The sequence below is a fragment of the Streptomyces sp. NPDC047079 genome (assembly GCF_040643755.1).
Lineage (GTDB): Bacteria > Actinomycetota > Actinomycetes > Streptomycetales > Streptomycetaceae > Streptomyces.
Genome location: NZ_JBEYUZ010000009.1, coordinates 1 through 57,429, shown reverse-complemented (window position 1 = coordinate 57,429; position 57,429 = coordinate 1). Strand labels below are relative to the sequence as shown.

General features: G+C 70.7%; 50 protein-coding genes, 1 pseudogene and 1 riboswitch (1 of these 52 only partly in view). Of the genes and pseudogenes, 19 read left to right on the top strand and 32 right to left on the bottom strand.

The window, feature by feature from the left end:
- Window positions 1-708, top strand: partial view of an alpha/beta fold hydrolase gene (locus tag ABZ823_RS14695; protein ID WP_361658884.1) — the 3' portion only. It extends 72 nt beyond the left edge of the window; the window shows 708 of its 780 coding nt (coding positions 73-780); its start codon lies beyond the left edge, outside the window; it ends in the stop codon at window positions 706-708.
- Between the two features lie 165 nt (window positions 709-873).
- On the opposite strand, the gene mnmA is transcribed toward ABZ823_RS14695, so the two are convergent.
- The 4 genes from mnmA to ABZ823_RS14675 all read right to left on the bottom strand — a co-directional run bounded on the left by mnmA (window position 874) and on the right by ABZ823_RS14675 (window position 3,908).
- The gene (mnmA, locus tag ABZ823_RS14690) at window positions 874-1,998 is read right to left on the bottom strand and encodes a tRNA 2-thiouridine(34) synthase MnmA (RefSeq protein ID WP_361658881.1); all 1,125 of its coding nucleotides are present in this window, start codon (window positions 1,996-1,998) and stop codon (window positions 874-876) included.
- A 96-nt stretch (window positions 1,999-2,094) separates the two neighbouring features.
- Window positions 2,095-3,258, bottom strand: coding sequence for a cysteine desulfurase family protein (locus tag ABZ823_RS14685; protein WP_361658878.1), 1,164 nt, complete (start codon window positions 3,256-3,258; stop codon window positions 2,095-2,097).
- 83 nt (window positions 3,259-3,341) lie between these two features.
- Window positions 3,342-3,554: a DUF4190 domain-containing protein gene (locus tag ABZ823_RS14680; protein ID WP_361659327.1), complete on the bottom strand. Its 213-nt coding sequence runs from the start codon at window positions 3,552-3,554 to the stop codon at window positions 3,342-3,344.
- Window positions 3,555-3,740: 186 nt separating this feature from the next.
- Entirely contained in the window at window positions 3,741-3,908 is a 168-nt protein-coding gene (locus ABZ823_RS14675; RefSeq protein WP_234514878.1) for a hypothetical protein, read from the bottom strand.
- 134 nt (window positions 3,909-4,042) lie between these two features.
- Here ABZ823_RS14675 and ABZ823_RS14670 point away from each other — a divergent pair, with 134 nt between their 5' ends.
- Window positions 4,043-4,669, top strand: a complete 627-nt coding sequence (locus tag ABZ823_RS14670; protein ID WP_361658875.1) for a TetR family transcriptional regulator — start codon at window positions 4,043-4,045, stop codon at window positions 4,667-4,669.
- 186 nt (window positions 4,670-4,855) lie between these two features.
- Here the strand turns inward: ABZ823_RS14670 and ABZ823_RS14665 are convergent, their stop codons facing one another.
- The 6 genes from ABZ823_RS14665 to ABZ823_RS14640 form a co-directional block, all read right to left on the bottom strand.
- A complete protein-coding gene (locus ABZ823_RS14665; RefSeq protein ID WP_235458098.1) occupies window positions 4,856-5,470 on the bottom strand; it encodes a GAF domain-containing protein in 615 nt (204 codons plus the stop codon).
- Window positions 5,433-6,056, bottom strand: a complete 624-nt coding sequence (locus tag ABZ823_RS14660; protein WP_361658872.1) for an ATP/GTP-binding protein — start codon at window positions 6,054-6,056, stop codon at window positions 5,433-5,435. Before ABZ823_RS14660 ends, ABZ823_RS14665 begins: the two co-directional genes overlap by 38 nt.
- Window positions 6,034-6,420 (bottom strand): DUF742 domain-containing protein, encoded by a 387-nt coding sequence (locus ABZ823_RS14655; protein ID WP_350838696.1) that lies wholly within the window; start codon window positions 6,418-6,420, stop codon window positions 6,034-6,036. Before ABZ823_RS14655 ends, ABZ823_RS14660 begins: the two co-directional genes overlap by 23 nt.
- Before the next feature lie 3 nt (window positions 6,421-6,423).
- Entirely contained in the window at window positions 6,424-6,816 is a 393-nt protein-coding gene (locus ABZ823_RS14650; RefSeq protein ID WP_361658868.1) for a roadblock/LC7 domain-containing protein, read from the bottom strand.
- 73 nt (window positions 6,817-6,889) lie between these two features.
- Window positions 6,890-8,401: an ATP-binding protein gene (locus ABZ823_RS14645; protein ID WP_361658865.1), complete on the bottom strand. Its 1,512-nt coding sequence runs from the start codon at window positions 8,399-8,401 to the stop codon at window positions 6,890-6,892.
- Between the two features lie 481 nt (window positions 8,402-8,882).
- Window positions 8,883-9,743, bottom strand: coding sequence for a thioesterase family protein (locus ABZ823_RS14640; protein ID WP_361658863.1), 861 nt, complete (start codon window positions 9,741-9,743; stop codon window positions 8,883-8,885).
- Between the two features lie 218 nt (window positions 9,744-9,961).
- Here ABZ823_RS14640 and ABZ823_RS14635 point away from each other — a divergent pair, with 218 nt between their 5' ends.
- The gene (locus ABZ823_RS14635; RefSeq protein ID WP_361658860.1) at window positions 9,962-11,188 is read left to right on the top strand and encodes an alpha/beta hydrolase-fold protein; all 1,227 of its coding nucleotides are present in this window, start codon (window positions 9,962-9,964) and stop codon (window positions 11,186-11,188) included.
- On the opposite strand, the gene ABZ823_RS14630 is transcribed toward ABZ823_RS14635, so the two are convergent.
- From ABZ823_RS14630 to ABZ823_RS14585, 10 genes are all read right to left on the bottom strand, one after another.
- Complete coding sequence (locus ABZ823_RS14630) at window positions 11,097-11,753, bottom strand: trimeric intracellular cation channel family protein (RefSeq protein WP_361659325.1); 657 nt, start codon at window positions 11,751-11,753, stop codon at window positions 11,097-11,099. The genes ABZ823_RS14635 and ABZ823_RS14630 overlap by 92 nt on opposite strands.
- 68 nt (window positions 11,754-11,821) lie before the next feature.
- Entirely contained in the window at window positions 11,822-13,213 is a 1,392-nt protein-coding gene (locus tag ABZ823_RS14625) for a M1 family metallopeptidase (protein WP_361658857.1), read from the bottom strand.
- A 104-nt stretch (window positions 13,214-13,317) separates the two neighbouring features.
- Window positions 13,318-14,784, bottom strand: a complete 1,467-nt coding sequence (locus ABZ823_RS14620; protein ID WP_361658855.1) for a dipeptide ABC transporter ATP-binding protein — start codon at window positions 14,782-14,784, stop codon at window positions 13,318-13,320.
- A 23-nt stretch (window positions 14,785-14,807) separates the two neighbouring features.
- Window positions 14,808-15,905, bottom strand: coding sequence for an ABC transporter ATP-binding protein (locus ABZ823_RS14615; protein WP_361658851.1), 1,098 nt, complete (start codon window positions 15,903-15,905; stop codon window positions 14,808-14,810).
- Window positions 15,902-16,900: an ABC transporter permease gene (locus ABZ823_RS14610; RefSeq protein ID WP_361658849.1), complete on the bottom strand. Its 999-nt coding sequence runs from the start codon at window positions 16,898-16,900 to the stop codon at window positions 15,902-15,904. The genes ABZ823_RS14615 and ABZ823_RS14610 overlap by 4 nt, the downstream gene beginning before the upstream one ends.
- A gap of 141 nt (window positions 16,901-17,041) precedes the next feature.
- A complete protein-coding gene (locus tag ABZ823_RS14605) occupies window positions 17,042-18,832 on the bottom strand; it encodes an ABC transporter substrate-binding protein (RefSeq protein WP_361658847.1) in 1,791 nt (596 codons plus the stop codon).
- Between the two features lie 68 nt (window positions 18,833-18,900).
- Window positions 18,901-19,908: an ABC transporter permease gene (locus tag ABZ823_RS14600; protein WP_361658844.1), complete on the bottom strand. Its 1,008-nt coding sequence runs from the start codon at window positions 19,906-19,908 to the stop codon at window positions 18,901-18,903.
- Window positions 19,909-20,249: 341 nt separating this feature from the next.
- Entirely contained in the window at window positions 20,250-21,050 is an 801-nt protein-coding gene (locus ABZ823_RS14595) for an enhanced serine sensitivity protein SseB C-terminal domain-containing protein (RefSeq protein WP_361658841.1), read from the bottom strand.
- A 277-nt stretch (window positions 21,051-21,327) separates the two neighbouring features.
- On the bottom strand, window positions 21,328-22,119 hold the full coding sequence (locus tag ABZ823_RS14590) for an enhanced serine sensitivity protein SseB (RefSeq protein ID WP_361658839.1): 792 nt from the start codon (window positions 22,117-22,119) through the stop codon (window positions 21,328-21,330).
- 208 nt (window positions 22,120-22,327) lie between these two features.
- Complete coding sequence (locus tag ABZ823_RS14585) at window positions 22,328-23,002, bottom strand: AAA family ATPase (RefSeq protein WP_361659322.1); 675 nt, start codon at window positions 23,000-23,002, stop codon at window positions 22,328-22,330.
- Window positions 23,003-23,173: 171 nt separating this feature from the next.
- A riboswitch (glycine riboswitch) is annotated at window positions 23,174-23,285 on the top strand.
- Between the two features lie 183 nt (window positions 23,286-23,468).
- On the opposite strand from ABZ823_RS14585, the gene gcvT reads away from it, so the two are divergent.
- From gcvT to ABZ823_RS14565, 4 genes are all read left to right on the top strand, one after another.
- Window positions 23,469-24,587: a glycine cleavage system aminomethyltransferase GcvT gene (gcvT, locus tag ABZ823_RS14580; RefSeq protein WP_361658836.1), complete on the top strand. Its 1,119-nt coding sequence runs from the start codon at window positions 23,469-23,471 to the stop codon at window positions 24,585-24,587.
- A 109-nt stretch (window positions 24,588-24,696) separates the two neighbouring features.
- Window positions 24,697-25,074 (top strand): glycine cleavage system protein GcvH, encoded by a 378-nt coding sequence (gene gcvH / locus ABZ823_RS14575; RefSeq protein WP_361658833.1) that lies wholly within the window; start codon window positions 24,697-24,699, stop codon window positions 25,072-25,074.
- Window positions 25,075-25,086: 12 nt separating this feature from the next.
- Window positions 25,087-26,349, top strand: a complete 1,263-nt coding sequence (glyA, locus tag ABZ823_RS14570; protein ID WP_361658831.1) for a serine hydroxymethyltransferase — start codon at window positions 25,087-25,089, stop codon at window positions 26,347-26,349.
- A gap of 86 nt (window positions 26,350-26,435) precedes the next feature.
- Window positions 26,436-27,803: an L-serine ammonia-lyase gene (locus tag ABZ823_RS14565; protein WP_361658828.1), complete on the top strand. Its 1,368-nt coding sequence runs from the start codon at window positions 26,436-26,438 to the stop codon at window positions 27,801-27,803.
- Window positions 27,804-28,207: 404 nt separating this feature from the next.
- On the opposite strand, the gene ABZ823_RS14560 is transcribed toward ABZ823_RS14565, so the two are convergent.
- Entirely contained in the window at window positions 28,208-28,516 is a 309-nt protein-coding gene (locus ABZ823_RS14560) for a hypothetical protein (RefSeq protein WP_361658825.1), read from the bottom strand.
- A 232-nt stretch (window positions 28,517-28,748) separates the two neighbouring features.
- On the opposite strand from ABZ823_RS14560, the gene ABZ823_RS14555 reads away from it, so the two are divergent.
- Both ABZ823_RS14555 and ABZ823_RS14550 read left to right on the top strand, forming a co-directional pair.
- A complete protein-coding gene (locus ABZ823_RS14555; protein WP_361658823.1) occupies window positions 28,749-29,663 on the top strand; it encodes an XRE family transcriptional regulator in 915 nt (304 codons plus the stop codon).
- Window positions 29,664-29,805: 142 nt separating this feature from the next.
- Window positions 29,806-30,363 (top strand): glycoside hydrolase family 25 protein, encoded by a 558-nt coding sequence (locus tag ABZ823_RS14550; protein WP_361658820.1) that lies wholly within the window; start codon window positions 29,806-29,808, stop codon window positions 30,361-30,363.
- Between the two features lie 147 nt (window positions 30,364-30,510).
- On the opposite strand, the gene ABZ823_RS14545 is transcribed toward ABZ823_RS14550, so the two are convergent.
- Together ABZ823_RS14545 and ABZ823_RS14540 are read right to left on the bottom strand one after the other, a co-directional pair.
- Complete coding sequence (locus tag ABZ823_RS14545; protein ID WP_361658817.1) at window positions 30,511-31,320, bottom strand: NAD(P)-binding domain-containing protein; 810 nt, start codon at window positions 31,318-31,320, stop codon at window positions 30,511-30,513.
- Between the two features lie 4 nt (window positions 31,321-31,324).
- Window positions 31,325-31,537 carry an EF-hand domain-containing protein gene (locus ABZ823_RS14540; RefSeq protein WP_361658814.1) on the bottom strand — a complete coding sequence of 71 codons (213 nt, stop codon included), beginning with the start codon at window positions 31,535-31,537 and terminating at the stop codon, window positions 31,325-31,327.
- A gap of 150 nt (window positions 31,538-31,687) precedes the next feature.
- Here ABZ823_RS14540 and ABZ823_RS14535 point away from each other — a divergent pair.
- Window positions 31,688-31,816: pseudogene (locus ABZ823_RS14535) on the top strand (GNAT family N-acetyltransferase); the annotation flags it as partial.
- Window positions 31,817-31,837: 21 nt separating this feature from the next.
- On the opposite strand, the gene ABZ823_RS14530 reads toward ABZ823_RS14535, so the two are convergent.
- The 6 genes from ABZ823_RS14530 to ABZ823_RS14505 form a co-directional block, all read right to left on the bottom strand.
- Window positions 31,838-33,013: a hypothetical protein gene (locus ABZ823_RS14530; protein ID WP_361658811.1), complete on the bottom strand. Its 1,176-nt coding sequence runs from the start codon at window positions 33,011-33,013 to the stop codon at window positions 31,838-31,840.
- Window positions 33,013-33,867, bottom strand: coding sequence for a polysaccharide deacetylase family protein (locus ABZ823_RS14525; RefSeq protein WP_361658809.1), 855 nt, complete (start codon window positions 33,865-33,867; stop codon window positions 33,013-33,015). The genes ABZ823_RS14530 and ABZ823_RS14525 overlap by 1 nt, the downstream gene beginning before the upstream one ends.
- A gap of 321 nt (window positions 33,868-34,188) precedes the next feature.
- Window positions 34,189-34,692 (bottom strand): ATP-binding protein, encoded by a 504-nt coding sequence (locus ABZ823_RS14520; RefSeq protein ID WP_361658806.1) that lies wholly within the window; start codon window positions 34,690-34,692, stop codon window positions 34,189-34,191.
- 257 nt (window positions 34,693-34,949) lie between these two features.
- Complete coding sequence (locus ABZ823_RS14515; RefSeq protein ID WP_361658803.1) at window positions 34,950-35,717, bottom strand: enoyl-CoA hydratase-related protein; 768 nt, start codon at window positions 35,715-35,717, stop codon at window positions 34,950-34,952.
- A gap of 85 nt (window positions 35,718-35,802) precedes the next feature.
- Entirely contained in the window at window positions 35,803-37,002 is a 1,200-nt protein-coding gene (locus ABZ823_RS14510) for an Ig-like domain-containing protein (RefSeq protein ID WP_361658799.1), read from the bottom strand.
- A gap of 272 nt (window positions 37,003-37,274) precedes the next feature.
- Window positions 37,275-38,483, bottom strand: a complete 1,209-nt coding sequence (locus ABZ823_RS14505) for an Ig-like domain-containing protein (protein WP_361658796.1) — start codon at window positions 38,481-38,483, stop codon at window positions 37,275-37,277.
- Between the two features lie 275 nt (window positions 38,484-38,758).
- On the opposite strand from ABZ823_RS14505, the gene glgX reads away from it, so the two are divergent.
- The 4 genes from glgX to ABZ823_RS14485 all read left to right on the top strand — a co-directional run bounded on the left by glgX (window position 38,759) and on the right by ABZ823_RS14485 (window position 45,198).
- Window positions 38,759-41,035, top strand: a complete 2,277-nt coding sequence (gene glgX / locus ABZ823_RS14500) for a glycogen debranching protein GlgX (protein ID WP_361658793.1) — start codon at window positions 38,759-38,761, stop codon at window positions 41,033-41,035.
- 179 nt (window positions 41,036-41,214) lie between these two features.
- Window positions 41,215-42,999 carry an ABC transporter ATP-binding protein gene (locus ABZ823_RS14495; protein WP_361658790.1) on the top strand — a complete coding sequence of 595 codons (1,785 nt, stop codon included), beginning with the start codon at window positions 41,215-41,217 and terminating at the stop codon, window positions 42,997-42,999.
- The gene (locus ABZ823_RS14490) at window positions 42,996-44,900 is read left to right on the top strand and encodes an ABC transporter ATP-binding protein (RefSeq protein ID WP_361658787.1); all 1,905 of its coding nucleotides are present in this window, start codon (window positions 42,996-42,998) and stop codon (window positions 44,898-44,900) included. The genes ABZ823_RS14495 and ABZ823_RS14490 overlap by 4 nt, the downstream gene beginning before the upstream one ends.
- Window positions 44,901-44,979: 79 nt before the next feature.
- Window positions 44,980-45,198 (top strand): hypothetical protein, encoded by a 219-nt coding sequence (locus ABZ823_RS14485; RefSeq protein ID WP_361658784.1) that lies wholly within the window; start codon window positions 44,980-44,982, stop codon window positions 45,196-45,198.
- A 41-nt stretch (window positions 45,199-45,239) separates the two neighbouring features.
- Here ABZ823_RS14485 and ABZ823_RS14480 read toward each other — a convergent pair whose 3' ends face one another.
- Window positions 45,240-46,199 carry an RsmB/NOP family class I SAM-dependent RNA methyltransferase gene (locus ABZ823_RS14480; RefSeq protein ID WP_361658781.1) on the bottom strand — a complete coding sequence of 320 codons (960 nt, stop codon included), beginning with the start codon at window positions 46,197-46,199 and terminating at the stop codon, window positions 45,240-45,242.
- A gap of 120 nt (window positions 46,200-46,319) precedes the next feature.
- Here ABZ823_RS14480 and ABZ823_RS14475 point away from each other — a divergent pair, with 120 nt between their 5' ends.
- The 4 genes from ABZ823_RS14475 to ABZ823_RS14460 all read left to right on the top strand — a co-directional run bounded on the left by ABZ823_RS14475 (window position 46,320) and on the right by ABZ823_RS14460 (window position 51,681).
- Entirely contained in the window at window positions 46,320-46,928 is a 609-nt protein-coding gene (locus ABZ823_RS14475) for an acyl-CoA dehydrogenase (protein WP_361658778.1), read from the top strand.
- A 238-nt stretch (window positions 46,929-47,166) separates the two neighbouring features.
- Window positions 47,167-49,209: a M4 family metallopeptidase gene (locus ABZ823_RS14470; RefSeq protein ID WP_361658775.1), complete on the top strand. Its 2,043-nt coding sequence runs from the start codon at window positions 47,167-47,169 to the stop codon at window positions 49,207-49,209.
- Window positions 49,210-49,454: 245 nt separating this feature from the next.
- A complete protein-coding gene (locus tag ABZ823_RS14465) occupies window positions 49,455-51,107 on the top strand; it encodes a M4 family metallopeptidase (RefSeq protein WP_361658772.1) in 1,653 nt (550 codons plus the stop codon).
- Between the two features lie 67 nt (window positions 51,108-51,174).
- Window positions 51,175-51,681 (top strand): DUF1990 domain-containing protein, encoded by a 507-nt coding sequence (locus tag ABZ823_RS14460; protein ID WP_361658769.1) that lies wholly within the window; start codon window positions 51,175-51,177, stop codon window positions 51,679-51,681.
- 27 nt (window positions 51,682-51,708) lie between these two features.
- Here ABZ823_RS14460 and ABZ823_RS14455 read toward each other — a convergent pair whose 3' ends face one another.
- Window positions 51,709-52,695 carry a GNAT family N-acetyltransferase gene (locus ABZ823_RS14455; RefSeq protein ID WP_361658766.1) on the bottom strand — a complete coding sequence of 329 codons (987 nt, stop codon included), beginning with the start codon at window positions 52,693-52,695 and terminating at the stop codon, window positions 51,709-51,711.
- Between the two features lie 261 nt (window positions 52,696-52,956).
- On the bottom strand, window positions 52,957-55,581 hold the full coding sequence (gene glgP / locus ABZ823_RS14450) for an alpha-glucan family phosphorylase (RefSeq protein WP_361659318.1): 2,625 nt from the start codon (window positions 55,579-55,581) through the stop codon (window positions 52,957-52,959).
- Window positions 55,582-56,134: 553 nt separating this feature from the next.
- On the opposite strand from glgP, the gene ABZ823_RS14445 reads away from it, so the two are divergent.
- Window positions 56,135-57,429, top strand: a 1,295-nt coding sequence (locus tag ABZ823_RS14445; protein WP_361658763.1) for a maltotransferase domain-containing protein, incomplete at its 3' end; no start/stop codon positions are given.

The following is a 57,429-nucleotide window of genomic DNA, read 5'->3' as shown; positions in this document are numbered from 1 at the left end:
ATCCTGGTGAGCGGCGCGATGTCCACGGGCGCCACGGTGGCGCCCCTGGCCGCGCGCCTCTTGGACCGCTTCGGTGTCATCGTGTACGACCGCAGGGGCCGCGGCGAGAGCGGCGACACCGGCCCGTACGCGGTGGCCCGCGAGGTCGAGGACCTCGCGGCGCTCATCGACGCGGCGGGCGGCGAGGCCTCGCTCTACGGCGTCTCGTCCGGCGGCGCGCTGGCGCTCGAGGCGGCGGCGAGCGGGCTGCCGGTGCGCCGGGTGGCCGTCTACGAGACGCCGTACGCCGACTACGGGGGCGGTGAGCCGGAACGCGCGGAGTACACCGAGAATCTCACCGAGGCGCTCGAGCAGGGCCGGCGCGGGGACGCGGTGGAGCTGTTCCTGCGGCTCACCGGCCTGTCTCCCGAGGTGATCACGAGCGCCCGCCAGTCCCCCATGTGGGCGGACATGGAGGCGATCGCGCCGACCCTCGCCTACGACAACGCGGTGATGGGCGACGGACTCGTGCCCCGGGAGCGGCTGGCCTCGATCACCGTCCCCCTGCTGTCCGCCGCGGGCGGCGCGAGTCCCGAGTGGCTGCGCAGGGCGGCCGAGGCGGTCGCCCAGGCGGCACCCCGGGGCACGTACCGCACGCTGAAGGACCAGAACCACATGGTGGAGCCCCAGGTGCTCGCTCCGGTGCTGGCGGAGTTCTTCGGGAGTTAGTGCCCCGGCAGGCGACGTTTGCCCGTCAAGGAGCGGCGTCCGGTGCGTGCTCTGGTAGGTGCGCCGATGGGGGCACCGACCGCGCGAGAGAAGTCGAGCGTGGGGGAGCGTGCCGGGCGTCGCGACGGGGCGAACGGTGCCTTTTGGGGCACTGGTGCCCGGGGGTCATGCCACCGCGGTCGTCGCGCGCGTCGTCGACGCGATCGTCGCGGAACCCACCACGCGCGTGCCGTCGTACAGGACGATCGCCTGGCCGGGGGCGACGCCGCGGACGGGCTCGTCGAAGGTGACCCGCAGCTCGCCGCCGACGAGTTCCGCGGTGACCTCGCTCTCGCCGCCGTGGGCGCGCAGCTGGGCCGTGTAGGCGCCGGGGCCGGCCGGGGCGGTGCCGCACCAGCGGGGCTTGACGGCGGTCAGGGCACTGACGTCCAGGCCGGACGCCGGGCCCACCGTCACGGTGTTGGTGACCGGCGAGATGTCGAGGACGTAGCGCGGCTTACCGTCGGGCGCCGGGGTGCCGATCCTGAGGCCCTTGCGCTGGCCGATCGTGAAGCCGTAGGCGCCCTCGTGCGTGCCCACCTTGCTGCCGGACTCGTCGACGATGTCGCCCTCGGTCTTGCCGAGCCGCTTGGCCAGGAAGCCCTGGGTGTCGCCGTCCGCGATGAAGCAGATGTCGTGCGAGTCGGGCTTCTTGGCGACCGCGAGGCCCCGGCGCTCGGCCTCTGCGCGGATCTCCTCCTTGGTGGTGACCGTGTCGCCGAGCGGGAACATCGCGTGGGCCAGCTGCCTCTCGTCGAGCACACCGAGGACGTACGACTGGTCCTTGGCCATGTCGGAGGCGCGGTGCAGCTCGCGGGTGCCGTCGTCGAGGGTGACGACCTTCGCGTAGTGGCCCGTGCAGACGGCGTCGAAGCCGAGCGCGAGGGCCTTGTCGAGCAGCGCCGAGAACTTGATCTTCTCGTTGCAGCGCAGGCACGGGTTGGGGGTCCGTCCGGCCTCGTACTCGGCGACGAAGTCCTCGACCACGTCCTCGCGGAACCGCTCGGCGAGGTCCCAGACGTAGAACGGGATGCCGATGACGTCCGCGGCGCGGCGGGCGTCGCGCGAGTCCTCGATGGTGCAGCAGCCGCGCGCGCCCGTGCGGAACGACTGCGGGTTCGCGGACAGCGCGAGGTGGACGCCGGTCACGTCGTGACCCGCTTCGGCGGCGCGGGCGGCGGCGACGGCGGAGTCGACTCCGCCGGACATGGCGGCGAGGACGCGGAGGGGGCGCTGCGGGGTGTCAGTCATAGCCCTTCAAGAGTACGGGGCATCCGGCGCCGCGAGCTCGCGAGTATCCGTTGAGGCGGGACGAGGCCGCTATCCGTTGAGACGGGAAGAGGCCGCTCAGGTCAGCCCGGCGCTGCGCGCACGCTCCACCGCGGGGCCGATCGCCTTCGCGACGGCCTCCACGTCCGCCTCCGTGGAGGTGTGGCCGAGGGAGAAGCGGAGGGTGCCGCGGGCGAGGTCCGGGTCGGCGCCGGTGGCGAGCAGCACATGGCTCGGCTGGGCCACCCCGGCGGTGCAGGCGGAGCCCGTGGAGCACTCGATGCCCTGCGCGTCCAGCAGCAGGAGCAGGGAGTCGCCTTCACAGCCGGGGAAGGTGAAGTGGGCGTTGGCGGGGAGCCGGTCCACCGGGTCCCCGCCGAGGATGGCGTCCGGGACCGCCGTACGGACGGCGCCGACCAGGGCGTCGCGCAGGGCGCCGATCTCCCGGGCGAACCACTCGCGCTGCTCGGAGGCGAGCCGTCCGGCAACCGCGAAGGAGGCGATGGCCGGTACGTCGAGGGTGCCGGAGCGCACATGGCGCTCCTGACCGCCGCCGTGCAGCACGGGTACCGGGCTGTACTCGCGGCCGAGGACCAGCGCGCCGATGCCGTACGGGCCGCCGATCTTGTGGCCTGAGACCGTCATGGCGGCGAGGCCGGAGGCCTCGAAGTCGACCGGAACCTGGCCGAAGGCCTGGACCGCGTCCGCGTGCAGCGGGATGTCGAACTCGCCCGCCGCGTCGGCGAGTTCACGGACCGGCATGACCGTGCCGATCTCGTTGTTGGCCCACATGACCGTGGCCAGGGCGACATCGCCGGGGTTACGGGCGATGGCTTCGCGCAGGTCCTCCGGGCGGACGCGGCCGCTGGAGTCGACGGGCAGGTACTCGACCGTGGCGCCCTCGTGTTCGCCGAGCCAGTGCACCGCGTCGAGGACCGCGTGGTGTTCGACGGGGCTGGCCAGGACCCGGGTGCGGGCCGGGTCGGCGTTGCGGCGGGCCCAGTACAGACCCTTGACGGCGAGGTTGTCGGCCTCGGTGCCACCGGAGGTGAAGACGACCTCGCTGGGGCGGGCGCCGAGGGCTTCGGCGAGGGTCTCGCGGGCCTCTTCGACGGTACGCCTCGCGCGGCGGCCGGATGCGTGCAGCGAGGAGGCGTTGCCGGTGACTGCCAACTGGGCGGCCAGTGCCTCTGCCGCCTCGGGGAGCATCGGGGTGGTCGCGGCGTGGTCGAGGTATGCCATGGTGGGCCAATTCTATGGCCGACCGTTTTCCCTGCGGATCGCGGCCCGATCGAGGACCGCGGCACAGCCGAGCCGCGCCGCCCCTAGAAGCTCCAGGAGACCGTGTGGTCCATCTGCATCACGGTCACCAGGACCACCAGGTCCGCGATCCCGAGGCCGAGGCCGAGGTAGGCGCGGCCACGGCGCGTGGTGCCGCGCCACAGCGCCACGACGGCCAGGGCGATGGCGATGGGGCCCAGGAAGACATTGAGGACCAGCAGGCCGAGGAGGCCCAGGATGAAGGACGCCACGGCCATGCCCTCGGCATCGCGCGTGCCGGTGCGGCGGGCCGGGGCCGTGACGCTCTCCTCGGCCGGAGCCGCGGTGCGCTCGTCGACCGGGGCCGTGGCGCTCTCGTCGGCCGGGGCCGTGGTGCGCTCGTTGCGTGTCGCGATGAGGTTCATGATGCGGTCATCTCCCGACGGTCGGATGGCGTACGGAGATCAGTGGGCCGAGGTGTGCCGCCGTCGCCCGTGCCGCTCGCGGACAGCGAAGATCACGAGCCATACGGCGATGCCGGCCGCGGCCACGAGGGTGACGGGCAGCGGGGCGTGGGCCACGGTGCCGAGGACGGTCCCCAGCAGCAGTAGTGCGGCGACGAGGAACAGCATGGGATGAGATCCCCCTCCGAGATGTCTCTCGTGACGATTCGGCGAACGGTTGTGGTTACACTCGTTCACTGACTTCCCAGTCTAACGCGTTCCATGGCTTTTCAATTCCAGCGAACAGTTGTTAACTGCATGGCATGAGTCACACCCTCGGCATCCGGCAGGCCCAGAAGCAGAAGACCCGCCAGGCGCTCCTGGACGCGGCGCTCGGGCTGCTGGAGGAGCAGAGCCTGAGCAGCCTCGGTCTGCGCGAGGTCACCCGCGCGGTGGGCGTCGCCCCCACCGCCTTCTACCGGCACTTCCGGTCGACCGCGGACCTCGGCGTGGCGCTGGTCGAGGAGGCCCTCGGCAGCCTCCACCCGATGATCGCGTCCACGGTCACCGCGGACGGCGACAGCGACGAACGCATCGTGCGCGCCGTCGACCTGATCGCCCGTCACGTCGACGCGTACCCCGCGCACGTGCGGTTCATCGCGCGAGAGCGGCACGGCGGCGTCCAGCCGGTGCGCGCGGAGATCCGGCGTCAACTGGCGCGGTTCGCCGAGGAGGTGGCGGCCGCGCTGGCGGGGCACCCCGAGTCCGAGGGATGCAGCAAGGAGGAGCTCCTGATGCTCGCCGGGCTGTACGTCGACCAGATGCTGGCGACGGCCTGCCAGTTCCTCGAGGCGCAGGAGGGGCCCGCCGACGAGCGGGACCAGGTGGCCAGAATGGCGATCCAGCGGCTGCGTCTGATCAGCATCGGCCGCCATCACTGGAAGGCGTAGACCGCCCGCGGGGCACCGGAGAGCCGCCCCGGGGGGGCGCCGGAGGAGGACGGTCGGCAGGCCGGGCCGGCACTACTGGGAACTGGCCTTCGAAGGAAGCAGATGTCACTTTCTCCGCCGCAGTCTCACCCGTGTCAACTTCCAGGTCACCGGCTTCGGCGCCGCGTGCGCGTCCGGCAGTGCCGGTCAGCCGCGGTGGTTCGCCGACTCCTCCAGTCGCTCGACCAGTTCGGCAGCCATGGCCTTGATGGTTTCCAGCCCTTCGCGCCCCCACGGCTGTGGGTCCTGGTCGACCACGCAGATGGTGCCCAGCACCACGCCGGTGCTGTCTATCAGCGGTGCGCCCAGGTAGGAGTGGACGCCGATCGCGTCGACCACCGGGTTGCCGGCGAACCGGGGGAAGTCCCGGATGTCCTCCAGCACCAGCGCCCGGCGGCGCTTGACCACGTGCGGGCAGATGCCCATGTCGATGTCGCGGGGCATGACGCGGCCGGGCACCGGTTCCTCCAGCAACGGCGGCCCCACATGAGCCGTGGTGTCCTGCGCGGCGCTGTACAACCCCGCGAAGTACTGGCGGTCTGCGTCGAGGAAGAAGTTGACCCCGGCGTAGCAGCCGCCGGTGCGTTGTGCCAGCTCCCGTGCGAAGGCGTCGAGTTCGGCGTCCGGACGGGCATCGATGCCCAGCTCGCGCAGCCGCTCGGAACGGGCGCGCACCTGTGGGTCCTCCGGGGGGAGGAGCAGATGGCGCAGGGCGATCCCGGACTCAGGCCCGGACGGTGGGTTGGTCTGTGTCGCTGCCATGGGAACTCCTTGTCGTGATCAGATGCTGAACCAGATCGAGCAGCACGCCTATGCCCGACTTCTGGACGCGGGCGTCGCACAGCACCACCGGCACCTCCTGCCTGAGGTCGAGCGCGGTCCGCACCTCCTCCCCGCGGTAGCGGTGAGCCCCGTCGAACTCGTTCACGGCGACGACGAAGGGGATGCCGCGCCGCTCGAAGAAGTCCACCGCCGCGAAGGAGTGCTCCAGCCTGCGGGTGTCGGCGAGTACCACCGCCCCGAGCGCTCCCTCGGAGAGTTCGTCCCACATGAACCAGAAGCGCTCCTGCCCGGGCGTGCCGAACAGGTACAGGACGTGGGACGGACTGAGCGTGATCCGGCCGAAGTCCAAGGCCACCGTGGTGGTGGCCTTGTTCTCCACTCCGTCCAGTCGGTCCGTGGCCGCGCTGACGGCGGTCAGCATCTCCTCGGTGCTCAGCGGCTCGATCTCGCTGAGCGCGTTGACGAAGGTGGTCTTTCCCACGCCGAACCCGCCGGCGATCAGCACCTTGACGCCCACCGGCAGGACGTCGGCGGGCAGCGGGTCACAGTCGTTTGAGGAGGCCATCGCGTATCGCTTCCAGGAGGTCTCGATCAGGTCGTGCGGAGTGGCCCGTGGGCGCCGGGCGGGTATCACCAGCGACCACCGCTCCTCCCTCGGCCAGATCGGACAGCAGTACCTTGACCACGGCGGCGGGCACCTGCATCCGGGCCGCGACCTCGGCGACGCTCACGGGCTGTTCGCACAGCGCCAGCACCTGCGCGTGCTCCAGGCCGAAAACGCCCTGCGTCTGGGCGCCGGTGGCCCGCACCGTGGTCACCAGTGTGAAGTGGGACGTGGCCCGGGTCCGGCCGTCGCTCACCGTGTAGGGACGGACCAGCCGCCCGGCCGCTTCGTCGAGCTGCGGTCCGTCTGGGAGGACCGGCGTCATCGGTCACCCCACCGGGTGCCGGGGCGGTGTGGCCAGGTGCGGACGCACGCTCTTCACCATCATGCCCATCTCGTAGCCCAGTACCGCCGCGTCCGCATCGCGTCCGGCCAGCACCGCCAGCACCGCGCCCTGCCCGGCGGACGAGACGAACAGCAGCGAGGTGCTGAGCTCCGTCACGATCTGTCGCACGTCACCGCCGTCGTCGAAGTGCCGGCCCGCGCTGCGCGCCAACGAGTACAGCCCACTGGCGAGCGCGGCCAACTGGTCCGCGGCGTCCTTGTCGAGCCCTTCCGCTGCCTTCACCAGCCCGTCCGAGGACAGCAGCAACGCGCTTCGGGTGTGCGGCACCCGGTTCACCAGACCCGTCAACAGCCAGGAAAGGTCTTCGCTCGCCACGATGGTGTACTCCTATTCGGCAGAAGGAAACGTTCGCTGTACGGACCCTGGGCCTTCAGGGCGGCTGCGGCCATCAGCGCGTCTCCGCTTCCTCGGCCCTGCGTAGTCCGGTCTGGAATGCGGCCATGAGGCCGGGGTCGTGTTCGATGTCCTCGGCAGCACCGGCGCCGCCGACCGGTTGCGGCACTCCGGCGGCGTGGTCCTGACGGCGGCGCTGAGGCAGCCGCGGGCGGCCGTCCTCGCCGTCGGAGGGGGCCGGGGCGGGCCCGGGTGCGGAATCTGACACGCTCGGATCCGCGACGACGGTCGTCTCCCTCGCCGGGAGGTCCACCGCCTCGGTCTCCGTCCGGTCGTGCGGCTCCGCCTCGGGGGCCGGGACGGTGTGGGGCGCCGGCGCCGACGCTGCCGGCTGCGGACCGAGCAGTGCCTCGGGCAGCACCATGACGGCCTGTGTGCCGCCGTAGACGTTGCTCTGCAACTGCACGGCGATGTCGTGTCGCTGAGCCAGGACGGAGACCACGTACAGGCCGATCCGGCCGTCTTGCAGCAGTTCGCCCAGCGCAACCTTGTCGGGTGCGCTCAAGACGGTGTTCATCTGACCGCGCTCGGCCGGGGACATGCCCAGGCCCCGGTCCTCGACCTCGATCGCCACCCCGGCGGCGACGGGCTCCACCCGTACGTGCACGGTGGTCTGGGGCGCTGAGAAGACCGTCGCGTTCTCCAGCAGCTCGGCCAGCAGATGGACGACGTCGACCACGGCGTGGCCGCTGACCGATCCCTCGACGGGCGGGACCAGCTTGACCCGGGCGTACTGGTCGATCTCGGCGACGGCGGAACGCAGTACGTCGGTCAGGCTGACGGGGCGGGTCCACTGGCGGTGGGTGTTCGCGCCGCCGAGCACGGCCAGGTTCTCGGCGTAGCGGCGGATCCGGGTGGACAGGTGGTCCACCCGGAACAGCCCCTTGAGCAGGTCGGGGTCCTCGACCTCGTTCTCCAGGTCGTCCAGCAGGCCGATCTCGCGGTGCACCAGGGACTCCAGACGGCGCGCCAGGTTGGCGAACACCTCGAACTGCTCCAGCCGGGAGTGGTGTTCCGTGCCGATCGCGGAGGCGGCGGTCTCCAACAGGGCTGCCTCCGCCTCGTGCCGGGCCACGGCGATCTCGAATCCGAGGCGGGAGAGTTCGTCCGGGCCGGTCTGCGGCGGGAGTTCCGGCCGGCCCCGCACAGGGCGCTCCCCGGCCCGCAGCCGACGGCACAGCGACTCCAGTTCGGCTCTGCCCTCGGCTGTGGCACGGGTCAACTCGGTCAGCTCGGCACGGTTTCGGTCGGCTGCGCGGGACAGCTCCTCCCAGTGCTCGGTGACTGCTCGTGCTTCCGCCGAAGCCCGCATGCCCGCGATCGCGGCCGCCATGGTCCCGATGAGCGCAACGCCGCCGAACACAGCGCCCTGGTACGCCTGGTCCAGGTGGCCATCGCCGACCAGCGCGGTGGCCACCGCACCCGTCACGGCGACCACGCTCGGCGGCAGGACGGACGACAGCACCAGACGCCGTCTCAAGGACCCGGCCGGCGACTCGGCCGTCACACGGGGCCTCACGGGCGACGCCGGCCGGTCGTCCGGCGGCATGGAAGGATCAGGCATAGCAGTCCTCGGACAGTACGATGATCAGGCCGAGCGCGCACGTTATCGCGCACCAGGACCCCGGTGTCAGCCCCTGGCGCGTAGAGAAATCGAACCGTTGTACTTTGAACGTACACGAAGCGCCCGTCCCGGACTTGCGCCGGCCCCCGTTACGGGACGAGATCCTCCTCGGCTGTCCGCAGTGCGGCGACGGGGCTCGACGCGACGCCCGCCGGGGACGCCGCATCCCGTTCGCCCGGTCAGTCCGCGGTGGGTACCGGTGTCTCCTGCTCCGCCGCCGGCGACGCCTGCGTGATCACTTCGGAGCGCCGCCGATCGCACGTCGCCCCCTCCCGGCATCGGGCCGATCTCGTACTCGACGAACGATGCCGACAACCGACCTGCTGACTGCGGTCGGCCACCTGGTCGGCGCGCATCTGTCGGCTCAGCCCAGCCGGACCCGGGCCAGCTGACGGGACTGCGCGACCAGGCGGTCCCGGCTGTCCCAGACCTCGGCGTCCTCCTCCAGGAAGCCGCCGGCGAGATTGCGCGTGGTGATCGACACCCGCAGCGGCCCGGGCGCCGGACGGCACCGCACATGCACGGTCAGCTCGACGGTGGGCACCCAGCCGGAGATACCGAGCTCGAAGGCGGTGGGCGGCAGCGCGTCCACCGCGAGGAGCAGTGACAGCGGGTCGGCGTCGCGTCCGTCGGCGAGCCCGAACCAGGCCCGCATCTCGCCCTTGCCTGAGGGCGCTCCGAGGGCCCAGCCCAAAGTGGCCGGGTCCAGCTTGAGCATCAGCCGGTCGGTGATCGCCGAGCTGCCGGGCAGCGGCGCCGGGCCGTCCTCGGGGCCGAAGCACCGGTCCATGGGCGGGAGGGCGGGCGGCTGCGCCGTCGTGCGCACGTCGTCGGGCAGGGAGTCCAGGTCGCCGTACGAGGCGAGGACGCGGATGCGTTCGACCTCGCGGCCCTCGTCGTCGTACTGGAAGAGGGACGCCTGGCCGGTGGAGAGGGTTCGACCGGTGCGGACCACGTCCGTGCGGATCACCGCGGGTCCCGGCTGGGAGGCCGTGAGGTAGTGGGCGGAGATGCTGAACGGGTCCGGGTGCGGCAGGGCGTCCGCGAGGGCGCGGCCCAGGACGGCCAGCAGATAGCCGCCGTTGACGGCGGTGATGATCGTCCAGCCGGCGGAGAGATCGATGCCGTAGACGCCGGGCTCCCGGAGAGTGACCGCGGTGTCGCGGTCGAACTCGCTGTCGCCGATCGTGCCCGTCACGGCCTGTGCGGTAGCTGCTTCTGGCATGCGTGAACGGTACAACACGAAATTACTAAGCAGTAGCTTTATCCGTTTCGAATCTATGACATCGCGGGGAACACCCGTCCAGATCCAGTCATTCCAAGGTGAGGTTTTGGCAATTTCTCGGTAAGTATCCGCACTCGTCCGTGACCGACGGCCCCCGGTTTCCCTCTCAGAAGACGTACAGCTTGTTCCGCCCGTTCACAGGAAGAGCCGCCACACCGATGAGCCTGACCGGGACGCCGTTCCTCCTCACGTCGATCGTCCTCGCCGCGGTCGCCCTCATCCTGCCTCTGGTCCTGTGGTCCCGGCTCCGCGGCCCGGTGCTCCTGCGCCATGCAGCCCGGGTGATGATGCTGCTGTTCACGCAGGTCACCGCCGTGACCCTGGTCTTCGTCCTGGTGAACAACGCCAACAACCTGTACGACAACTGGTCCGATCTGCTCGGCACGGGCAACCATGTGCGCCAGGCCGCCGACCTCGGCCAGGACGGCACCGGCGGAATCGAGATAAAGACTCTGCCCAAGATCCGCCAGACGTTCACCCCGGCCGACGGGCCGGGCATGCACGCGGCCGGCGGCGTGCGCGTCACCCAGCTCAAGGGCGAGGTGTCGGGCATCGACGCCGAGGTCTACGTCTGGCTGCCTCCGCAGTACGACGACCCCGCCTACCGGAACAGGAAGTTCCCCGTCGTGGAGCTGCTCTCGGGCTATCCGGGCTCGGCGAAGGCGTGGTTCGGCTCGCTCAAGGCGCATGAACAGCTGCTGCCGCTGATGCGCAGCGGACAGGTGGCGCCCTTCATCCTGGTGGCGCCGCGGACGAACATCATCGCCAAGGTCGACACGGGCTGCGCGAACGTCCCCGGCGTCGTGAACGCGGACACGTGGCTCAGCATCGACGTGCCGAAAATGGTGACGGACAACTTCCGCGCCCAGTCCGCGCCGAAGGGCTGGGCGGCGGCCGGCTACTCGGCGGGCGGGCACTGCGCGGCGAAGCTCGTGACCGCGCACCCCGACCGCTACCGGGCCGCGATCAGCATGTCCGGCTACAACGACCCGATCGGCGAGCGCAAGTCACTGGCCGCGCGGAGCGTCTCGCTGCGCCGCCAGAACAACCCCTTCTTCCTGCTGAAGAGCCGGCCCACCCCGCCGCGCGTGTCCCTCTATCTGTCCGGCCAGCTCGGCGACGGCTATCAGGCGGCCGCCGCGCTGGAGCAGATCGCCAAGCCTCCGACCGTGGTGCGCGCGGTGCTGATCCCGCGCAGCGCGGGCGGGCACAGCATGGCCCTGTGGCGGCCGCAGATCCCGTATGTGTTCACCTGGCTCAGCCAGCAGATGAACCGGAAGGACGCCGCCGGGACTACTCCTCGGCAACCGTCGACCGGCGGTTCCAGGCGCGCGGCGCTCGCCAGTGGAACCGCATCGCCAGAAGGCGTAGCACGAAAGCGGTGACCACCGCGAGCGCGGAGGTCAGCGGGGTCAGCGCGTCGTAGCGGATGCACAGCACGACCATGGTGGCGCCGACGATCGCCGGGACCGCGTAGAGGTCGCGGTCCCAGCGCAGCAGCGAGGGCACCTCGTTGGCGAGGACGTCACGCAGCACGCTGCCGCCCACTGCCGTGGCGAGACCGAGGGCCGCGCTCGCGGTGAGGCCGAGCCCGTAGTCGTAGGCCTTGGTCGTCCCGGCGACGCAGAAGAGGCCGAGACCGGCCGCGTCGAAGACGTTGACGGCCCCCTGGATCCGCTCCACCTCCGGGTGCAGGAAGAAGACCAGGAGGGCGGCGAGCAGCGGGGTCAGGAAGTACCCCAGGTCCGTGAACGCGGCCGGCGGCACGGCACCGATGATCACGTCGCGGAACAGTCCTCCGCCCAGCGCCGTGACCTCGGCGAGCACGGCGATGCCGAAGACGTCGAAGTTCTTGCGGACGGCCAGCAGCGCGCCGGAGATCGCGAAGACGAAGATGCCCACGAGATCCAGCGTGTGCTGGACGGAGGGGCTGAACAGTTGCTGGAGCACCTTTACATTCTCACCCATCCGGGTGAATGCACCTTGCAATGCAAGGCGGAGGCGCCGAAGAATCGAGGTTACAAGACCGGCTTGCCCGTGTTGTAGATCCACTTCTGGAACAGGTCGTCCAGCGGCCGCCCGGAGACCTTCTCCGCGAGCCGGACGAAGTCCCCGGTGTTCGCGTTGCCGTAGCGGTGGAGCTCGGTCCAGGCGGGCAGAAGCTTGAAGAACGCGGTGTCGCCGATGCGCTCGCGCAGCGCCTGGAGGGTCATAGCGCCACGCTGGTAGACCGCGGGGGCGAACATGGTGTCACGCTGCGGGTCGGCCACCCGGATCTGCCAGAACGCGCTGTCGGCCGGGCGGGCGTCGTACGCCGCGCGGAACGAGTCGTGGGCGGAGCGGGTGCCCTTGTGCTCCGCCCACAGCCACTGGGCGTAGGTCGCGAAGCCCTCGTTGAGCCAGATGTCCTTCCAGCGTTCCACCGAGACCGAGTCGCCGAACCACTGGTGGGCCAGCTCGTGCACGATGGTGGACTCGGAGCGGACGGCCGAGTAGGCGGGCTTGGACTGGACCTCCAGCGAGAAGCCCGCCTCGGGCATCTCGTCGACGATGGCGCCCGTCTCCTCGAAGGGGTACGGGCCGAAGACCTGCGACCAGTAGTCGGTGGCCTCGGCGGTGACGGCGTACACGTCGACGCTGTTGCCGTTCGCGAGGGCGGGGTCGATGGCGACGTAGATCGGGATTCCCGCCGCCGTCCTGCCGGTCCGCACATCGAACCTGCCGATGGTGGCCGTCGCCAGGTACGTGGCCATCGGCCGGGACTCCCGCCAGTGGGTGACGGTCTGGCCGCCCTTGTCGTACGTCGACACCAGTCGGCCGTTGGAGACCGCCGTCAGGCCCTTCGGCGCCTTGACGCGGATGTCGTAGGTCGCCTTGTCGGAGGGGTGGTCGCTGGACGGGAACCAGGTGGAGGCGGCGTTGGGCTCGCAGGCGACGAAAACGCCGTCGCCCGTCTTCATCCACCCGTACCGGGAACCGAAGACGATGGGGCCGCCGAGCGGCTCCGGGACACCGCCGTAGGTGACGGCGACCGTGAAGGTGCGGCCCCGGGGAAGGACGCCGCGCGGGGTGATCCGGATCTCGTCGCCCTCACGCGTGAACGCGGTCCGTCTGCCGTTCACCTCGATCCGTGTCACGTCCAGCTTCTGAAGGTCGAGGTCGACGGACGTGAGGTTCCGGGTGGCCCGGGCCGTGATCGTGGTACGACCGTCGAGACGGCCGCCGGCCGGGTCGTAGGCCACATCGAGGGCGTAGTGGCGGGCGTCGAAGCCGCCGTTGCCGAGCTGCGGGAAGTAGGAGTCGCCGATGCCGTCCGCCCCGGGCGAGGGGGCGGAGGAGGCCGCGATGACGAGGAAGGAGGCCGCGGCGGCGGCGAGGGCCCCTAAGCGTGCCGAACGGGAGAGTGCCATGAGTCGTCCCTTCGAGCGTGCTGTCGATCTGTGGATCAGACGGACACGCAGACTCTGCGCTCTCCCGTTCGAGCATGTACATGACTTTACTGAGTTGTCATGCGTTACTGCTTTCGGCCGTCGGCGTCCGACTGCTCGGAAGAAGCAGCTTCCGTCTTCGGAGAGGGAGCCTTCGCCGTCTCCTCGGCGGGTTCTTCGGCGTTCTCCGAAGACACGGCCTCGGTCGGTTCCTCGGATGCGGCCTCCGCCGACTCCTCGGAAGCGGCCTCAGTGGGCTCCTCGGAAGGGGCCTCCGCGGGCTCCTCGGGAGCGGCCTCCGCGGGCTCCTTGGCGGCGGGCTCGGTCGGCTCGGGCTCGGTCGGCTCCTCGGCGGCGGGCTCGGCGGACTCCGCCTGGACCTCCGCGGCCACCGCCGCCGACGTCTCCGCCGACTCCTCCAGCACCGCCTCCGGCACCAGCTCCGCCGCCTCCTTGGCGTCGGACAGCAGCACGGTGTCCTGCGGCGCCTGGTCCTGGAAGTTCTCCGGGTGGTGGCAGGCCACGCGCTGGCCGGGCTTCAGCTCCAGGAGCTGCGGCTCGGTCGTCCGGCAGATCTCCGTCGCCTTCCAGCACCGCGTGTGGAAGCGGCAGCCGCTCGGCGGCGCGATCGGCGAGGGGACGTCGCCCTTGAGCAGGATGCGCTCGCTCTTGGCCGACTTGCGCCTGGGGTCCGGGATCGGCACCGCCGACATCAGCGCCTTGGTGTACGGGTGCATCGGCGCCTTGTACAGCGATTCCCGGTCGGCCAGCTCGACGATCTTGCCGAGGTACATCACCGCGATCCGGTCCGAGACGTGCCGGACGACCGACAGGTCGTGCGCGATGATCACGTACGTCAGGCCGAGCTCCTCCTGGAGGTCGTCGAGCAGGTTGACGACCTGCGCCTGGATCGACACGTCCAGCGCGGAGACCGGCTCGTCGGCCACGACCAGCTTCGGGTTGAGCGCGAGCGCGCGGGCGATGCCGATGCGCTGGCGCTGACCGCCGGAGAACTCGTGCGGATACCGGTTGTAGTGCTCGGGGTTGAGACCCACGACCGACAGCAGCCGCTGCACTTCCTTCTTGATGCCGCCCTCGGGCGTCACGCCCTGGAGCCGGAAGGGAGCGCCGACGATCGTGCCGATGGTGTGGCGCGGGTTCAGCGACGAGTACGGGTCCTGGAAGATCATCTGGACATCGCGGCGCAACGGGCGCATGCCCGCCACCCCGAGGTGCGTGATGTCCTTGCCCTCGAACTCGATCTTTCCGCCGGTCGGTTCGAGCAGCCGGGTGATCAGCCGGCCCATCGTCGTCTTGCCGCAGCCCGACTCGCCCACGACGCCCAGGGTCTCCCCGGCCTTGACCTCGAAGTCGAGGCCGTCGACCGCGCGCACCGCGCCGACCTGACGCTGGAGCAGACCCTTCTTGATGGGGAAGTGCTTCTGGAGCCCGGTCACCTTCAGCAGCGTCTCGCCGGGCGCCGCGTCCTTGGTGAGAGTGGCCGCACCGGAGCTCTTCGCCTCCGCGCCGTCGCTCTGTGCAGGGATGCTCACTGCCTTGTCCTCTGCGTTCTCACTCACAGCTTCGGCGCAATCTCTTCGGTCCAGATACGCTCCCGCTGCTCCTGCGTCATGTGGCAGGCGGCCCAGTGACGGCTGCCGACCTCGGTCAGCTCCGGCCGGACGGTGCGGGTGACGTTGTCCTTCGGGACGTCGGCGTACGGGCAGCGCGGGTTGAAGGCGCAGCCGGACGGGACATTGATGAGGGAGGGCGGAGAGCCCTTGACCGGGATGAGGCGCTCCTGCTGCTCACGGTCGAGGCGGGGCATCGAACCGAGCAGGCCCCAGGTGTAGGGGTGCCGGGGCTCGTAGAACACCTTCTCGGCCGGGCCCCGCTCCACGCAGCGGCCTCCGTACATCACCAGGATGTCGTCGGCCAGTTCGGCGACGACGCCCAGGTCGTGGGTGATGATGATGACCGCGGAGCCGAACTCCTTCTGGAGATCGCGAATGAGGTCGAGGATCTGGGCCTGGACGGTCACGTCCAGGGCTGTCGTCGGCTCGTCCGCGATGAGCAGCTCGGGGTTGTTCACCAGCGACATCGCGATCATCGCACGCTGACGCATACCGCCGGAGAACTCGTGCGGGTAGTTGTCCACCCGCTTGTCCGGCTGCGGGATGCCCACGCGGTCGAGCATCTCGATCGCGCGCTTGCGGGCGGTCTTCTTGTCCACGTCGTGGTGGATGCGGTACGCCTCCACGATCTGCTGGCCGATCGTGTAGTACGGGTGCAGCGCGGACAGCGGGTCCTGGAAGATCATCGCCATCTCGCGGCCGCGCAGCTTGCGCACGTGGTCGGGATCGGCGGACAGCAACTCGGTGCCGTTCAGCCAGATCTCGCCGGAGATCCGCGCCTTTCGCTTGCCGTACTGGCCGGCGGTGTGCAGGCCCATGATGCCGAGCGAGGTGACCGACTTGCCGGAGCCCGACTCGCCCACGATGCCGAGGGTCTTGCCCTTCTCCAGCTGGAAGCTGAGCCCGTCGACGGACTTGACGAGGCCGTCGTCGGTCGGGAAGTGCACCTTCAGGTCGCGTACTTCGAGGAACGCGCTGGAGGCGGGCGAGCCGGTGGTGGGCTCGCCCACAGCCGATCCGGTCTTGCTGAGTTCGGTCATGCGAGCCTCACTCGGGGGTCGATCACGGCGTACAGGAAGTCCACCACGAGGTTGGCGACGATCACCGCGAGCGAGGTGATCAGGGTGACGCCCAGGATGAAGGGCAGGTCCTGGTTCTTGATGGCGTCCAGCACCTTCTGGCCGAGACCGGGAAGGCTGAACGTGGTCTCGGTCAGGACCGCGCCGCCGATGAGGGCACCGAGGTCCATGCCCAGCATGGTGAGGACGGGCGTCATGGTGGAGCGCATGGCGTGCTTGCCGATGACGACCCGCTCACGCAGGCCCTTGGCGCGCGCCGTGCGGATGTAGTCCTCGCCCAGGATCTCCAGCATGGTGGCCCGGGTGATCCGGGCGTACATCGCCGCGTAGAGGAACGCCAGGGTGATCCACGGAAGGATCATGCCGCCGAACCAGCCCGTGAAGTTCTGCTCGATGGGCACGTACTCGGCCTTGATCCAGTTCAGTCCGTAGCTGAAGATCGCCAGGCTGAGCAGACCGGTGAAGTAGATGGGGAGCGAGACACCCGCGAGGGCCACGACCATCGCGCCGCGGTCCCACAGGCTGCCTCGCTTGAGGGCGGAGAGCACGCCCGCCGCGACACCGAAGACCAGCCAGAGGACGGCGGCACCGAGCGCCAGCTCCAGGGTGACCGGGAAACGGTCGGTCAGCACCGGCCAGACGGCCTGCTCGCTGCGGAAGGAGTAGCCGAAGCAGGGCGCCGCGCAGTGGGTGACATCACCGCCGCCCGAGTAGGTGCGGCCCACGAAGAGGCCCTTGAAGAACTCCCAGACCTGGGCGTAGATCGGGTCGCCCAGACCCAGCTTCTCCCGCACCGCCTCGACGGCGGCCGGGTCCGCCTGCTTGCCCACGAAGCTCGCGGCGATGTCCACGCCTGCCCACTTGGGGACGAGGAAGAAGATGCTGAAGACCACCAGGACGATGACCACGAGCATCACTGCGGCGGCGATCAGCCGCCTGATGAGATAAGCGAGCACAGCTTACGGCCCGCCGCGGACCGCGGGCCACCTCCGGTCTCCCCACTGCCTCGAGAGCGTGGGGGGACCCCCAGGTGGCCCGCGGTCACGCCGCGCCGGCCTTCACCTGCCTTTCGTGCCGTTCGGCGGGTGTGCCGGGGTTTACTTCGCGGACTTCAGGCCCAGGTTGACGAAGTCGTACTCACCGCTGTACGCGTTGGTCGTGTACACGTTCGCCAGCCGGTTCGAGCGCCAGTTGATGAACTTCTCGAAGACGAAGGGCAGGTAGTAGCCGCCCTCCATGACCTTGTGGTTGATCTGCGTGGCGATCTGGGCCTGCTGCGAGGTGTCCGTCGCCTTGGTGTACTGGTCGAACAGCCCGTCGATCGTCTTGTCCTTGATCAGGGCGTAGTTGTTGTTACCGCTCTGCGCGATGTAGGAGCTGTTCCACAGCGGCAGACCGTAGCCCTGGACGGACGGGAAGTCCGGGCCCCAGCCCATGATGATGATGCCGTAGTTCTTCTTCTTCACGTTGTCGGGGCTACCGATGATGCCGGTGGTCTGCGAGCCGTCGTACTGGTCGATCTGGGCGGTGATGCCGACCTTCTTCAGCGACGCCTGAAGGGACTGGGCGGTGGCCACCTCGACCGGCTTGTTGTTGCGGACGGCGATGGTGGTGCTGAAGCCGCTCGGCTTGCCGCAGGCCTTCAGCTCTTCCTTGGCCTTGGCCACGTTGCCGTTCTTGTTCGCCGTGGCGAGCTGGAACGGGTCGTACTTCTGGCCCTCGGCGCCCGGCACGGACGGCGGCAGCATGTTGGTGCCGATGTCACCACCGGCGATCGGGCCACCGCGCGCGGTCTGGAGGGACACGTGGTCGGCGCCGTAGATTGCCGCGTTGCGGCAGTGGATGTTGTCGAAGGGCTTCACGCTCTGCGGGAAGACCGCGTAACGGATGTAGCCGGAGACCGGGTTGTCCAGGTTGTCCTTGTGCTGCTTCAGGGCGATGGTGCGGCCCTGCGGCGACAGTCCCGTCTGGTTGAGGTCCAGGTCGTAGTCGCCGGCGATCAGGCGCTGGTCCAGGTCGTTGGCGTTGGTGAAGAACTTGATGCTGACCTTGTCCGGGTACGCCTTGCGGACCGGGTCCGAGGACTGCTTCCAGTTGGTGTTGCGGACGAGGACGAGGTCCTTGCCCGGCGAGTACGACTGGAACTTGTACGGGCCCGAGGAGAAGGGGTGGAGCGCGTACTTGGACTTGGTGTCCTTGTCCTGGCGGACCGGGGACGCCGAGGGCAGCGCGATCATCTGGAGGAAGTCCGAGTTGGGCGCCGGCAGGTGGAAGACGACCGTCTTCGCGTCGGGCGTCTCGATCGCCTTCAGGCCCAGGTGGTCCTTGGAGGTGTCCTTGTAGGGGCCCTTGTACGCGTTCTTGGGGTCGAGCACGTTCTTCAGGTAGAGCGGGCCGCCCGAGAGGACGTCCTGCGCCCAGGCGCGCTCGATGCCGTACTTGACGTCCTGGGCGGTCAGCGGCTTGCCGTCCTCCCAGGTGAGCCCGTCACGCAGGGTGAAGGTGTAGGTCTTGCCGCCGTCCGAGACCTTGCCCATGTCGGTGGCGAGGTCCGGCTGGAGGTCGGCGCCCGCCTTGCCCGGCTCGGTCTTGTAGGTGACCAGCTGACGGCTGTAGTAGCGCATGAAGTTCCACGCCATGCCGTAGTAGCCACGCGTGGTGTCCCACGAGTCGGCGTCCTGCGCGCTCGCGAACTTCAGCTCGCCGCCCTTCTTGGCCAGCGAGGCCTGGGCGACCTTGTTGTTCGCCGCGTCGAAGCCGGCGGCGCCGTTCTTCGAGTCGTTGCCGCTGTCACCGCCGCCGCACGCCGCCGTGGTCAGCAGCGCGGCGACCACGGCCGCAGCGGCCACGGCCTGCTTGCGCCGCCCTGAGGTGCGTTGGGTAGTCACGATCTCGGATCCTCCGGATAGATGAGAGACCCCGTGCGTGTGCCACGGGTCGCTGGGGGTACGGCAGTTCAGCGGGAGCCCTTGGGGTCCAGCGCGTCGCGCACGCCATCGCCGAAGAGGTTGAAGGCAAGCACGGTGATGAAGATCGCCACGCCGGGGACCACCATGTACGTGGGGTCCGAGTCGTAGTAGTCGATCGCGTTCGAGAGCATCTGGCCCCAGGAGGCCGTGGGCGGCTTCACGCCCACGCCAAGGAAGCTGAGCGCCGCCTCGGTGAGGATGTTGGTCGGGATCATCATCGTCGTGTACACGATGATCGGCGCCACGAGGTTGGGCAGCAGTTCCTTGAAGAGGATGTAGAACCGGCCTGCGCCGAGGGAGCGCGCCGCCTCGACGTACTCGCGCTCGCGCATCGAGAGCGTCTGGCCGCGCACCACACGTCCGACGTAGGGCCAGCCGAAGAACCCGATGACCAGGATCATCACGAAGATGCGCACGCCTGTGCCGGTCAGCCCCAGCATCTGGGTCGGTATGACCGAGACCAGCGCGATGATGAACAGCAGCTGCGGGAAGGCCAGCAGACCGTCCATGATCCGGCTGATCACCGAGTCGACCCAGCCGCCGAAGAAGCCGGCGAGGATGCCGAGCACGGTGCCGAGGACGACGGCGACCAGCGCCGAGAGGAAGCCCACGAGGAGCGAGATCTGTGCGCCGTAGACGATGCGGGCGAAGATGTCGCGGCCGTTGACCGGTTCCACGCCCAGGAGGTGGTCGCCGCTGATGCCGCCCAAAGACCCCTTGGGCGTGCCGAACAGCGGGTCGATCAGGTTCTCGTGGTACGCGTCGGGATCCTGCCCGATCAGGTTCGTGATCACGGGGGCGAGGACCGCCATCAGGATCAGCACGAGCACGACGATGCCACCCGCGAGGGCGAGCTTGTCCCGCTTGAGGCGCTCCCAGGCGATACGGCCCAGGGAACGTCCCTGTACAGCCTTCGCGTCAGCACTGGCTACGGCCGCTTCCTCGGCAGCACTCGGTGCCGCTTCCGCGGTCGGCTCGTGCAATGGTGCCGTCATCTGGCAGGGACCCCTCTCAACCGGCGTTGACCGGCCCGCACTTGCCGCGGTCGGCGGCATGATCAGTCCGTCGTACACAGGGGGCGAACCCCTTGAAGCGGGAGTCTTCAACGCTTCGGCGATCCGTTGCCAGACTTGACGGTGAATGGATGCGTAAACGTGATACGGGTAGGGGGGTTCCGTTATCCGGACGTTGGGTAACGGGGTGCGGACACCCGCCAACTGGGGCAGACCGCACGAGACTCGGACCAACCTCCCGCATCTACGCGCGAAGATGAGCCGCTGCCACCGGACATGACCGGCACCCGGACGGCCCGGTTACCCACCAGGCCTGGTCCGCGTCAGTAGGCGCCGCGCACCGGCGGGTAGCCGTATCCCCCGGCCGCCGGAGCCTGGGCCGGGGAGGCGTGGGCCTCACGGTCGTAGAACGGGCGGGCGCTGGCGCGGAGCCACATCGCGACCGGGTCGTACTCGTCGGACATCGCCACGGTCGACACCGGCAGCCCCTCCGGCACCGCCACGACGGACTGCTGCATCATCGCGCGCACCGAGTCGACGGCGGGCGGGGAGGTGTCGTAGACGTCCAGGCCGATCGCCAGGTAGGGCGCGCCGAGGGCGGGCTGCACCCAGGCGCGGCGCAGCGAGCGGACGGCGGGCGTGCGGTGCGCGTTCTGTGTGAGCAGGGCGTAGAACTGCGGGATCTCGATGGCCGGTTCGGCGAGCCGGAGCGGACCGGCGGGCTGACGCTCGAGGCCGGTCGCGATGCGGCGCAGGTCCAGCCAGGGGATGCCGACTCCGCCGCCGGGAGCGTGCGGGTTCAGCCAGAGGCCGTAGTGGTCCGGGTAGAGGGTGCGGGCCACATCGAGGGCGTCGACCACCTCGTACGAGCGGCTCCAGCCGCTGGCGGAGAGTTCCTGGGCGGAGGTGACGCAGGGCGCGTAGCCGTAGCCGTTCACCTCCATGTTTCCGTACTGGGCGTCGGGCGAGCCGGCCTGGCCGTGCCAGAGCAGCATCCAGACCTGGCCGGACGACGGCGTCGCGAGTACGCGCAGCAGCGCCTCGTAGGCGTCGAAACGCCCGGGCGTCACCTGGCGCAGCATCTGCTCGACCTGCCCGGCCGCGGCCGTGCCCGACGCGCTCACCCTCTACCGCCCCTTCACGACAAGCCTGACAACCCTGACGGAGACCTTCGGTGCGGTGTGCACGGTTTTCGGCCGCGCAACCCCGACCGGGCCATTGTCCCCCGTCCGCAGGACACCGCATCCCCCCGCGTGCGGCCGCGCCGTGGGCCGGGGCCTCCGGCCGGAAGCGGGCTCGCTCCGTCCCGGCCATGAAACCAGGTTAAGGCGCCATCCTGACAGCACTCGACGCGCGCCGCCCGAGGTCGTCCCGGCACCGTGCCCCACGGGCGCGGGCGGCTCAGTAACCCTGCTGGTAGAACGGCCGCACCCGCTCCCGCAGCCACTCTCCGACCGGGTCCTGGGCCACATCCAGGAACACCATGTTCACGGGCGTCTCCACCGGCGCCTTGCCGAGCGCCCGGCCGAGCGCCTCCAGCGGGAGCGCGCGTATGTCGCCGTCCCAGGAGGAGAGTTCGACACCGATGAACATCACGGGGTCGGCGGTCTCGATCGCGGCCAGGCAGCGGCGCGCGGTGAGCACCACCCCGGTCGCCGCGAACTCGGCCGACGCGGCGGCGAGGAAGTCCACCGGGTCGTCCTGCCAGTCGGGCTCGAACAGCCGGACCCGCCCGCCACTCACGGGACCGTCCAGCGGGGTGCGCCCGGCGCGGCACAGCTCGGCCACCGCGTCCGGCGGCAGCGGCACCCCGACCACGCCGCCCGGGTTGACCGCGATGCCGATCTGCGGGGGCAGCCCTCGGGCGAACTCGACGGCGGGCGCGATGGTGTACGCCATGTGGTTGCCCACGACCTGGCGGAACTGCTCCTCGGAGCTGAACACCGGGACGTACGCCTGCCCCTCGATCTCCGTCGCGGGCAGGTCGAGCGGGCCGCTGTGCGGGCCACCGCCGCTCGGCAGCGGCACCCACAGGAAGCTGCGGCCGAGGACCTCGACGATCCGGCCGCCGGCCGAGGGGACCCCGAGCGAGGCGGAGAGGACCTCCTCCAGCTCGTTGCCCGGCCATCCGCCGTGCGGATGGGGATGTGCCTGTGCGGGGAAGTCCGCGGGAAGGTCCGCCGGGAAGTCCATCTGCTACCACCTGCTGAAGAACCGCTGCTGAGACCGGAAAGGCTAACCGGTACGGGGCCGGGCCACTCTGCGCAGTCCACGAACCGGCACGGCTCGGCTCGCCGAGCCGAGGTGGCTCAATCCGCCGAGCCGAGGTGGCCCAGCCCGCCGAGCCGAGGTGGCCCAGCCCGCCGAGCCGAGGTGGCCCAGCCCGCCGAGCCGAGGTGGCTCAATCCGCGAAGTCGATACGGCGCAGGACGTCCGCCGCTTCCCGGTCCAGGAGCACCACCGAGCCGCAGCCGTCCGGGACGGTGCCCCGCTCGACGCTGCCCAGCAGTCGGCGGGTGGCCTTGCGATGCCTGAGGAACGCGTACCACGAGACGCCCCGGCCGCGCTCGCGCTGGCCCGCCAGGGCCGTGTCCACGGTGACGTCGAGCACGAGCAGGTGGAGGGTGCCGCCTCGACGGCGGGCCGACCGGGCCAGCCAGCTGCGCACCCAGGTCTGCGCACCGCAGTCATGGACGACGACGCCTGTGCCGGACCGCAGGGCGCGGCGCAGGCCGGCGTAGTGGGCGAGGCGGACCAGGGGGCGGTAGACCGCGTAGGGCAGGAAGCGGGACAGGCGCGCGTCCCAGCGGTCGCGGACGTCCTGGGAATCGATCCGCGCGCCGCGCACGGCACGGCGCATGAGAGTGGACTTGCCGCTGCCGGGCAGACCCGTGATCACGACGATGTCGCTCGTGCCGAAGGTGAGCCCCCGGGTGCCGCGCCCGGCGTGGTCGCGCAGGTCGCGCACCGTGGCCGCCCGCGGCGGCCGGTGGGCCTGACGGGCCGGGGAGCCCGGCTGCCCGGGCACCGCGATGCCCGAGGTCGTCGCGTACGCCGTCGTCCTGTTCACCGTGATCGTCCTCCCCTGGGGGTCAGGAAGTCCCATCCCCGTCGAGTGTAAAGAGAAGGTAATGCGCGGTCTCTCGTGATTCCGTTCTCGTAGCGCCACAAGCCGGTTACAGATGCGGCCCTGCCACGATCGGACGAGGCGTGCAATGATGTGCCCGCCAACTGCATACCGGCCGCTTGAATCCGCGCGGGAGAGTCCCGGGTCCGTACCTCTTCCGTACGGCTGCCCGGGCGCCGAAGGAGCAAGTCCCTCCCTTGAATCTCTCAGGCCCCGATACCGCGCGGGCGAGGCACATCTGGAAAGCGGGCCGCTTCAGGTGGCTCCACCCAAGGTGCAAGCCGTGACGATCCGCCCCGCGACGTCATGGCGAACCTCTCAGGTTCCGATGACAGATGGGGAGGAACGACCTCGTCCTCCCCCACGCCCTGCTTCGCTCGCGCGCGGGGACCCCATCGCCCTGGGAGCACAACCCATGAGCAGCAGCCCCCTGCGCCGTACCGCGCTCGATGCCCTGCATCGTTCGCTCGGCGCCACGATGACCGACTTCGCGGGCTGGGACATGCCCCTGCGGTACGGCTCCGAGCGCGACGAGCACGTCGCCGTCCGAACCAAGGCGGGCCTCTTCGACCTCTCGCACATGGGCGAGATCGCGGTGACCGGTCCCGAGGCGGCGCGGCTTCTCGACCACGCGCTGGTCGGCAACATCGGCTCCGTCGGCGTCGGCCGCGCCCGCTACACCATGATCTGCCGCGCGGACGGCGGCATCCTGGACGACCTGATCGTGTACCGGCTCGGTGAGCGGGAGTACATGGTCGTCGCCAACGCCTCCAACGCCCAGGTGGTCCTGGACGCGCTCGTGGAGCGGTCCGCGGGCTTCGACGCCGAGGTGCGCGACGACCGGGACGCCTACGCGCTCATCGCCGTCCAGGGCCCGGAGTCCCCCGGCGTCCTGAAGTCCCTGACCGAAGCCGACCTGGACGGCCTGAAGTACTACGCGGGGCTGCCCGGCACGGTCGCGGGCGTCCCGGTGCTCATCGCCCGAACCGGCTACACCGGTGAGGACGGCTTCGAGCTGTTCGTCGCACCCGAGCACGCCGAGAAGCTGTGGCGGGCGCTGACCGAGGCGGGCGCGCCGGCCGGACTGGTCCCCTGCGGCCTGTCCTGCCGGGACACGCTGCGCCTGGAGGCGGGCATGCCGCTGTACGGGCACGAGCTGACCACCTCACTGACCCCCTTCGACGCCGGGCTCGGCCGGGTCGTCAAGTTCGAGAAGGAGGGCGACTTCGTGGGGCGCGCCGCGCTCCTCGAGGCCGCCGAGCGCGCGGAGAAGAACCCGCCGCGCGTCCTCGTCGGCCTGGTCGCCGAGGGCCGTCGCATCCCGCGCGCCGGATACCCGGTCGTCGCCGGCGGCGAGGTGATCGGCGAGGTCACCTCCGGTGCCCCCTCCCCCACGCTGGGCCGGCCGATCGCGATGGCGTACGTCGACGCCGCGCACTCCGCGCCCGGCGCCGCCGGGGTCGCGGTGGACATCCGGGGCAGCCATGAGCCGTACGAGGTCGTGGCACTGCCGTTCTACAAGCGTCGGAAGTAGACACTGGGCCCGGGCCGGACGTGACGTCGCACCCGTCCGCCCTGCTCACCAGCGTCTTCAGCAGTACCCCCTACACCACCACTCCCCCGCGTACAGGAGAATTCAGGCCATGAGCAACCCCCAGCAGCTGCGTTACAGCAAGGAGCACGAGTGGCTGTCGGCCGCCGAGGACGGCGTCGCGACGGTCGGCATCACGGAGCACGCGGCCAACGCGCTCGGCGATGTCGTGTTCGTCCAGCTCCCGGAGGTCGGTGACACGGTGACCGCGGGCGAGACCTGCGGCGAGCTGGAGTCGACCAAGTCGGTCAGCGACCTCTACTCCCCGGTCTCCGGCGAGGTCACGGAGATCAACGAGGATGTGGTGGACGACCCGTCGCTGGTGAACTCCGCTCCCTTCGAGGGCGGCTGGCTGTTCCGGGTGCGCGTCACGGAGGAGCCGGCCGACCTGCTCTCCGCGGACGAGTACACCGAGTTCTCCGGCAGCTGAGGAACCGTATACATGTCGATTCTGAACACGCCCCTGCACGAGCTCGACCCGGATGTCGCCGCCGCCGTCGACGCCGAGCTGCACCGCCAGCAGTCCACCCTCGAGATGATCGCCTCGGAGAACTTCGCCCCGGTGGCGGTCATGGAGGCCCAGGGCTCGGTCCTCACCAACAAGTACGCCGAGGGCTACCCGGGCCGCCGCTACTACGGCGGCTGTGAGCACGTCGACGTGGTCGAGCAGATCGCCATCGACCGCGTCAAGGCGCTCTTCGGCGCCGAGCACGCCAATGTGCAGCCGCACTCCGGTGCGCAGGCCAACGCCGCCGCGATGTTCGCGCTGCTCCGGCCCGGCGACACGATCATGGGTCTGAACCTCGCGCACGGCGGGCACCTGACCCACGGTATGAAGATCAACTTCTCCGGCAAGCTCTACAACGTGGTCGCGTACCACGTGGGCGACGACGGCACCGTCGACATGGACGAGGTCGAGCGCCTCGCCAAGGAGAACCGCCCGAAGCTGATCGTCGCGGGCTGGTCGGCCTACCCGCGGCAGCTGGACTTCGCCGCCTTCCGCAGGATCGCGGACGAGGTCGGCGCATACCTCATGGTCGACATGGCGCACTTCGCCGGGCTGGTGGCCGCGGGCCTGCACCCGAACCCGGTCCCGCACGCCCACGTCGTCACCACCACCACCCACAAGACGCTGGGCGGCCCGCGCGGTGGCGTGATCCTGTCCACGGCCGAGCTGGCCAAGAAGATCAACTCCGCGGTCTTCCCGGGGCAGCAGGGCGGTCCGCTGGAGCATGTGATCGCGGCCAAGGCGGTCGCCTTCAAGGTCGCGGCGAGCGAGGACTTCAAGGAGCGGCAGCGGCGGACGCTGGACGGCGCCCGTATCCTCGCCGAGCGTCTGGTCCAGGACGACGTCAGGGCCGTGGGCGTGGACGTCCTGTCCGGCGGCACCGACGTGCACCTCGTCCTGGTCGACCTGCGTGACTCCGAGCTGGACGGGCAGCAGGCCGAGGACCGCCTCCACGAGGTCGGCATCACGGTCAACCGCAACGCGATCCCGAACGACCCGCGCCCCCCGATGGTCACCTCGGGCCTCAGGATCGGCACGCCGGCCCTGGCGACCCGCGGCTTCACGGCCGAGGACTTCGCCGAGGTCGCGGACGTCATCGCCGAGGCGCTGAAGCCGTCCTACGACGCCAAGGCGCTGAAGGCCCGGGTGAAGGCCCTGGCCGACAAGCACCCGCTGTACCCGGGCCTCGCCAAGTAAGTCACCTTCCGGCCGGCACCGCGCACACTGGAAAGGAGCGCGGTGCCCGGCCGGCCCCTGCACCACCCCCGTATTGAGGAGTCCCCGTGGCCATCTCGGTCTTCGACCTGTTCTCGATCGGCATCGGCCCGTCCAGCTCCCACACGGTCGGCCCGATGCGCGCGGCGCGCATGTTCGCCCACCGCCTGCGCAACGAGGGCCTGCTGGATTCGGCCGCGTCCGTGCGCGCGGAGCTGTACGGCTCCCTCGGCGCCACCGGCCACGGCCACGGCACCCCCAAGGCGGTGCTGCTCGGGCTGGAGGGCTCCTCGCCGCGCACGGTGGACGTGGAGGGGGCCGACCAGCGGGTGGAGAACATCAAGACATCCGGCCGTATCCGCCTGCTGGGTGAGCACGAGATCGCGTTCTCCTTCGACGACGACATGGTGCTGCACCGCCGCAAGGCACTCCCGTACCACGCGAACGGCATGACCCTGTGGGCGTACGACGCCTCGGGGGCCGAGCTGCTCACCAAGACGTACTACTCGGTGGGCGGCGGCTTCGTCGTCGACGAGGACGCGGTGGGCGCGGACCGCATCAAGCTCGACGACACGGTCCTGAAGTACCCCTTCCGCACCGGGGACGAGCTGCTGCGCCTGACGAAGGAGACGGGTCTGTCCATCTCCTCGCTGATGCTGGAGAACGAGCTGTCCTGGCGCACGGAGGACGAGATCCGCGGGGGCCTGCTGGAGATATGGCGGGTCATGCAGGGATGCGTGGCGCGCGGCCTGTCGCGGGAGGGCATTCTGCCGGGCGGTCTGAAGGTGCGCCGCCGCGCGGCCGTCACCGCGCGCCAACTGCGCGCCGAGGGCGACCCGCTGGCCCGCGCGATGGAGTGGATCACGCTCTACGCGATGGCGGTGAACGAGGAGAACGCGGCGGGCGGCCGGGTCGTCACGGCACCGACGAACGGCGCCGCGGGCATCATCCCGGCGGTGCTGCACTACTACATCAACTTCGTGCCCGGCGCGGACGAGGACGGGGTGGTCCGCTTCCTGCTCGCCGCGGGCGCGATCGGCATGCTCTTCAAGGAGAACGCGTCCATCTCCGGCGCGGAGGTCGGCTGCCAGGGCGAGGTCGGCTCGGCCTGCTCGATGGCGGCGGGCGCGCTGGCGGAGGTGCTCGGCGGCACCCCCGAGCAGGTGGAGAACGCGGCCGAGATCGGCATGGAGCACAACCTCGGACTGACCTGCGACCCGGTCGGCGGCCTGGTCCAGATCCCGTGCATCGAGCGCAACGGCATGGCAGCGGTCAAGGCCGTCACGGCGGCCCGCATGGCGATGCGCGGCGACGGCTCGCACAAGGTCTCCCTCGACAAGGTCATCAAGACGATGAAGGAGACCGGCGCCGACATGAGCGTGAAGTACAAGGAGACCGCCCGCGGCGGGCTCGCGGTGAACATCATCGAGTGCTGAGCAGACAGGCCCTGACCCGCACGTTCCGGAACGGACGCCTTCCCCGCTCATGGATGTGTTCGCGTGGTGCGGGGCGTCGGACCGACTGTCAGAGTGGTGACGCCCTGGGCCGGGTGGACCCTAGCGCCGCCGATGTCGGCTGATCCGGACGGCCCCGACCGGATCGGGATCCGCAAGGTAGGCAAGGTGGGAATGTTCCTCCGCCGGCGCCCCCGCCGGTGACACCCGGCAACGGACAACGGCAGGGCCCGGCAGACGGATCTGCCGGGCCCTGCCGCACCGTGATCACTCTCACCGGGATTTCCCGTACCTCACACGAGAGCCCACCAGTACCAAGGCCGGTAACGGGGGGCGTGAGAGGGCCGGAGGCCGGACCTGCCCTTCCCTGTGGGGCAGGTCCGGCCCTAGACGAACCGTCCGCTCAGGCCGGTCGCGCCGAGACCCCGGGGGCAGTCGGCCTTGGCGTACTCGTAGCCGATGGCGCTGCGCTTGGCGACGCCGCCGCCGCACTCGACCGTGACCCTGATGTCGCGGCCCGCGCCGGCGCAGTTGAGGTGTCCGCGGCCGTGGCCGGCGTACCAGTCGGTCCAGCCGCTGCAGGAGGACGGGTAGGAGGCGGTCACGGTGGGGGCGGCGACCGCGGGGAAGGCGGTGGCGCCGAGGGCGAGGGCCGTGCTGAGACCGGCGGTCGCCAGGAGTCGGCGGATGCGCATGGAGATGCTCCTCGTTCGTGGTCGGTGGGTGGTGCCCGGTCCGGCTCGCTGTCCGGCGGGGCGTCACCGAGACTGCTGATCGGCGGCGGCGCGGGGCAAGGGGTGCCGGCCGTCCCGGACAGGGGACGGCTGTCCGGGCTGGTCAGGGAGTTGTCCGGGGCGGATCCGGACGGCGGGACATGGCGGGATCCGGCGTTGTCCCCGCTTTCGGGGGCGCAGCAGGATGACGTTCATGAGGAACCTGGGGGATCTGTCGCCGTACGAGGCCCGGGACCCGGCCGGCTTCGTCGAGTCGATGCGGCGGCTCAAGGAGCGGTCGGGGCTGACCTACCGCGAGTTGGAGGTGAAGGCCGCGCGCAACGGGGACACGTTGGCGCGCAGCACGCTGGCGGACGCCCTGGGGCGGACGAACCTGCCCCGGCCCGATGTGCTCGCCGCGTTCGTCAGGGCGTGCGGGGACGGGGAGCGGATCGGGGTGTGGCTGGACGCGCGGGAGCGGATCGCCTCGGGGGCGGTCGAGCCGACGCCGGTGGAGGCCGGACCAGGCTCCGGCGCCGAGGAGTTGACCTCCCCGAAGCCGCCGCCGTCATCGCCCTCGCGCCGGATCCGTACGGCCGTCCTCGTCGCCGTGTGCGTCGTACCGCTGGTCGGGCTGGGACTGTGGTGGCTGCTGCCCGGCGGGGGCGACGGGGGTTCCGGCGACGAGCGCGCGGCGGCTCTCAGCGGCTGGGTCACCATCCGGCCCGCCCGTACGCCGGAGTTCTGCCTCACCGACGGCCGCGACCGCGCGGGGGCCTACGCGAACGCCGTCGCCGTCCAACTCCCGTGCGCGCAGGCGACCGTACCGCGCACGTATCTCGAACCGGCCGGTGAGAACCTGTACCGCATCCAGTGGCACCACCCGCAGGAGGGCAAGGGCTGCCTCACGGTCCTGAACACCGGCCCGGTCAAGGGGATGCTGGAACCCCGCAACGACTGCACCCAGGGCACGCTCTTCCGGCTCGAACCGGTCGGCGACGGGTTCCGGTTCCGCGCGGTCGGCAGCGGCCGGTGCGTCGGGGTCGCCGACGCGAAGGAGGGGGCGGAGGCGTCGGAGCGACGGTGCGGGGACTCGGCGGACGAGCGGTTCCTGGTACGACGGGACTGAGCGGTACTTGTCGTGGTCGGCCATCACCACGTCGGTTCGGTGGCCGACCGCGGCTGACGCTTCCGCTGAGGGGGCATACCCCGGGTACCAGGGTGAACAAGGCAGTGATCCCTGTCCCCCACGAGCACTTCAGGGAGCGCCCATGCTGCGAGGCATCGACGTCAGCGCGTACCAGTCATCCGCCTACGACACGGACGGCCTCTCCTTCGTCTTCATCAAGGCGACGGAGGGGCGTTCGTATGTGAACCCCAAGCTCACCGCCCAGACCAAGACGGCCCGGGACGCCGGGTGCGTGGTCGGCTTCTACCACTTCCTGTGGCCCGGGAACATCCCGGCCCAGGCCGAGTACTTCGTCTCCAAGGCCCCGGAGAGGGCGGGCGACGTGCTGGCCGTGGACTGGGAGACCACCGGCGACGGCACTCACGCGAGCAACGCCGAGAAGGACCGCTTCATCCGCCAGGTGAAGCAGCTCCGGCCGGACAACCGCGTCATCCTCTACACCAATCGCAACTTCTGGCTCACGATCGACACCACTTCCTACGCCGGGGACGGTCTGTGGATCGCCGACTACGTCACCGCGGGCAAGCCCCGCATCAAGGCGCCCTGGCGCTTCCACCAGTACACCTCCGACCCCGTGGACAAGGACGTCGCCGACTTCACGAGCAAGGCCGCCCTCCGGGAGTGGGCCACGAGCGCCTGAACCGCTCGCCCGGCCCTCGACCCCGCCCCTACCGGCCCGCGTTGAGCGGCACCTCACCCGGGACTGACGCCTGGGCGGGCCCGGCGAACCGGTCGGCGAGGCGCCCGGTGGCTCGCCGACCGTTCCCGGTGGTTGGTGGGGACGGGCTTATCCGCGGAACTCCGGGGTGCGCTCGGGGGACGCCTCCGCCAGGGCCTTGGTGACGGCGTCGACGCCCGCCCTCAGGCCGTAGACAGGAGTGGGGGGCTGCTGGCGCCAGGAGTCGTCGATACCGCCGGCGTCGACCGTGTCGAAGCCGAGCTCGTCGATCAGGGCCCGCACCGTGCGCTTCGCCGCCTCGTCGTCGCCCGCGACCGGGAGCGCCATCCGGTCGGGGTCGCCGGCCGGGCGGGGGGCGTCCAGGATGTCCCGGGCGTAGGTGCCGTTGAAGGCCTTGATCACGGGATGGCCGATCTGCCGTTCGGTCCAGCGGCTCTCGGTGAGGCCCTCGTCCTCGATCGCCGGGATCCGTCCGTCCCGCTCCTTGGGGTAGTAGTTGCCGGTGTCGATCACCGCGACGCCCTCGGCCGCGCCGTCCAGCAGCCCGGACGGCAGGTCGGGTACCGCCTTGACGGGGATCGTGATCACGACGACCTCCGCGCCGCGGGCCGCCTCCTCGACCGTGACGGGTGTGGCGCCCGTCTCCTCGGCCAGTGCGGTGAGCGTGTGGGGGCCGCGGGAGTTGGCGACGGAGACGTCGTGCCGGAGGGCGGTGAGCCTCCGGGTGAGGTTGCCGCCGATGTTGCCCGCCCCGATGATGCCGATCTTCATGACGCGCCTCGCCCTTCCGGGGGTCCCTGTGCTTGCACAGCGTTCGTGAGGAACACCAACCGAGGGGTCGTCCGGGCTATTCCTGGTTCGGGCCGAACGGCTGACGAGGGGCGGCCGTCCCTGGCCGGGCGGGCGCCCCTTCGTCATGGACTCACTTGTTCAGGTACGTCCAGAACTCGTCGAACGACAGGACCTTGTCGCCGTTGAGGTCGCGGGACTTGATGACGGCCTCGGCCACCGCCTCGGTGACGTTCCAGTCTCCCCCCTGGGCCAGGGCGGACCGGAACTCGGAGGCGGTGATGAATCCGTCACCGTCCACGTCGATCCGGTCGAACTGCCTGCGTGCTTCCTCGATGTCCGCCACCGATCCGCCCCTTCTTGGTGCCTTTGCCGTCGTACGGCCGTCCTACTGACGGAGGTCAGATTAACGGCCCGCCCTCGCCCTCGGTGCGGCGACCACCCAGGCGAACTCCAGGTGCGGCGGCGCGGGGTCACCTTCAGCGCGGTCTCGCCGGCGCGGCAGCCGAGCGGGGGCGAGCCGGTGTGGGCCCAGGTGTCGGCGGGGCACGCCCGCCGACTGCGGGCGTTCCAGGCGTCCGGTTACCGGCCGGTGGGGCCGGAGGCGCTGTTCGTCGCCCGCTGACCCCGGCGCCCGGCAGGGGCGTCAGCGGTAGACGCCCGTGTGGCCCAGCGAGTAGCGGCCCGGCTGCGGATAGACCGCGAGGCCGTGTGGACCGCTGCCCACCTTGATCCGGGCGAGCTGCTTCCCGGTCCGCGTGTCGATGGCGTACACCACGGAGTTGTACCGCCCGGACAGCCACAGCACGGTGCCGTCCGTGGAGACGCCACCCATGTCGGGGCTGCCGCCGCCGGGCAGGCGCCACTTGGCGCTCAGCTTGTTCTTCGGGAAGTCGAAGACGGAGATGGTGCCCTCGCCGCGGTTGGAGATGTACATCACGCGGGAGTCGCGGCTGACGTAGAGACCGTGCGCACCCCTGCCGGTGGCGAGGAAGGACGGCTTGGCGAAGGTGTCGCCGTTCAGGATCCACACTCCGTCGGCCACCATGTCCGCGATGTAGAACCTCTTGCCGTCCGGGGAGATCTTGACGTCCTGCGGCATGGCTCCGTGGAACGGCAGCTTCTGCTGGCCCGTCACCTCCATCTTCGCGGTGTCGACCTTGAGCAGCTCGCCGCTGAACTCGCAGGAGACGACGAAGTAGCGGCCGTCGATGGAGAAGTCGGCGTGGTTGACGCCGTAGCAGCTCACCGGAAGGGCCTTGACCACCTTCATGGTGTGCGCGTCGCGGAAGACCAGCCGGCGGTCCTTGGAGGCCATCACGACCGCGTACTTGCCGTCCGGCGTGAAGTACAGGTTGTACGGGTCGTGCACGGCGACCGGCTTGCCGGCCTCGCCGGTCCTCGGGTCGATGGGGGTGAGGGAGTTGCCCAGGTCGTTGTTGACCCACAGGGTCTTCAGGTCCCAGGACGGCACGACGTGCTGGGGCTGGCGGCCGACCGGGATCGTGTCGATGACCTTGTACGTCTTCGGGTCGATGACGGTGACCGTGTCGGAGTTGGTGTTGGGGACGTAGACCCGGGACGGGAAGTCCTTGACCACCTCGGAGAGCCGGCCCGGCCGGTCGGCCGCGTAGATGTCGTTCGGGTCGAGCACGGGCGGCATGCCCGGCAGGACCTGTACGGCGTTCTGCCGGTCGGCACGGTTGGCGGGGGCCTTGGAAGGGAGTGCCTGGTCCTTGTGGGGGGATCCGCTGCTGCATCCGGCGAGCGCGGCGAGGGCGAGGCCGGCGATCAGTGCGCGCGTGACGGTCGAGAGGGGCATCAGCTCAGCAGCTCCGTGGTGGTCACCGCGGCGAGGCCGCGGTCGTCGAGTGCGTGCAGGATGGCGGGGAGGGCGACGACCGTGTCCGCCTGCCCGAAGTGCAGGCTTACCACGGACCCCTTGCGGACCTCCTCCAGGACCCGGTGGGTGATGGCCCGGGCGCCCGGCGAGGTGTAGTCGAGCGAGTCGACGTCGTACGACAGGACGTGCGGGTAGCCGACGTCGTGGGCCAGCCGTGCGACGAGCGGGGTCGCGCGGGGTGCCCGCGAGGGACGGAACCAGGTGCCGATGGATCCGGTGAGCCGTCGCAGCCGGTCCGCGCATCCCTGGATCTCGGCGCGTGCGTCCGCCTCGGACATGGTGTTGATGGCGAGGTGGCGCTGTGTGTGGTTGCCGAGGTCGTGACCGCCCCTGAGGATCCGGCGGGCGATGTCGGGATGCTCGTCCAGCCAGGAGCCGACCGCGAGCACGGTGATCCTCGCGCCCGCGTGCTCGGCCCTTTCGAGGATCGCCGTGGCGAGGGAGGGGTCGCCCTCCCCGTGGAAGGTGAGGGCCACCCGGGGGCGGTCGCGTGGGCCGTGGGTGATCTGGTCGGGCTGCCCGGGGATGGAGCGGGGCCGGGGAGCCTGGATGCCGGACCCGGGGGAGCCGTTGTCGGCGGTACGGGAGGAGAACGGCGGACGCACGGCCGTGGGGCCGGGAGAGCAGGCGGTGGCGATCGCGCCGACGGCCAGCCCCGCGCCTGCGCGCAGCGCCGAGCGGCGGTCGGGCACCGTGCGCGCGGTGCCCGTCGCACGGTCCGGTGGGGTGGAATCCGAGGGAGAGGGAGGGACGGGCGTGGTCATTCTCCCCATTTAAGGGCCAGACAGTGCCCAAAGCGTCGATTGATCCACTCGGGGGACGAGTGGATCACAACGGCACATGATGGGAATAACTGCCCACATGTCCCGCACAGGTGCGGTTTCATGACCGAACCCCTGTGAGGCACCTGTCGCTCCCGACTGCGACAGTCGACCGTGCGGCAGCCACCCAGACCCGGGCACCGGTTCGTCGCAGGTACCGCGGCATACACCCCCGCTCCGTGCCGCGCCACCGGCAAGGGAGCCCCGGCCGCCCCGCAGCCGGGGCTTCCGCCCGTACGGGCGCACGCCCACGGTCTCTCCGGGAACGCGCGGTCAGCGCTCGGCGGCCCGCATCTCGAACCACGTCATCTTGCCGCGCGGCAGCAGGTCGACGCCCCAGCGGTCGGCGAGCTTGTCGACGAGGAAGAGGCCGCGGCCGCTCAAGTCCATGTCCTGCACCGGGATCAGACAGGGCAGCCCGCGGGAGGGGTCTCGGATCTCGACGCGGATCCAGCCCCGGCGCCTGCGCATGCGTAACCCGAAGACGCGGGCACCGGTGTGCTGTACGGCGTTGCCGACGAGTTCGGAGACGAGCAGCACCGCGTCCTCGGTCATCCTCGGGGAGAGCCCCCAGTGGCGCAGGACCACGACCTGGACGAGGCGGCGCGCGGTGGCCGCGGATTCGGGGCGGGACGGCAGCGGGACCTCCGCCTCGGCGGGGTTGCCGAACAACTCCAGTGCCCTCAGCGCCCGTTCGTCCTCGATCGCAGGCGACCAGCGCGCCGCGGTCGCACTCGCGTGCTGCCGCGGCTGTTCGAAACCCTCCAGCCCCGCCATGGACCCATCATGGCCGCACAGAAGGCGGCCGAGGGGCGTTACGGCGGAACACGACGCCCGCACGCACACTTTCCACACGATTCGACTGACATATGTCAAAAGCAACTTGACGATCTGTGCACCCCAACTGACCTGCAAAAGCAAGCCAGTTGGGGGCATGGTCCACGCGTCGGCGTCGGGGCAGCCTTAAGGCCGCCTTAAGGCTGCCATAATCCGCTCCTTCGAGGGACACCGAGGAGGACGCGGCGGCGCGGCTGTCAGACGAACTTCGCCTTGCCGGGCCCTTCCTCCACGAAGCTGCGCATGCCTCGCTCCCGGTCCTCGGTCGCGAACAGGCCCGCGAACCAGTTGCGTTCCAGCGCCAGACCCGTCTCGATGTCCGTCTCCAGGCCCATGTCGACGGCCTCCTTCGCGGCGCGCAGCGCGATCGCCGGCCCCTGTGCGAGCCTGGCGGCCCAGGCGCGCGCCTCGGCGTACACCTCCTCGGCCGGTACCACCCGGTCGACGAGGCCCAGCGACAGCGCCTCCTCGGCCTTCACCATCCGCCCGGTGAAGATGAGGTCCTTGGCCCTGGAGGGGCCGATCAGGCGCGCCAGCCGCTGGGTGCCGCCCGCCCCCGGGATCAGTCCCAGCAGGATCTCCGGCTGCCCCAGCTTCGCGTTCTCGGCGGCGATGCGGTAGTCCGCGCAGAGCGCCAGCTCGCAGCCGCCGCCCAGGGCATAGCCGGTGACGGCGGCGACGACCGGCTTGGGGATGCGGGCCACGGCGGTGAAGGAGTCCTGCAAGGCACGGGAGCGCACCACCATCGCGGTGTGGTCCATGCCCTGCATCTCCTTGATGTCCGCGCCCGCCGCGAACACCTTCTCCCCGCCGTAGAGGACCACGGCGCGCACGTCGTCGCGGCGCGTGGCCTCCTCGGCGAGTTCCCTGATCCGGTCCTGGGTGGCGACGTCCAGTGCGTTCATCGGCGGGCGGTCCAGGCGGAGGGTGCCGACGCCCTCGGCGACTTCCAGATGCACAGTCATGCCAGGAAGGTTAACGGGCACTAACGCCGCCGGGCCCGGTGTCCTCGCTCACAGCGGCACACCGGGCCCGGCCCCGAGGAAGCTCCTACCTTGTCCACTCGTCCCAGGACATGTTCCAGCCGTTGAGCCCGTTGTCGGGGGCCACCGTCCTGTCGTGGGAGCGCTTCACGACGACGACGTCACCGATCATCGAGTTGTCGAAGAACCAGGCGGCCGGGACGGACTTGTCGTAACCACCGCGCACATCGCGCAGGCCGACGCAGCCGTGGCTCGCGTTGTAGTTGCCGAAGGCGCCGCCACCCCAGTAGTTGCCGTGGATGAAGGTGCCGGAGTCGGTCAGGCGCTGGGCGTGCGGCACGTCCTTGATGTCGTACTCGCCGCCGTAGCCGACGGTCTCGCCGTTCATCCGGGTGACGACGAGACGCTCGCTGATGACCATCTGGCCGTTCCAGGTGTCGTAGCCCGGCTTGCCGGTGGTGACCGGGAGGGTCCTGACGACCTTGCCGTCGCGCTTGACGACCATCTTGTGGGTCTTCGCGTCGACGGTGGAGACCTGGCTGCGGCCGATGGTGAAGCGCACGGTCCTGGTCTGCTTGCCGTAGACACCGGGACGGCCCTCGACACCGTCGAGGTTCAGGTGCACGGTGACCTTGGTGCCGGACTTCCAGTACGTCTCGGGGCGGAAGTCGAGGCGGTCGTTGCCGAACCAGTGGCCGCGGACGTCGACGGCCGGCTCGGTCTTGATGGTGATGGCCTTCTCGACGTCCTCCGGGTGTGTGATGCCCCGGGTGAAGTGGACCGAGAACGGCATGCCGACGCCGACGGTGGAGCCGTCGTCGGGCCGGTAGATGCCGACGAAGGTGTTCTTCGGGGTGAGCGTGGTGAACGAGGACTCCTCGGCGGAGGTGAGTCCCGCCGCGTCCTTGGCTACCGCGTGGACCTTGTACGTCGTGGCCGCGGCCAGATGGGTCGAGGGCGTCCAGGTGGTGCCCCCGCCGGATATCTTCCCGGCGACCTCGCGGCCCTTGGCGTCCTCGACCCTGACCTCGGTCAGCTTGCCCTTGCCCGCCGTCACCCGCAGGGCGCCCGCGGTGTCCACGGCCTTGGCGCCGTTCTTCGGCGCTATGGTGACGACCGCCTGCGACTGCTTGTCCGCGGCCTTGCCGGAGTCCTGGCCCTTGCCACCGGCCGACCCCGCACCGGAGTTCCCTCCCCCGCCGCACGCGGTGGCGGTCAGCAGGAGGGCACCGAGTATCAGTGCCGTGAATCTCCTGCCCCCTCGCATCCGCGCACCAACCGACGCCCCCGATATCGGTCGCCCGTTCACGTTCTTTCTCCCCTCGCACGGCCTGATCAGGCCCGCACTCCCCTACGTCTCTTCGCCGCAGGGACACGCCCTCGGCTCGCGACCCGCGCGCGCATTGCGCAAATTAATCACACGCCCCAGCCGGATGACTCCCCGCGATTGTCACTGTTCAGTCCCAACTTCGGGCATCGCAAGGCGCATCGGGGGCCGCCGGGCGCGCACCCCCGTGAACCCCCGCGCGCCCCTTGGGACTACTTGGCCGCGCCGCCCGCCTTCCACTCCTGCCAGCTCATGTTCCAGCCGCCGAGTCCGTTGTCGGGAGCGACCTTCTTGTCCTCGCTGTGCACGACCTCGATGACGTCCCCGACGAGGCTGCGGTCGAAGAACCAGCCCGCGGGGGTGTCCGGGCCGCCGCCCTTGACGTCCCTCAGACCCACGCAGCCATGGCTGACGTTGACGTGCCCGGGGGCGTCCGGTGCCCAGTAGTTGCCGTGCACGAAGGTGCCGGAGTCGGTCAGGCGCATGGCGTGCGGGACGTCGGGGATGTCGTACTCGCCGCCGAAGCCGACCGTGCGGCCGTCCATGCGGGTGACCTCCAGCATCTCCATGACCACCATCTTCCCGTTGTACGTGGTGGTCGTCGGGGCGCCCGCGGTGATCGGCACGGTGGCCATCAGCCTGCCGTCGCGGCGGACCTGCATGGTGTGCGCGGCCGCGTCGACGAGCGAGACCTGGCTGCGGCCGACGGTGAACGAGAACGTCTTGTGCTGCAGGCCGTACACCCCGGGCGCGCCTTCCACGTCCCGCAGCCGCAGCGTGACGGAGACCTGGGTGCCGGGCCTCCAGTACTCCCGCGGCCGGAAGTCGACGCGGTCCCTGCCGAACCAGTGCGGGCGGATCTCCACGGGCGGCCGCGCGGTCACCCGGATCGCGCGCTCGACGGCGGCCCGGCGCTCGATGTCCCGGTTGAACTGGAGGGACACGATCATCCCGGTGCCCACCGTGGAGCGGTTCTCGGGGGTGACGTACCCGATGAACCGCCGGCCGGGGACGAACGTGGTGAACGTGGCGTGCCGGGCCGAGCGGTGGCCGCTTCCGTCGTGGGCCACCGCGTCGACCGTGTAGCGGGCGGCGAGGGCGAGGCGGTCGTCGTCGGGCTGCCAGACCCTGCCGTCGGCGGAGATGTGGCCGGGCACCGGGGAGTCCTGCGCGTCCTGGGACCTGACGACGGTCACCGACTCCAGACGGCCGTTCGGCACCCGCACCCGCAGCCGCCGATCGGCACCCACGGACGTGCTGCCGTCGTCCGGAACGACGCGGATGACGTCCTCGGGCGCGGGCGGCTTGCCGAGCACCTCGTCGAATCCTTGGGAAGTGCAGCCGGCCACGAGGCCCGCCCAGGTCAGTGCGGCGGCCAGGGCGGCTGCCGTGCGCCGCGCGTGCGTCTGTACGTGGATCACGCCGGGCCCAACGACCCACCCCCTCCTGGGGAAACGTGAGTGCGAGCCACGCTCTGGGCAGAACAGTGGGGAGGACGACGCGACGGGAAGCCGCGCCCGTGAGCCGCAGGGGCGCGCCCGTGCCGGGAGACCGGGCGTGCGCAGGCCCCGAGGACTGCGCACGCCCGGCCTCCCGGCACCGGCCAAGGCGCCCCGGAGGCGGGCAGGCCAGGAAAGGGCGGGGTGCCGCGCGCCCTTTTCCCGTGTCGCCCCGACGAGCCGCGGGAGGCTGAACGGTGTCGAGCGCAGCCGAGCAGGAGGCAGTGCAGAGGGAGCGGGCGGACGGGGGACGGTCCGCGCGCCCGGCCGCCGTGCTCAACGGCAGGCGGCGCCCGGTGCCGGCGGTGCCGGTGTGGCCGGGTGCGCCCACCCCGCTCGGGGCGCGCTTTCGCGCGGGCCCGGACGGGGCCGTGGGCACCAACTTCGCGCTGTGGGCGGGCGGTGCCGAGGCGGTCGAGCTGTGCCTGTTCGACGGGCCGGGCGCCGAGAGCCGCGAGACGCGGGTGGCGCTCACCGAGCTGACGCATGAGATCTGGCACGGATTCGTGCCGGGGGTGATGCCCGGACAGCGGTACGGCTACCGGGTGCACGGCCGCTGGGACCCGTGGACGGGCGCGCGCTGGAACCCGGCCAAGCTCCTCCTCGACCCGTACGCGCGCGCGGTCGACGGCGCCATGGAAGTCGGACACGGTGGCCTGCCGCCGGAGGTCTACGGGCATGTGCGGGACTGGCCGGACCAGCGGGTCGCGGACACCGTGCGCGACGAGCGGGACTCCGCGCCGTACGTCCCCAAGGGCGTCGTCGTGCATGATGACGACGACTGGTCGGACGACCGCCGTCCGAAGACACCGTGGGCGGACTCGGTGATCTACGAGCTGCATGTGCGCGGCTTCACCCGGCTGCACCCCGGCATTCCGCCCGAGCTGCGCGGCACCTACGCGGGCCTGGCGCATCCCGCGGCCGTCGACCACCTGGTGCGGCTCGGCGTGACGGCCGTGGAACTGCTTCCCGTGCACCAGTTCGCGCACGAGGACCATCTGCTGCGGCGGGACCTGAGGAACTACTGGGGCTACAACTCGATCGGCTACTTCGCCCCGCACTCCGCCTACGCCTCCACGGGCACGACCGGCCAGCAGGTCGGCGAGTTCAAGCGGATGGTGCGGGCGCTGCACGCGGCCGGGATCGAGGTGATACTCGACGTGGTCTACAACCACACGGCGGAGGCGGGCGAGCTGGGCCCGACCCTGTCCCTGAAGGGCATCGACAACCGCGGCTACTACCGCCTCCAGTCCGACGGGCGCGGGTACGCGGACTACACGGGCTGCGGCAACACGCTGCACGTGGTGCAGCCGCACGTGCTGCGGCTGATCACCGACTCCCTGCGGTACTGGGTCACGGAGATGGGTGTGGACGGCTTCCGCTTCGATCTGGCGGCGGCGCTGGCCAGGTCGATGCACGACGTCGACATGCTGTCCCCGTTCCTGGCGGTGATCGCGCAGGACCCGGTGCTGCGCCGGGTGAAGCTGATCGCGGAACCGTGGGACGTGGGCTCGGGCGGCTACCAGGTCGGGGCGTTCCCCCCGCTGTGGACGGAGTGGAACGACCGCTACCGCAACGCGGTACGGGACTTCTGGCGGGGCGCGCTGCCGGATGTCCGGGACCTCGGGTACCGGCTGTCGGGTTCGAGCGACCTGTACGCCTGGGGTGGCCGCCGCCCCTACGCGTCGGTCAACTTCGTGACGGCACACGACGGTTTCACGCTCCGCGACCTGGTGTCGTACGAGCGCAAGCACAACGAGGCCAACGGCGAGGGCAACCGCGACGGCTCCGACGACAACCGCTCCTGGAACTGCGGCGTGGAAGGGGAGACGGACGACCAGCGGGTACGGGCGCTGCGGCGGCGGCAGCTGCGGAACCTCCTCACCACCCTTCTGCTGTCGACGGGGGTGCCGATGCTGGTGGCGGGCGACGAGATGGGCCGCACCCAGCGCGGCAACAACAACGCCTACTGCCAGGACAACGAGACCGGATGGGTGGACTGGAGCCTGCTGGAGGACCCCGGCTGGCGGGGGCTGTTCGAGCTGACCTCCCGTCTGATCGCGCTGCGCCACCGCCACCCGGTGCTGCGCCGCCGGGCGTTCTTCTCCGGACGGGCCCATTCGGCGGACGGGCTGCGGGACCTGGCGTGGTTCACGGCGCGCGGGGAGGAGATGACGGAACGCGACTGGTACGCGCCCGCGGCGACCCTCGGCATGTATCTGTCGGGCCGCGACATACCGGGGCGGGACTCCCGGGGGGCACCTGTGGTGGACGACAGCTTCCTGGCGGTGCTGCACGCCGGGGACCGGCCGGTGAGTTTCGTGCTGCCGGGACCGCCCTGGGCGCGGCGGTACGAGCTGGTCGTGGACACCTCCCTGGAGGAGCAGCCACATCCGCCGGGGACGGCGCTCCCGGCGGGCTCGACGGTGACGGTGCCCGCGCGGGCTGTGCTGCTGCTGCGGGCGGCGGACTGAAGGCTGCTGCGGGCGGCGGGCCGAAGGCCGTCACCGGTACCGGTGCCGGTGCCGGTGGGCCGGCTGTGAGGGGACCGCGTGCGACCCGCCGAACACGCAGGTCGTAGGACTCATGGCGGAGCCGTGTCGGGCCAAAACTCGGTGGGCACTGTCAGTGCCGGTCCGTAGGCTCACCGGTGATGCCCACACAACGTGTCATGCCCAAGGACCGCTCGGCCGTCCGTACCCTGCTGCGTCTGTGGCCGTATGTGCGGCCGGTGCGGACGCGGCTGTTCACCGCCGCGTTCGTCGCGATCGTCGCCTCGTGCGTCAGCCTGGTGATCCCGCTCGTCCTGAAGTGGCTCGTGGACGGCCCGGTGGCCGACCGGGACCCGGCGGGCGTGTGGGTCGGCGCGCTGTATCTGCTGCTCCTCGGGATCGCCGAGGCGGTGCTGTTCGGGATACGGCGGTGGCTGGTGGCGCGGCCGTTGTCCCGCGTCGAGGCCGACATGCGGGCGGATCTGTACGGGCATCTCCAGCGCCTCCCGGTCGCCTTCCACGACCGCTGGGCGTCGGGGCAGCTGCTGTCGCGGGGCACGACGGACCTGATGCTGCTGCGCATGTTCTTCGCCTTCCCGCTGACGTTCTTGCTGGTCAACGCCGTGACCATCCTCGTGGGCGTGATCATCATGCTGCTCCAGGACCTCACGCTCGGACTGATCATCCTGGGACCGGGCATTCCGGTCATGGTCATGTGCGCGCTCTTCGAGCGGCGGTACGCGGAGGTGGCGCGGCGGGCGCAGGACCAGGTGGGCGATCTGACGACCGTCGTCGAGGAGAGCGTGCTCGGCATCCGGATCATCAAGGGCTTCGGCCGCCACCGCAGCCAGGCGCGGGTTTTCCGGGAACTGTCCCGGACGCTGCGCGGGACGGAGCTGGAGAAGGCACGGCTGCTCGCGTCGATCTGGGCGGTCATCGTCACCCTGCCGGAGATCGCGATCGGTGCGGCGCTGCTGCTGGGCACCGTACAGGTGGCGAAGGGTGAGCTCTCCGCGGGGACCTTGGTGGCCTTCCTGTCCACGGCGCTCGCGTTGCGATGGCCCGTCGACTCGATCGGATTCCTGCTGGCGATGAGCCAGGAGGCGGCGACGGCGACGGATCGGTTCTTCGAGGTCATGGACGAGGAGCCGGAGCCGGAAGGGCCGAAGGCTCCTGGCGCCCCGGAACCGGAGACCTTGGACAGCGGACTCCGGTTCCAGGGCGTCCGGTTCCGCTATCCCGACGCCCCCTCCGACTCTCCCCCCGTCCTCGATCGCATCGACCTCCACGTCCGCTCCGGTGAGACCATGGCCCTGGTCGGTGCCACCGGCAGCGGGAAGACCACGCTCACGGCGCTCATCCCCCGTCTGCACGAGCTGACCTCGGGCCGCATCACGCTGGACGGCCGGGACATCACGGCCATGTCCCGCCAGGAGCTGCGGTCCCAGGTGGCCGTCGCCTTCGAGGAGCCCACGCTCTTCTCCGCGTCCGTCGGCGAGAACGTCCTCATGGGCGCCCCGGACACCGCCGGCGACCAGGACCTCAGGCGTGCCCTCGATATCGCCCAGGCCGGCTTCGCGTACTCCCTCCCGCAGGGCCCCCGGACGCAGGTCGGCGAGCAGGGCCTCAGTCTCTCCGGCGGCCAGCGGCAGCGCCTCGCGCTGGCCCGCGCGGTCGTCGGCAGGCCGCGATTCCTCGTCCTCGACGACCCCCTGTCCGCCCTGGACGTGCACACGGAGGCCGCGGTCGAGGCGGCCCTGCGCCGGGTGCTGGACGGCACGACCGCGCTGGTCGTTGCGCACCGCCCGTCCACGGTCCTGCTCGCCGACCGCGTCGCCCTTCTCTCCGGCGGCCGCATCGCCGCCGTCGGCACCCACCAGGAACTGCTGCGCACGAACTCCGAGTACGCCCATCTGATGTCCGGAGACCCCGGGGAGGCCCGATGACGGCGTCCACGACGACCGTGCCGAACAACGAGGACAGTGAGGACGACAAGGACGACAGGGACTACGAGGGACCGACCGGGGACGGGTCCGCCTCGCCGTCCGCCGCCTCCGACGACCCGTTCGACCGTGACGCCCTGCCCGCACCGCCGGGCGCGACGGCCGCGCTGCTGCGTTCCCTGCTCGCCCCGCTGCGGGCCCGGGTCGTGGTGACCTGTGTCCTGCTCCTGCTCCAGCAGGCGGCGGTGCAGGTGGGGCCCCTGCTGGTGGCCTACTCCATCGACCGTGCCGTACCGGCGTTCCGGCACGGCGACCACGGGCCGCTGATGGCGGCGGCGGTCGGCTATCTGCTGTCCGCGGCGGCCGGCGGCGGGCTCCAGTACGCGTTCATCGTCGCCTCGGCCCGCGTCAACCAGGACGTGCTGCTCGATCTGCGCGGCCGGATCTTCCGTCATGCGCAGGCCCTGAGCGTCGACTTCCACGAGCGCTACACCTCCGGCCGGCTGATCTCCCGTTCCACGACGGACGTGGAGTCGCTGCGGGAACTGCTCAGCGAGGGCCTCCAGGAACTGGTCACGGTCATCCTGTCGTTCGTCTACATCTCCGTGATGCTGCTCTGGCTGGATCTCGGCCTGGACGCGGTGGCGGTGGCGTCCCTGGTGCCGCTGTACTGGCTGGTGCGGCTCTACCAGCGCCGGGCGGGCCGGATCTTCCGCCGCCGGTCGACCGCGATCGCCGCGGTCATCGTCAAGTTCGCGGAGACGATGAACGGCATCCGGCCGGTGCGCGCGTTCCGCCGCGAGACCGCCAACGACGCCGAGTTCCGCGTCCTCAACACCCGGCACGCGCGGACCAACGGCGACGCGCTGCTGGAGATGGCCCGCTATGTCACCGGCTCCCGGCTGGTGGCCAACACGGCCGTGGCCGCCATCGTGCTGTGGGGCGCGTACCGGGTGGCGGACGGCTCGCTGGCACTGGGTGTGCTCGCGGCCGCGGTGCTGTATCTGCGGCGACTGTACGACCCCATCGACCGGCTCGGGATGTTCCTCAACGCCTACCAGTCGGCGGCGGCCTCGCTGGAGAAGATCGCGGGGCTGCTGGCGCAGACGCCCTCGGTGCCCGAGCCGTCCGCGCCCGTGTCGCTGCGGGCGCGCGCGGGTGGACAGCCGGGCCGCCAGGTCGTGTTCGAGGACGTGCGCTTCGCGTACCGCACGGGCGGGGAGGTGCTGCCGCGCTTCTCGCTGACGCTGCCCGCCGGGCAGACGGTGGCGGTGGTGGGCGCGACGGGGGCGGGCAAGTCGACCCTCGCCAAGCTGCTCGCCCGCTTCTACGACCCCACCGAGGGCCGGGTCCTGCTGGACGGCGTGGACCTTCGGAACCTCGCCCTGGCCGAACTGCGCCGAGGGGTGGTGATGGTGACCCAGGAGGCGTTCCTGTTCTCCGGCACGGTCGCCGAGAACATCGCGATCGGCCGTCCGGACGCCACGCACGAGGAGATCGAGCGGGCGGCGAAGGCGATCGGGGCGCACGATTTCATCAGCGCGCTGCCCGAGGGCTACGACACCGACGTACGCAAGCGTGGCGGCCGTATCTCGGCCGGGCAGCGCCAGCTCGTCGCGTTCGCCCGCGCCCTGCTGGCGGACCCGGCGGTACTGATCCTCGACGAGGCGACCAGCTCCCTGGACATCCCGGGCGAACGGGCCGTGCAGCGGGCCATGGAGACGGTGCTGCGGGGGCGCACGGCCGTCGTGATCGCGCACCGGCTGTCGACGGTGGAGATCGCGGACCGGGTTCTGGTCATGGAGGGCGGACGCATCGTCGAGGACGGCAGCCCCACCGAACTGATCGCGGGCACCGGCCGGTTCGCCGATCTGCACCGGGCCTGGCGGGACAGCCTGGCGTGACCCCGGGCGCCGGGGACCGTCCGGGTGGCCTGCTCGGCACCGGGGGCCGGCCGGCCGCGCGCGCCGGCAGGACTGCGAGGTGCGCGGCGTCGATCTCCAGGAGGCCGCCGCGGTGCCCGGGATCGTCCACGCCGCGGTGCCGGCCCCGCCCGGCACCCGGCTGCTGCTGCCGCCGAAGAACCCGATTCCGCGGCTCGCGGCGCTGATCGCGGTGGCCGACGACGAGGTGGGCACGGGGCACGCTCTGGACGTCGCCGAGCAGAAGGTCGCGGCGGACACCCTTCCGCCGGCCGGCTGAGCCGGGGCCGGTCCGGGAGCGGTGGCGCGGTCCGCCCGCGGCTACTCGCTCCCGGCCGGCGCCTTGACGATACGGGCGACGAAGAAGCCCTCGAAGGTGTCGGTGGGCGCCACCCGGACGGCGTCCTTCAGGCGCTCGTCGAACTTCATGCCCCGCCAGGAGGTGACCCCGGGCCGGAACGACGGCTCGGAGAAGTCCAGCGGCTCCAGGGTGAGGTCCTTGTGCCGCTCGAGGTTCTTGCTGACCGGGAACTCGTTCTCCTCGGGGCTCAGGGTGCAGGTGGAGTACACCATGACGCCGCCGGGCCGCAGCAGCTTGTAGGCCGCGCTGATCATCTTGGTCTGGAGGAACTTGTACTTCTCGATGCGCTCCTCGGACCAGAACCGCAGGGAGCCGGGGCGGCGCAGGTCGATCCGGCCCTCGCCGGAGCACTGGACGTCCAGCAGGATGCGGTCGAAGGATTCGGCGGGCAGCGACTTGTCGATGTACTGCGCGGGGTGCGTGGTCAGCTCCGCGTAGCGCACGCCGTAGAGCTCGGCCAGCTCCCCCGTCTTGCGGGCTCGGGGGGCCGCACCGTCGTTGAGCCACAGCCGGCAGTCGTTGCCTACGCGCGCGGCGAGGTGGAAGGCCTTCCCGCCGGGGGCCGCGGCCACGTCGAGGACGCTGTCGCCGGGGCGCGGCGACAGCGCGACGGGCGGGATGAGGCTGGAGGCGTTCTGGAGGTAGACACGGCCCTCGTGGGCCAGCGCGAGCATGTCCTCGAAGCCGTCGCCCTCCGGCCACAGGAACGTGTGCTCGGCCCAGTCGACCGGGAAGGCCTTGGGCGCCTTCTCCCGTACGGCGCGCAGGGTGTCCTGGTACGTGTCCTCGTCGAGCAGCCGGTTGACTCTGATGGAGGTGGGGCGGGCGCCCCGGAAGATCTCCTTGACCTCGGCCGGTCGGATCCGGAGGACCTCGGCCATACGCTGCTCGAACTGGCGGATGGTCCGCGCGCTGGACACGGCCGGGCTCCTTTCTGGCCGACCCCCGGGTCGGAACGGTCTCTGGGTCACCAGTCTCTCACTCGGCGGTGGCCCACCGATCCGCACAGCGGGACGTCCGGAACGCCCGGGAGCTGCGTCGTGCTCCAGGCCAACCTGATCAGCCACGGCCGTCTCACCTTCGACCTGCTCGCCACGGGCTCCCTCGACTACTGCCGCTACAGCACGGCCTACGGCTCGGTGGGCCTGGCCCAGGCGTGTCTCACAGCGAGTCTGGAGTACACCCGTGAGCGCACCCGGTTCGGCGTCCCGATCCGGGATCACCCACTGGTGCGCCGCATGCTCACGGACATGATCTCCTCGGTCGAGGCGGCGCGGCTGCTGTGCCGCCAGGCCGGTGTGCTGCGGGCCCGCAACCACAAGGACGCGATCCGCCAGACCCTGATCGCCAAGTACGCCGCCTCCCGCACCGGCCTCCAGGTCGCCGAGGACGCCGTGCAGCTGCACGGCGCCAACGGCATCGGGCCGGACTTCCCGGTGCAGCGGCATCTGCGGGACGCGAAGGTGCAGGAGATCATCGAGGGCACCAGTCAGATCCAGCAGCTTCAGATCGCCGAGATGACCCTCTGGTCAGGGCACCCGCGAAGACCCCGTCGGCCATGCCGTCGGGGCCTTCGCGCCGTCCGGGACCGTGCGCCGCCGCTCACGTTCCCGCCACGCCCGTATGAACGGTTCGTATATCGAACATGACTATCCGGACAACGAACGATTTCCGGCCAACTTCTTGATGCGATCCTGACAATCGCGCCGGTCTCTGCCACGCTTCCCACGGCCACCCCACAGCAACCCCACAGTTCCGTCGCTGTCCCGTGGCCCGTCACCTTCATGCACCTGGTTCCGCGTTCCGCCCTTGTTCTGCCCGGACGGGCGAACCTCCGTCCGGTCTCCCCTGGCCGCGCGAACCGCGGCCACGCAGAAGGAGTCAGTGTTGAGCAGCAGTTCCTCTCGCAGACGCACCTCCCACACCCCCTCCCGCCGCGCCGCGGCCGTCGCCCTCGTCGGCGTCTCCGCCCTGCTGGCCGCCGCCGTCCAGTCGGGCGCCGCGAGCGCCGCCCCGGCCGGTCCCAGGGCCGGGAAGATCAACCCCGCCCACGTGGCCCTGAAGCTGTCCCCCTCGCAGCGCGCCGAACTGCTGCGCGACGCCGACGCGGCGAAGGCGGACACCGCCCGGGCGATCGGTCTGGACGCCAAGGAGAAGCTGGTCGTCCGTGATGTCGTCAAGGACGGCGACGGCACGCTCCACACCCGCTACGAGCGCACCTACGCCGGCCTTCCGGTGCTCGGCGGCGACCTGGTGGTCGACACGGCCGAGTCCGGGAGGACCGAGCGGGTCGTCAAGGCCACCCAGGCCGCCATCAAGGTGGCCTCGCTCACGCCCGCCCTGGCCGCCGGCAAGGCGGAGAAGCAGGCGCTGTCCGCCGCGCGTGCGGAGGGCTCCCGGCGGACCGCGGCCGACGTGGCGCCGCGCAAGGTGATCTGGGCGGCGAGCGGCAAGCCCACGCTGGCGTACGAGACGGTGATCGGCGGCTTCCAGGACGACGGCACCCCGAACCAGCTGCACGTCATCACCGACGCCGCCACCGGCAAGGAACTCTTCCGGTACCAGGGCATCAAGAACGGTATCGGCAACACCCAGTACAGCGGCCAGGTCACGCTGACCACCACGCAGTCGGGCTCGACGTACACGCTGAACGACGGCTCGCGCGGCGCCCACAAGACGTACAACCTCAACCGTGGTACGTCCGGCACCGGCACGCTGTTCTCGCAGTCGAACGACACCTGGGGCAACGGCACCACGTCCAACGCCGCGACCGCGGGCGCCGACGCGCACTACGGCGCCGCGACCACGTGGGACTTCTACAAGACCACCTTCGGCCGCAGCGGCATCAGGAACGACGGCCAGGCGGCCTACTCCCGCGTGCACTACGGCAACTCGTACGTGAACGCGTTCTGGGACGACGGCTGCTTCTGCATGACGTACGGCGACGGGTCCGGCAACGCGGACCCGCTGACCTCGCTGGACGTGGCCGGCCACGAGATGAGCCACGGCGTCACCTCCAACACCGCGGGCCTGAACTACTCGGGCGAGTCCGGCGGCCTCAACGAGGCCACCTCCGACATCTTCGGCACCGGTGTCGAGTTCTACGCCAACAACGCCTCCGACCCGGGCGACTACCTCATCGGCGAGAAGATCGACATCAACGGCAACGGCACCCCGCTGCGCTACATGGACAAGCCCAGCAAGGACGCGGCGTCGAAGGACAACTGGTACTCGGGCATCGGGTCGGTCGACGTGCACTACTCGTCCGGCCCGGCGAACCACTTCTTCTACCTGCTGAGCGAGGGCAGCGGCGCCAAGGTCATCAACGGCGTCAGCTACGACTCGCCCACGGCGGACGGCCTCCCCGTGACCGGTATAGGCCGTGACAAGGCGCTTCAGATCTGGTACCGGGCGCTCACCACCAAGTTCACCTCGACCACCAACTACGCGGCGGCCCGCACCGGCACGCTCGCGGCGGCGGGTGAGCTGTACGGCACCTCGGGCGCCGAGTACAAGGCCGTGCAGGACGCGTGGGCGGCGGTCGCGGTCGGTTCCCGCTCCGGCGGAGGCGGCGGAGGCGGGACGTCGTACGAGAGCACGACCAAGGTGTCCATCCCGGACGCCGGCGCCGCGGTCACCTCGTCCATCTCCGTCACCGGCCGCACCGGGAACGCGCCGAGCAACCTCCAGGTGACTCCGAACATCACGCACACCTGGCGCGGCGACCTGGTGATCGATCTGATCGGCCCGTCGGGCACCGCGTACCGGCTGAAGAACTTCAGCTCCTCCGACTCGGCGGACAACGTGACCGACACCTACACGGTCAACGCCTCGTCCGAAACGGCCAACGGCACCTGGAAGCTGCGGGTCCAGGACCAGGCGAGGCAGGACGTCGGCACGATCAACAGCTGGAAGATCACTTTCCCGTAACCCGCAGTTCAGGGCACCCGAGGCAGGGCGCCGTCCCGGAGGTTCGACACCCCGGGGCGGCGTCCGTTCACATTCCCGAAACGTTAACCAGCCAGTCGAATTTGAGCCAACATCACTTCGGGGTCCTGACATGTACGCGCTCTTGATGCGACTCTTCCACCACTCGCCGCACGAGCACAGCAACTTCACTTCCGTCCCGGCCGGCAACCCCACGCCGACCGGACTCCCCCACATAAGGAGCTTGTGTGACTCCCCGCTACGCGCGTCACCAGCGCACCACTCTGGCCATCGCCACCGCCGTCGCCGCCGGAGCCCTCCTCGCCACCGGTCTGACCACCGGGGCCTCGGCCCAGAGCCCGGCGGCCGACAAAGCTCCCCTCGCCGCCGCCCCGACCGTCCTGTCCGCGACGGCCCGCACCGCCCTCGTCGAGGAGGCGCAGGCCAACGCCGCCGAGACCGCCCGCCAGATCGGCCTCGGCACTCAGGAGAAGCTGGTCGTCAAGGACGTCGTGAGAGATGTCGACGGCACGGTGCACACGCGCTACGAGCGCACCTACGCCGGCCTCCCGGTCCTCGGCGGTGACCTCGTGATCCACACCGCGAAGTCCGGCAAGACGCAGGGTGTGACCAAGGCGACCAAGGCGGCCATCAAGGTGGCCAACCTCAAGCCCCGGATCACCGCGGCGAAGGCGGAGAAGCAGGCCGTGAAGGCCGCGCAGAGCGCGGGCTCGGAGAAGACCGCCGCCGACGGCGCGCGCAAGGTCGTCTGGGCGGGCAACGGCAAGCCGGTCCTCGCCTACGAGACGATCGTCGGCGGGCTCCAGGACGACGGCACCCCGAACCAGCTGCACGTCATCACCGACGCCGCCACCGGCAAGAAGCTCTACGAGTACCAGGGCATAGAGACCGGAACCGGCAAGAGCCTGTACTCGGGCACGGTCACCCTGGGCACCACCAAGTCGGGTACCTCGTACCAGCTGTACGACACCACGCGCGGCGGCCACAAGACGTACAACAAGGCGCACGGCACCAGCTCGTCCGCGGGCACGCTGTTCACCGACTCGGACGACGTCTGGGGCACCGGCAGCGCCTCCAGCTCCACCACCGACCAGACCGCCGCCGTCGACGCCGCCTACGGCGCGCAGACGACCTGGGACTTCTACAAGAACACCTTCGGCCGCAGCGGCATCAAGAACGACGGCAAGGCCGCCTACTCCCGGGTGCACTACGGCAACCAGTACGTCAACGCGTTCTGGGACGACAGCTGCTTCTGCATGACCTACGGCGACGGCACGGGCAACAACCACCCGCTGACCTCGCTGGACGTGGCCGGCCACGAGATGAGCCACGGCGTCACCTCCAACACCGCGGGCCTGAACTACTCGGGCGAGTCCGGCGGCCTCAACGAGGCCACCTCCGACATCTTCGGCACCGGTGTGGAGTTCTACGCCAACAACGCCTCCGACCCCGGTGACTACCTCATCGGCGAGAAGATCGACATCAACGGCAACGGCACCCCGCTGCGGTACATGGACAAGCCCAGCAAGGACGGCGGCTCCGCCGACTCCTGGTCCTCCGGCGTCGGCAACCTCGACGTGCACTACTCGTCGGGCGTGGCGAACCACTTCTTCTACCTGCTGTCGGAGGGCAGCGGCTCCAAGACGATCAACGGAGTGACGTACAACTCGCCGACCTCCAACGGCTCCACGGTCACCGGCATCGGCCGGGCCAAGGCGCTGCAGATCTGGTACAAGGCGCTGACGACGTACTTCACGTCGACGACGAACTACAAGTCGGCCCGTACGGGCACCCTCTCGGCGGCGGCGGCCCTGTACGGCTCCGGCAGCGCCGAGTACAACGCGGTGGCGGCGGCCTGGTCCGCGGTCAACGTGAGCTAGAGGCGCGTAGCGACACAGCGGCCCCCGGCTCGAAGGCGACGCCGGGGGCCGCTCTACGCTGGGGCCCATGTCCTTCACGTACGAGGATGTCGGCGCGACACGCGACGGCCACTGCCCCGCGGGGTTCCGCCCCCTGCACGTCCGCGCCCGTATCGGGGAGGGCGAGGAGGTGTTCCGCCGGGCGTCCGAGGCCCTGCTCACCTGGGAGCTGCACCGCGCCATGGGCGTCGGCGTCTCGGCCGGCGCGGACCGGGCGGCCCCCGGCGTCGACGTCACACTCACCCTGGCCGGCGTGATCAAGGCCCCGTGCCGGGTGGTCTGGGCGGTCGAGGAGCACCGCCGCGCGGGCTGGGCGTACGGCACGCTGGAGGGCCACCCGGAGTCCGGCGAGGAGGCTTTCGTCGTGGACCGCACCGGCGACGGCACGGTCTGGCTGACGGTCACGGCCTTCAGCCGCCCGGTCAAGTGGTACACAAGGGCGGGCGGCCCGGCGGCACGGGGGTTCCAGCACGTCTACGCGCGACGGTGCGGGGCGGTCCTGCGGAAGCTGTGCGCGCCGTACGGCACAGACTGAGTGCCGCTGCTTATCTCCCCTGCACCGTCACCGCACGACCAACACGATGAGCATCGCCGCCCAGCACACTGCCACCAGAACGGGCAGCAGGGCCATGATCAACCCGGTGGGCGACTGATGAAGCCAGTCGTTGCCCTCGGTATCCGTACCTCTTCCCACGATCCGCTGCCCGCCGTGCCAGGCGAGCACCTCCTCCAGGTCCATCGCGCAGCGTTTGCGGGCGCTGAGGTAGCGGCGGCCGAAGCGCAGCATCTGCGCGAAGGCGAGCGCGGAGCCCAGTCCGATGACACAGACGATCGACGCAAGGCTTCGCGACACGTCCTGTGCGGAGCCCGCGTCCTGCTGGGCGCCCAGCGTAAAGCCGAGAGCCGCCGCCAGACCGGCGGTGATGTAGAAGAAGTTGTTCAGCTTCTGCCAGTTGGTGTTGTCCTCGTGCTTGTACAGGTCCACGGCGATGGCGTACTGGGCTTGCAGCAGCGTCTCCCGCGGCTTGCGCGCCACCCACACCATGCGTCGTCTGCCGTCGGGCGGGGTGAGCCTGGTCAGCTCCTCGAAGCCGAGCTTGCGGTGGAAACCGGCCGACGCCTCGTTGTAGGGCTCGCAGACGGCCGCCGCGATCACCGGGCTCGCCGTCCACTGCTCCAAGACATGGTGGTAGAGCCGGGAGGCCACGCCGGAGCGGGCCACCGAGCGTGCCACGCACACCTGCTTGATGACGAGGAAGGCGCCGAGCGTGCTCTTGACCCGGTGGTTGAGCCATTCGTCGGGCCCGAGGCGCTCGTCGCTGTAGGCCAGCACGAAACCCACCACTTCCTTGCCCTTGAGGGCCACCCAGAAGTGTTCGGCGGTGCTGAGCCGGTTCCGGTAGTCGTCGATGGTGTAGTCGGACACCAGGAAGCCGTCACGGCTCGCGCGGTCGGGGTCGACCCCGTCCAGACGCCAGTCCTGGGCCAGCGCCACTACAGCTTGGAGTTGGTCGTCTCCCGCCCGAACGATCTCGATACCGTCGGCCACCGTCGCCCCCCTTGTACCGTCCCCTGTTGAGTGCGGGTGCCAACTTATCGTCCGGCAAGGCGAGTTGAGGGGTCGATTCACGCCATGCACACGCTCGGCGGTCCTGCCCTCCGGTCCCCGGTCCGTACGTGACGCCTACGGACGCCGCTCCGGGCTGCCAGGTGGCGGCTCCGCCGTCCGAGCGGTGCGCGAGGCGTGCCGCGCACCGCTCGGCCGTCATTCACTCCGTCGACAAGCCGGGCGACAGCTCCCGGGGAGCCCTCACCGCATCAGTACCCCAGCCCCCTCCCCCGCCCCCTCCGAAGGCACCGACACCAAGCCGAGTTCCGCGCTCGTCGCCAGCAGCCGGTGCGCCGGAAGGATCCGCACGGTGTAGCCGAACGGCCCGGTGCGGTCCAGGGACAGCGGGCCCTCGTACGCCCAGCGGCCCTCCAGGTCCGGGCCGCCCGCCGGTTTCAGGGCCGTCGCCGTCGCGTCCGCGATGCGGTCGTCCGCGTCGACACGGCCCGACACCGCCTGGACCTCCACGTCGTCGGGCGCCAGGTCGCCGAGGCCCACCCGGACCCGGAGCGAGAGCGTCGCGCCCAGCTCCGCCGTCGCCGTGGCCGCCGACGCCTCCACATGGTCGACCGTGACCGCCGGCCACGCGGCACGCACCCGTGCCTTCCAGCCCGCCAGCTCCCGCGCCGCGTCCGATGTCATCGCCCGGTGCGCGTGCGCCGCCGGGGTGTACAGACGCTCCACGTACTCGCGCACCATCCGCCCGGCCAGCACCTTGGGGCCGAGGTTCATGAGGGTCTGGCGCACCATCTCGATCCAGCGGTCGGGCAGCCCGCTCTGGCCCCGTTCGTAGAAGCGCGGCGTCACCCGCCGCTCCAGCAGCTCGTACAGGGCCGCGGCCTCCAGGTCGTCGCGGCGGTCCTCGTCCATGGCGGCGCCGTCCGCCGTGGGGATCGCCCAGCCGAAGTCCGGCTGGAACCACTCGTCCCACCAGCCGTCCAGGACCGACAGATTCAGGCCGCCGTTGAGCGCCGCCTTCATGCCGCTGGTCCCGCACGCCTCCAGCGGGCGCAGCGGGTTGTTCAGCCACACGTCGCAGCCGGGGTAGAGCTTCTGCGCCATCGCCATGCCGTAGTCCGGCAGGAAGACGATGCGGTGGCGCACGCGCGGGTCGTCGGCGAACCGCACCAGCTCCTGGATCAGGCGCTTTCCGCCGTCGTCCGCCGGGTGAGCCTTGCCCGCCACGACGATCTGCACCGGACGCTTCGGGTGCAGCAGCAGTTCCATCAGGCGGTCCCGGTCGCGCAGCATCAGGGTCAGGCGCTTGTACGACGGTACCCGGCGGGCGAAGCCGATCGTCAGGACGTCGGGGTCCAGGACCCCTTCGATCCAGCCCAGTTCGGCCGTGCCCGCACCGCGCTGCCGCCAGGACGCGTACAGCCGCTCCCGCACCTCCAGCACCAGCTGTTCACGCAGGACCCGGCGCAGATCCCAGATCTCCTGGGCCGGGATCTCCGCGATGCCGTCCCAGCGCTCGCGCCCGCCGACCGTCATCGCGTCCTCGGTGCGCTCCGCGCCGATCTGCCGGGCCCCGAGCCGGAACACCTCCGGGGCCACCCAGGTCGGCGCGTGCACCCCGTTGGTCACCGACGTGATCGGTACCTCGTCGGGGTCGAAACCCGGCCACAGTCCGGAGAACATCTCCCGGCTGACGCTGCCGTGCAGCAGCGAGACCCCGTTGGCGCGCTGACCGAGCCTGAGGCCCATCACCGCCATGTTGAACAGGTTGGGCTCACCGCCCGGGTAGGTCTCCATGCCGAGTTGCAGGATCCGCTCCACGGCGATGCCCGGAAGCTCCGCGCCGGGTCCGAAGTGGCGGGCCACCAGCTCCCGGTCGAAGCGGTCGATGCCGGCCGGGACGGGGGTGTGGGTGGTGAAGACCGTGCCGGCCCTCACCGCCTCCAGAGCCCCGTCGAAGTCCTCACCGGCCGCGCACAGTTCGGCGATCCGCTCCAGGCCCAGGAAGCCCGCGTGTCCCTCGTTGGTGTGGAAGACCTCCGGCTCGGGGTGCCCGGTCAGCCGGCAGTACGCCCGCACCGCGCGCACCCCGCCGATTCCCAGCAGCATCTCCTGGAGCAGCCGGTGCTCGCTGCCGCCGCCGTACAACCGGTCGGTGACGCCCCGCTCGCCGAGGTCGTTCTCCTCCACGTCCGAGTCGAGCATCAGCAGCGGCACCCGGCCCACCTGGGCGAGCCAGATACGGGCCTGGAGCCGGCGGCCGCCGGGCAGGCCCAGCGACACCTGGGCCGCGGTGCCGTCCGGCTCGTGCAGGGGCGCCACCGGCAGCTCGTTCGGGTCGAGCACCGGATAGTGCTCCTGCTGCCAGCCGTCCCGGGACAGGGTCTGCCGGAAGTAGCCGTGCCGGTAGAGCAGACCCACGCCGATCAGCGGGACCCCGAGATCGCTGGCCGCCTTCAGATGGTCGCCGGCGAGGATGCCGAGGCCGCCGGAGTACTGGGGCAGCGCGGCGGTGATGCCGAACTCGGGTGAGAAGTAGGCGATCGCGGCGGGGAGGTCGGACCCGGACGCGCGGGACTGGTACCAGCGGTCGCCGCTCATGTAGTCGGTCAGATCGTCGGCGGCCGCGGCGAGACGGCGCAGGAAACGGCGGTCCTCGGCCAGCTCCGCGAGCCGTGCGGGCGGCACACTCCCCAGCAGCCGCACCGGGTCGCCGCCCGAGGCGGCCCACCGCTCGGGGTCGACCGACTGGAAGAGGTCACGGGTCTCGGAATGCCAGGACCAGCGCAGATTGCGGGCGAGGTCGCTGAGCGGGTGAAGGGTTTCGGGGAGGACGGGACGTACGGTGAACCTGCGGATGGCCTTCACGAGTTCCACCTTCACGTAAGGGCGTACGCGGCGTGTCATCCCCGACGGTACGCCGCGCAGCGACGGCGCGTTCGGCTTACCGCCGGTTCGCGCGGAGCCGGCGCCGCGGGCTCGTCCCGAAGGGCACGGGGCCGATATGGCCGATTCCGCCCCGTCAGGCGGGCTTGTGGGCCTGTGGGCTTGTGGCGGTTCACACCGCACGAGAGGCTGCCCGTCGGCGTACCCGCGCTCACGGGGAAGCAGGGCCGGGTCGGCGCCGGTGGAGATCACCGACGCGGGCTCCGGCTCGCCGGTCAAACTCCTGCGGGTGGGCAACCCTTGAACTGCCGTTCACCGGGCACCCGTACTGTTACCGGCCTCGCCCCCAGCGGGCGGGGCCGGTCCCTTTCCCTCGCCCGGATGCGGCCGGTCTTGAAGGTAGACATACGCGTGAGTAGTTAACAAAGTGCCGGAATGCCCACCCGCACTTGGTGGGAAGGCTCCTCCGGTAACCCCGCCGGCCATCTTGCGACACCTTCATCCGCCACCCACGTTGACGCGGACAGGAGCGGTCATGCCCCCGACGCACCACTCGCCGACATCCACGGCCCCCGGCACCGGCGCCTCCCCCCTACGGACCCCCGACGCCGGTCCTCCCGCCCCCCGAACACCTTCCTCAGGCCAGGATCCCGCCCCGGTCGCGGGCACGGGTCCCGCCCTCGGACGCATCCCCGTCCTCGATGTACGCCCCCTCGTTCTCGGGGGCCGCCGCCCGGCCAAGGCGGTGGTGGGCGAGGAGTTCGAGATCTCCGCCACCGTCTTCCGCGAGGGCCACGACGCCGTCGCCGCCAATGTCGTCCTCACCGATCCGGAGGGCCGTCCCGGTCCCTGGACGCCGATGCGTGAACTGGAACCCGGATCGGACCGCTGGGGCGCCACCGTCTCCGTACCCAGGGAGGGCGACTGGACCTACGCCGTGGAGGGGTGGGGCGATCCGGTCGCCACCTGGCGGCACCACGCGACGATCAAGATCCCGGCAGGGATCGACACCGAACTCGTCCTGGAGGAGGGGGCGCGGCTGTACGAGCGCGCCGCCGCCGGGGTCCCGGAGCGCGAGGGCCTCGGTGAGGTGCTGCTCGCCGCGGCGGCCGCCCTGCGCGACACCGGCCGCCCGGCCTCCTCCCGGCTCGCGGCGGCTCTCACCCCCGAGGTGGGTGAGGTGTTGGCGCGGTTTCCGTTGCGGGAGTTGGTGACGTCGTCGGGTGTGTTGCCGTTGCTGGTGGAGCGGGAGCGGGCGTTGTTCGGGTCGTGGTACGAGTTCTTTCCGCGTTCGGAGGGGACGGCTGAGTGTGCGCACGGGACGTTCCGTTCGGCGGCGCGGCGGTTGCCGGTGATCGCGGGGATGGGTTTCGACGTGGTGTATCTGCCGCCGGTTCATCCGATCGGGACGACGTTTCGTAAGGGCCGTAACAACAGTTTGTCGGCGGGTGGGGGTGATGTGGGGGTGCCGTGGGCGATCGGGTCGTCGGAGGGCGGGCACGATGCGGTGCATCCCGGTCTGGGGACGTTGGAGGATTTCGACTGGTTCGTGGGGCGGGCGCGGGAGCTGGGGCTGGAGGTGGCGCTGGATTTCGCGTTGCAGTGTTCGCCGGATCATCCGTGGGTGGAGAAGCATCCGGAGTGGTTCCGGCATCGTGCGGACGGGTCGATCGCGTATGCGGAGAATCCGCCGAAGAAGTATCAGGACATCTATCCGGTGTTCTTCGATGCGGACATGGAGGGGCTGGTGGCGGAGACGCTGCGGGTCCTGCGGTTCTGGATGGGGCATGGGGTGCGGATCTTCCGGGTGGACAATCCGCATACGAAGCC

Coding starts and splice junctions, on each gene's coding strand:
- ABZ823_RS14685 (WP_361658878.1), bottom strand. CDS start 3,258: ATGGCATACCTCGACCACGCCGCGACCACCCCGATGCTCCCCGAGGCG.
- ABZ823_RS14675 (WP_234514878.1), bottom strand. CDS start 3,908: ATGCTGTTCCTCGTCGCCGCACTACTGCTGCTGGGGACCGTCCTCGGC.
- ABZ823_RS14545 (WP_361658817.1), bottom strand. CDS start 31,320: ATGACGAAGGGGCGCCCGCCCGGCCAGGGACGGCCGCCCCTCGTCAGC.
- ABZ823_RS14550 (WP_361658820.1), top strand. CDS start 29,806: ATGCTGCGAGGCATCGACGTCAGCGCGTACCAGTCATCCGCCTACGAC.
- ABZ823_RS14615 (WP_361658851.1), bottom strand. CDS start 15,905: ATGACCGAACTCAGCAAGACCGGATCGGCTGTGGGCGAGCCCACCACC.
- gcvT (WP_361658836.1), top strand. CDS start 23,469: ATGAGCAGCAGCCCCCTGCGCCGTACCGCGCTCGATGCCCTGCATCGT.
- ABZ823_RS14635 (WP_361658860.1), top strand. CDS start 9,962: ATGAGCCTGACCGGGACGCCGTTCCTCCTCACGTCGATCGTCCTCGCC.
- ABZ823_RS14660 (WP_361658872.1), bottom strand. CDS start 6,056: ATGGCCTCCTCAAACGACTGTGACCCGCTGCCCGCCGACGTCCTGCCG.
- ABZ823_RS14655 (WP_350838696.1), bottom strand. CDS start 6,420: ATGACGCCGGTCCTCCCAGACGGACCGCAGCTCGACGAAGCGGCCGGG.
- ABZ823_RS14510 (WP_361658799.1), bottom strand. CDS start 37,002: ATGCGAGGGGGCAGGAGATTCACGGCACTGATACTCGGTGCCCTCCTG.
- ABZ823_RS14590 (WP_361658839.1), bottom strand. CDS start 22,119: ATGGACTTCCCGGCGGACCTTCCCGCGGACTTCCCCGCACAGGCACAT.
- ABZ823_RS14495 (WP_361658790.1), top strand. CDS start 41,215: ATGCCCACACAACGTGTCATGCCCAAGGACCGCTCGGCCGTCCGTACC.
- ABZ823_RS14555 (WP_361658823.1), top strand. CDS start 28,749: ATGAGGAACCTGGGGGATCTGTCGCCGTACGAGGCCCGGGACCCGGCC.
- ABZ823_RS14515 (WP_361658803.1), bottom strand. CDS start 35,717: ATGACTGTGCATCTGGAAGTCGCCGAGGGCGTCGGCACCCTCCGCCTG.
- ABZ823_RS14680 (WP_361659327.1), bottom strand. CDS start 3,554: ATGGCCGTGGCGTCCTTCATCCTGGGCCTCCTCGGCCTGCTGGTCCTC.
- ABZ823_RS14525 (WP_361658809.1), bottom strand. CDS start 33,867: ATGGGGAGAATGACCACGCCCGTCCCTCCCTCTCCCTCGGATTCCACC.
- glyA (WP_361658831.1), top strand. CDS start 25,087: ATGTCGATTCTGAACACGCCCCTGCACGAGCTCGACCCGGATGTCGCC.
- ABZ823_RS14490 (WP_361658787.1), top strand. CDS start 42,996: ATGACGGCGTCCACGACGACCGTGCCGAACAACGAGGACAGTGAGGAC.
- ABZ823_RS14520 (WP_361658806.1), bottom strand. CDS start 34,692: ATGGCGGGGCTGGAGGGTTTCGAACAGCCGCGGCAGCACGCGAGTGCG.
- ABZ823_RS14640 (WP_361658863.1), bottom strand. CDS start 9,743: ATGCCAGAAGCAGCTACCGCACAGGCCGTGACGGGCACGATCGGCGAC.
- ABZ823_RS14670 (WP_361658875.1), top strand. CDS start 4,043: ATGAGTCACACCCTCGGCATCCGGCAGGCCCAGAAGCAGAAGACCCGC.
- ABZ823_RS14530 (WP_361658811.1), bottom strand. CDS start 33,013: ATGCCCCTCTCGACCGTCACGCGCGCACTGATCGCCGGCCTCGCCCTC.
- gcvH (WP_361658833.1), top strand. CDS start 24,697: ATGAGCAACCCCCAGCAGCTGCGTTACAGCAAGGAGCACGAGTGGCTG.
- mnmA (WP_361658881.1), bottom strand. CDS start 1,998: ATGACTGACACCCCGCAGCGCCCCCTCCGCGTCCTCGCCGCCATGTCC.
- ABZ823_RS14625 (WP_361658857.1), bottom strand. CDS start 13,213: ATGGCACTCTCCCGTTCGGCACGCTTAGGGGCCCTCGCCGCCGCCGCG.
- ABZ823_RS14665 (WP_235458098.1), bottom strand. CDS start 5,470: ATGGCAGCGACACAGACCAACCCACCGTCCGGGCCTGAGTCCGGGATC.
- ABZ823_RS14560 (WP_361658825.1), bottom strand. CDS start 28,516: ATGCGCATCCGCCGACTCCTGGCGACCGCCGGTCTCAGCACGGCCCTC.
- ABZ823_RS14600 (WP_361658844.1), bottom strand. CDS start 19,908: ATGACGGCACCATTGCACGAGCCGACCGCGGAAGCGGCACCGAGTGCT.
- ABZ823_RS14460 (WP_361658769.1), top strand. CDS start 51,175: ATGTCCTTCACGTACGAGGATGTCGGCGCGACACGCGACGGCCACTGC.